This is a genomic window from Priestia koreensis (genome assembly GCF_001274935.1).
GTDB lineage: Bacteria > Bacillota > Bacilli > Bacillales > Bacillaceae_H > Bacillus_AG > Bacillus_AG koreensis.
The window spans coordinates 113682-168571 of the sequence record NZ_LILC01000007.1 but is presented as its reverse complement, the minus strand read 5'-3'; the positions used below and the strand labels follow the sequence as shown (position 1 = coordinate 168571).

Here is a 54890-nt window from a genome sequence, read left to right as displayed (position 1 = left end):
CAAAGTGCACAGGCGGCGTCTACGTCTAGCTATGTTCAAGCATACTCAATTATTGGGATCAAAGACAAAGAAAAGAAGAAAAAGCTTGCTGAGCTAGCAGGTCATCAGCCATATGTAGCTGAAAATGGCCATTTCTTTGTTTTCTGCGCTGATTTCCATCGCCACGACGTGATCGCAGTGATGCACAATCACGATTTATCGACTTCACTTCAAAGCACGGAAAAATTCATGGTTGCGTTAATTGATGCAGCGCTTGCGGCACAAAACGCGTCGGTTGCCGCAGAATCAATGGGCCTAGGGATTTGCTACATCGGCGGTCTTCGCAATCAGCTTGACGAAGTCGTTGAGGTGCTAAAAACGCCTGATCATGTGGTCCCTTTATTCGGGTTGACAGTCGGATACCCTGCTCAAGATCCAGATGTGAAGCCACGTCTCCCACTTGAGCACGTGTATCATGAAGAAGAATATCAGCAGAATCAAGACGTGTACAAGCAGCAATTAAAAAAATATGACGATGAAATTTCGGCCTATTATCACGAGCGTACGAACGGTGAGCGCAACGATACGTGGACAGGTCAGATGGCTCATATGCTTTCAAAACCAACTCGTATGTATATGAAAGAATTTGTTCAAAAGAAACATTTTGATACGAAGTAATGGAAGAAGAGGGAGAGCCCTCTTCTTTTTTTGTTTGACCTGCCTAAAAATTCATACTATTATTACGTTACATCATAAAAGAGAGGGAGTTATGCAGTGCAGCAGTGGATTAAGGAAGTAGCGAGAGGAAAACGAGGGGCGCACGATTTAACATACGAACAAGCAAAAGAAGCTGCAGCAGCCATTGTGTCAGGGGCATCATCTGATATTCAAACAACGGCCTTTTTTATTGGACAGCGGATCAAAACAGAATCAGCAGAAGAGCTACAGGCATTTGTAGAAGCTTATAGTGAAGCAACAGAAAAAGTACCGTTAACGGAAGCGCTAAGGGAAAAAGCGATTGATTTTGCAGGTCCTTATGCAGGGAGAAATTCTTTTTTGGCAACGCTGTCCGTTTCTTTGTTGCTAGCGGCTCGTGGCATTCCGGCCTTTTTACATAGCAGTGATGCACTGCCTCCGAAATACGGAACGACGATAAAAGCACTGTTACATACGCTAGGCGTGTCTGTTACGCGCACACCTGAAGAGGAGGGCGCGGTACTAGAAGAGCTGAAGATTGGATTTGTTGATACGGAGAGATACAGTGAGGCACTTCATCGTGCTCGTATGATGCGAACAGAGATTGGCGTACGAACGGTTTTAAATACGGTCGAAAAACTGCTGAATGTATCAGGCTCACGTTCAATTATGCTCGGTGCCTTCCACCGGACCGCCATTAATAAAATGCTTCCAATCTTTTCATCGATGAACTATTCACATGCGTATATTGTACAAGGAATTGAAGGATCAGAGGATGTACCCGTTCACCGAAATAGCTTTGTTTTCCATGTGACAAATGGTGTAGCAGATTCCTTTATCGTACAGCCCCGTGATTATGAATTATCCGTTGAGGAAGAAAGCTTTCCGAAGCAGTTGACCCTAGAGGAGCAGGTTAACATCACACGATCAATTCTAAAAGGGGATCAGACGTCTGCTCTTTTACCACACTACAATCAGGTCGTACTGAATGCGGGTCTTCGCTACTATCTATTTGGTTATGAAAAAAGCATTGAAGAGGGTATTCAATATGCGAAAAATCAGTTGAAATCAGGGATAGGCTATACGCAATTGGAAAAGTGGAAAGAGTGGAGATAAATGAAAGAACCGCTGGCGAAGTCAGCGGTTCTCCCTCATTTTTCTTTTAATTTTTTTAATGGGACAATTTGAACGTTTTCGTGATTGTCGCATTCATAGACGGTTACCTCTTCTTTTGGTTCGTTAATATCTTGTAGCATGACATTTTTTCCGTTGAATACGACTGGAATATAGTCATTGCCTTGCATAATTTCTTGAGCACGTCCAGCTTTCATCGTTATCACTCCCTACGCTTGTTAGTATGAGTTGTGGAGACGTATTTTAATCGATAAAAGCTGTGTATGAACAAATCCGTTTTGTTATATTAATAAGGGAGACAAAGGAGGAATTTAAATGAAAGCGATTATTTTTGATTTTGACGGAACGATTTTAGACACGGAATCTCCATGGTTTGATATATACAAGGAAATTGCCGAGTTGTATGGAACGACCTTACCGTTAGAGGTGTGGGGAAAATGTGTTGGAACAAGCGATAAAGCCTATTATGAATTTTTGGAAGAACAAGTGGGCGAAAAGCTTGATATGGATAAAATTGGCGTGCTGAGAAAACAGAAGCATGAAGCTTTTATGGAAACTCAGGATTTGCGTCCTGGCGTTAGGGCGTATATTGAAGCAGCAAAAGAAGCGGGCTATAAGCTTGCGATTGCTTCAAGTTCGAACTACGCATGGGTGTCAAAATTTCTTGCTAAATTCGACTTGGCCAATTATTTTGAGGTCGTAGCAACAAGCGATCACGTGACGAACATTAAGCCTGATCCGGAGCTCTATAAGTTAGCGCTTGAAAAATTAGGGGTTACAGCAGAAGAAGCAATGGCGTTTGAAGACTCACCGAACGGGACGCGTGCTGCTAAGGCAGCAGGAATTCAAACGGTCATTGTGCCGAATCCAGCAACGGCTTCACTAACGTTTGATGAATATGATTACAAGCTGCAGTCGATGGATGAATTGACGCTATCAGAGCTGTTAGATGAATTATCTTCGAAGAAAAGCGTATAAGAACGTGCAAAACTCCCTACATAAGCGAGGGAGTTTTACAATGTTTTGCATAAAATCCATCTCTTCTCCCACACTAAGTAATAAAAAGGGACGGATTTGATGGAGCGAATTGAACGGTTATTTTGGAGCATTGCGCTACCTGGATTTGGGCAGCTGCTAAATAAACAGTACGTAAAAGGGGTTTTATTTGTTTTATTAGAGGTCATTATTAACGTAGAATCCCATTTTAACAAAGCAATTCAACTCAGTTTTTTAGGTGAAACAAAAGAAGCACATATGATCATTGATTATCAATGGATTTTATTCTACCCGTGTCTTTATTTTTTTGCGATGTGGGATGCGTTTAAATTTGCGAAGGCGACTCCACCCCCACCGTATTCATTTTTACCTTTTGCATTTTGTGCCTATATCGTAACAACTGGTGTCTTTTATGCCCCGAAAGTACATATAGACGGTATTTTTTTTGGCCCTATTTGGTTTCCGATGATTTGTGTTCTGCCAGGGTTAATCGTTGGATTACTTTTTCAATCATTAGCGCTATTGAAAAAAAGAAAGACGTAAAAAAACTTGAGATGATTTTCCTCAAGTTTTTGTCTTTTTTACGAGCATTCACGTTTATAAAAAATAAGTGTTGCAAGGTCATTCAACGGCTTCGTTTGACCGGTTTTCACATAGCCCAGTTTCTCATATAAATAACAGTTTCCTACTTCCTCTTGAATAGTCGCAAGCTCCCAGCTCGTCGCTTGTGGGAATTGGGCCTCTACAAGCTTCATCGCCGCTTGTGCAACGCCTTTTCCCTGGTAAGTAGGTAAGATAAAAATAGGGCTAATCCAAGGCGCTGAAGGTGTGTCGTTCCATACAACGCGAATCGCTCCGACTAATAAATCGTCTGCCATAATTTTGAAATATATGCCAGATGGATGCTCAATGCGTTTTAATACGCGATCAACGCTTTCATTTGCGGGGCTAGTCTGATAGTCATGGTATTTGTGAAGCAAAGGAGTGAAAGCTTCAACTTGTATGTTAAAGATGGAGTAAGCGTCTTTGCTGACCGCTTTTTCTAAACGGATGTTCATTGTGAATCTCCCTTGTGTTTTTATACTTATATTACCATGTTTGTTATAAACTGAACATTTGTTGTGTGCTTGGAATAGAGCAGATGGACAGGAACTTTTTGCTTTTATTTCGCGAGCATTTTTTTTTGTGGTTGCTTTATAAGGTGCACGAAATCGATGACAATCGAAAACAATAGAATGATCACGCTTGCAAGATTGATGGGAAGACTGATAAACATCATCCCCATGCCACTAAACCCACTTACGGCAAAAATCCCCGCTACAATTCCGGTAAAAGATAGGAAAAAGACAATGAAGGCTGGCATATAATGAAAATACGCTTGTCCTTTGAACCGCTTTCTCAAGCAATATGTAATGGTAAACAAAACGAGGAGAGTGAGTGCTCCAAGTGTCAAAAATTCTGTCATCTTACGTCCTCCTTTATGAAACAGAATGCTTTCATCGTAACACAAGAAACGGTAAAATATTCTAAAGTAGACGAACCTTCCAAAGATCTGACAAAACTAGTGTTCTTTCATGGCACATTGAGGTTGGGATGTCGAGAAAAGGTAGGATAGAATAAAGGTTCACAAAGGGGAGGTAATAATGTAGTGGCAAACGGTGTTTATCGATTTTTTCTCATTTGGTACATATGTGGCTTACTGCTAGTAGGCTTTGATATACTGCCGCCTTGGCTAGAATGGGCGAACGCGGTGTTTCTCTATGTAAGTGGTCTGCTTGCGTTTATCTATTTAGCTAAAGTATACGGAAAATGGCTAGCCCTCGGGGTATCTGTTTTCGTCATGGCATCGTCCATTTTCGCAGAAGGTCTTGGCGTCCATTACGGATTAATTTTCGGTCAGTATCATTATGAAAAGGATTTTGGCATTCAAGTATACGGCGTTCCGCTAACCATCGGAACCGCATGGCTTATGGTCGTCGTGACAAGCCGCGTGATTGTTAGACGAATGGTGCCAAGGGCAGGTTGGTTTTTCTATACGATCATGACGTCTATTTTAGCGGTGATGATGGATTTAATGATTGATCCGGTTGCCTACGTTATCAAAGAGTATTGGGTGTGGAGTGGCACAGGGGCTTATTATGGCATTCCGCTTCAAAACTTTTTCGGCTGGTTTTTCGTCTCAGCTGTGATTCAAACGGTACTATACTTAGTACTAGAGAAGCGACCATCTGTCCACTCGGAAACGTGGGAAAAGAGAATGGTCGTACTATATATCTTAATTGTCAGCATGTTTGGCTTTATTTCGTTAATGGAAGGGTTATATATGGCCCTGCTAGTCACAGGGATTCCGCTTCTCGTGATGATGAGCCTGTATGCGAAAGGAGTGAAACAGATTGATTTATCCAACAAAGAGTCCATTCTTTGAGCGTCTTTTGACCCGTTTTGTCCATCATCAGCTGAAAAAGCATTTTTACCGCGTGCATTATCAAGAGGCTTATTCACCACCTAAAAATGAAGCGACGATCTTTATCGTGAATCATTCGAATTGGTGGGATGGACTTGTTTTATTTTACATAAACGCAGTTAAAATTAAGCACGATAGCTACGCTATGATGTCGGAGGAGGGGATGAAATCCTTCTCCTTTTTTAAAAAAATTGGAGCTTTTTCAGTGAATCCCACATCTCCAAAGCACGTATTAAAATCGCTTCAATTTGCTAAGAAGCTGTTGGGGGATAAAAAAAGCGTTTGGATTTTCCCGCAAGGTCAGGAGGAACATCAGGAGAAGCGCCCCTTGACGTTTGCTTCTGGAACATCTTACCTGGTCGATCAAGTACAGTCCGTACGTGTCATCCCGGTCAGCTTTTACTATACGTATCATCACGACCAGCGACCCGAGCTCTACGTGTATACGGGAAATCCGATTTCGTTTCACCCGAACGAGACGCGCGCTGAATTAACAAGCACAATGGCAAGTAAATTAACAGACCAGCTTGATGAAGTGAAATCGTTTGTTATAGAAGAAAAGAATACCGGCTACGAAACGATTGTCTCAGGTTATAAAACCATTAGCGAGTGGTTGACGTGGTGGAAAGGAAGGGGAAAAAAATGATCGTTTATTTACTAATTGCCTGTTTCTTTTTGATTGGAACGGCAGTCAACGTATGGTTTACGCCGTCAGTGAGACGCGCGTATACTCCTTCTGATTCACCCCTTGTCTCCGTTTTGATTCCAATGCGTAACGAAGAGCGAAACGTAGACGAACTGATGCAATCCGTCCAAAGCTTAACATATCCGAATCTCGAAATCCTTGTCTTAAACGATCAATCGACAGACCGGACAGGTGAGAAGCTTGAAATGCACATGAAAGACGACAAGCGAATTCATGTGATGAACGGAAAACAGCTTCCAGACGGATGGGTTGGTAAAGTTCATGCCTGCCATCAGCTCTCAAGTGCTGCAACAGGTGAATACTTGCTGTTTATTGATGCCGATGTTCGTCTAAAGTCAGATACGGTTGAAAAAGTTCTTGGGCTTAGTCAAGAGAAAGAAGCAGGGCTTGTCACAGGATTTCCTAAATTTCCGGTGCGGACGTTTCTTGAAAAGCTTCTCGTCCCCATGCAACATTTTGTCGTGTATACGCACTTGCCTATTCTAATCGCAAATAAAACAACGTGGCCAGCCGCTACGGCTGCTCACGGAGCCTTTATGTTTTTTGAAAAAGGTGCCTATGAGAAAATAGGTGGTCATACGAGCGTTCAACATTCGCTTGTAGAGGATGTACATATTGCCCGAACGATGAAACAAAAAGGAATTCCCGTTTTGCTAGCGAACGTAACTTCACACGTGACGTGCTACATGTATGAGACGAACAAGGAGGTGTGGAGTGGCTTTGCGAAAAATATTTATACAGGACTGGGTCGCTCTCCTATTGCTGTGTGTATCGTTGCACTTTTTTATGCGATGCTCTATATAGGTTCGTTTGGATTGTTTTTTGTAGGGCTGTTTTCGCATCAGTGGCTGTATGTTCTACCGTTTATCGTGACGCTTTTGCAACGACTTCTCATTGACCGATCAACGAGGCAACGTCCGTTTCTTTTTTTGACGATGCCTGCTGCAGCCTGTGCGCTGATCGCGATGATGATCTATTCAATGACGGTGAGCCTCAAGAAAAAAGGGTACGAATGGAAAGGAAGACGATATCAATGAAACGAGTCGTAATTATTGGAGCAGGACTAGGGGGCCTTGCAGCGGCCGTTCTGCTTCAGAAAAAAGGGTTTTCAGTTACAGTTATTGAGAAAAATGAGCACCCGGGCGGTAAGATGATGCCTGTTAAGCTCGGAGACTATGAATTTGACTTTGGGCCGAATACGATGACGATGCCAGCCGTTTTTAATCGTGTCATTGAGGAAGCAGGAGAAAGACCAGAGGATTACTTAGAGTGGATTAAGCTTGATCATCACACAAACAACCATTTTAGTGATGGAACGACGTTTGCGATGACGACCGATCGAGAGAAGATGCTGACACAATTTTCCCAGCTTGACGTAACGGCTAAGCAGATGTACGAAAAGTATTTGGCAGAAATTGAGCGTCTTTATACAATATCCGAGCAGGAGTTCTTCTACCGAACGTTTACCTCTTGGAGAGACTATCTTGATCCGAAGTTATTCCGCGCTTTAACGAGCGTACGGCCCCTACAGTCGATGGAGGCGTTTCATCGCCACTATTTCCAAAATGAACAAATCCGCTGGGCGTTTAATCGCTACGCAACGTACATCGGCTCGTCCCCGTACGTATCGCCTGCGACGTTTTCGCTTATCGGTCATTTGGAGATGACGGACGGGGTTTACTATGTAAAAGGTGGAAATACGACCATTGCAGAATCATTTGCACGTATTTTTCAAAAGCTTGGCGGGGATTTGCGTTTAGGAACAAAAGTGTTGTCAGTGGACGTGGAGCAAAAGCGAGCGAAAGGGGTCAAGCTAGACAATGGCGATGCGCTCTCAGCCGACTTCGTGGTGATGAACGGTGATCTTCTCTCCGTCTATCCGGAACTAGTAGCGGAAGAGGATCGCCCGCACTTTTCCGACCAGAAGATCGCCCATTTTGAGCCGTCCATTTCAGCGTATGTGATTTTAGCAGGAACAAAAACAAGGAATCCGAATCTCATTCATCATCAGGTATATTTCACAGATGATTATCAAAACGAATTTAGGGAACTATTTGATAAGCGAACGTATCCGACAGATCCGACTATCTATGTGTGTAACTCGTCGTACACAGATCGCAATCGAGCGCCTGGTGATAATTTATTTATTTTAGTGAATGCGCCTGCCTTAACGAAAGAAAACGAAGAGATGGGAGGAAACTATAAGGCTGTTGTTTACGAGAAACTAAAACGATTTGGCATCGATGTACAAGCAGATCTAGTCGAGGAAAAGGTTATCACTCCGGGCGAAATTAAAAGCCGCTTTTCAGCTTATAAAGGAGCTCTTTATGGGGTGAGCTCGAATCGGAAAATAGATAGCTTTTTGCGACCGAGCAATCAATCAAAGGATATTAAAAACGTGTATTTTACAGGAGGAACCACGCATCCAGGCGGAGGATCTCCGATGGTCACGATCAGTGGGATGAACGTCGCAAAACTGATTGAAGAATGTGTAAAATAACGGGAAGATCTCTCCATATTTTTCTCGAACTATATTCATTTGACAATTCTTCTTTTTTTTCGTTACTATTAGTAGGTGCTAGTTCCAAGTATAGATTAAGAAAAAAGTGAGTACTTCATCAGTTGGAATAGATAGCAATAATCAAAAGAACGATCATCGTCAGTAATGCAGACATTATTGATAGACTAATTGTGAAAAGGTGATTACATACTGCATGATTTGGTACATACTATTATTCTTACTCATTTTTCTTATCCGACCGTTTGTGGAAAACGTTACGGTATCACGAACGCTGTCTGAAAGAAAGAAAGTGCAGTTTTATCGTGAACAGTTTTTAGCGTATCTCGTGGTACTTGTAGTATTTATTTTTATCGTAACAATGTTTCATATACCGCTTGTAGAATTAGGCTGGAAAGGTGTTTACTTAGACACGGTAAGAGAAACAAAGGCATTTCCTTCTTTAGTGAAATTTTTGCTGATGGTTGGCTTTGTGTTCTTCATCCTTTTATCATTCGGTATTCAGTGGATGAAGGATCACGGAGAGTCGATCTTTGAAAAAGAAGAGCTTCCAAAGTCGGTAGAAGTGACATTCCCAGATACGTTAAAAGAAAAGCAATGGTGGTTTGCTTTTGTTGGGATTTCAAGTATTGTCGAAAGTGTTGTTTACGTACCGTACTGCATTTATTTCTTTGTTCATGTTTTACATATTCATAACAGCTGGCTATTATCGCTAGGAACGGCTGTTGTCTACTTTTCGTCACAACTTGCATTTAAGCGAGACCGCTTAAGCATTCAAACGTTTTTAGTGGGGGCTTATCTAGCTGGCGTATACATCGTCACAGAATCTGTCCTAATTCTTGTCTTGTTTTTTGCGCTCAGCTTTTTGGTGTACGATGTGTATCAACAAGACCGTGAATTAAAAGCTGCCTCTTAATGAGGTAGCTTTTTTTATGCAAGGCTCTGTTAAAGGTAATTGTTGATATTTGATTACTCCCCGAATTCTTAGTATAATTACCGAAAGAACATACATTCGGTGAGGTGAGAAGGTTGAGTAAAGCGTTCAATAATCTACTAAAACATATCGATGGTTTGTCACACACAGAAAAAGAACGTATTTTTCAATGGGTTAAACGCTATGTTGAACCTTCTTCATCTGTTGGTGGTCGTCTTATCAATGAAATGAGGGAAACTCGTTTTAACGAAGGATTTGAATGCCCTCATTGTGCATCTGAACACGTTGTTAGGTTTGGAAAATATAATAGTCGCCAACGCTACCGTTGTAAGTGTTGCAGTAAGACATTCACCGACACAACCAATACTGTTCTTTACCGAACAAGAAAAGGCAATGAATGGATTACATTTGTGGATTGTATGTTCAAGGGTTATTCGCTACGAAAATCTGCCGAAATCGTAGGGGTTACTTGGGTTACACTTTTTTATTGGAGACACAAACTATTAAGTGCCTTGAAGCAATTGGATTTTGAGCAATTTGAAGGTATCGTTGAAGTTGACGAAACCTATTTCCTATACTCTGAAAAAGGTAAGCGAGGCATTTCTGACCGCAAACCTCGTAAGCGTGGAGGAAAATCTAAACATAGAGGAATTAGCCACGAACAGGTCTGCGTACTTGTTGCCAGAGACCGAACCAAGGCAACCGTCTCCAAAGTCGCTTGTATGGGTCGGGTTGTGAAAACTAAGGTCGATAATATGATTGGCTCTAAACTATCGCCTGAAAATGTACTTGTAACAGACGCTTGGAGAGCTTATAAAACCTACGCAAGGGAAAAAGGAATAGAACATTATCGAATTAAATCAAATGATGGAAAGCACGTTATTAAAGGCTTGTACCACATTCAGAATGTAAATGGACTTCATTCTCGTATGAAACAGTGGTTAGACCGCTTTAAAGGTGTGGCTACAAAATATCTCGATAATTACCTGTCTTGGTTTTTGTTCATTGATAGTCGTAGTAATGAAAGCACTAAACACAATATCAAAGAATTCTTGTTATCATCATTTGTATTTGAAATGACAGATACTTATGATACTTTACGTTTGTCTAAATTCAATATATAAAGGATGGGGAAATAGGAATGAATGCTAATAAGAACATTTCACAGTGCTTAAAGATAAGACCTTTAACCATAAATGATTATGAAACTGTATTGAAATGGAGCAAGGATGACTCTTTTTGCTCAGCTAATGGATGGGACTTAAATAGAAGCCCTGAAGAAGTATATAGTTGGTGGCTCAAATGTGTTAATAATGTAGCTGAAGATTTTATCAGAATGGGAATAGAGCTTAACGAGAAATTAATCGGTTATGCAGATTTAGCCTGTATTAAAGATAATACTGCTGAGTTAGGTATTGCAATTGGAGAAAGTGGGTTGTGGGGAAAAGGGCTTGGATATAATTCTGCCATATGTATGATGGAGTATGCCTCAAAGAAATTAGGAATTACAACTTTTAACGCAGAAACACACGAAGCCAATGTTCGTTCACGAAAAATGCTTCAAAAGATAGGATTTAAGGAAATTAGTAGATTGGGTAGCGAAGAATATTTAGGGATGAACAGCCAACTAATACAATACAAACTAAATTTATAACGGGGAACCCCCAGTTTATAGATTCCCCCATATATTTCTTTCTAAAATCAACATTAAAATTTAACAGAGCCTTATGCAAAAAAAAGCGGAATTACAGCTTCTTACCTTGAGGGTTGGTAAGAAGCACGCAATTCCGCTAGGAGTACACCCACAAGAGCAACTCCTAAAGCATGAAAAAGGGTTTTGGGTTTCGACTATTAGACGCTATAGGGATACAAAAAGTTACGCTTTTTTTGAAAAAAAATAATTATGATTCTTTTGGACTATAATTATTTTTAATATGGTAGACAAAGAATTAGTACAGGTCTTTTTCAAAAATCATTTCAAAGTCTTTTTTTAAATACTTTTTCTCATCATATTCATTTACTATGAAATATAAAGAAGCAAATGGGTCTTTTTAACGAATCATGAGATTGGAGAGGGAAAAATGGATACAGAAGCGTTTCATAGGCTTTGTCACTCATCGGATGACTACACGTGGATTGAACAGAAAAATTCTCAAATCATTAATGGGAATGTGACGTTTACCGAAATTGATGCAATGAATAATCTTGAAAACCTAGATTGTGTAAAAATTTATGGGCTGAAGCAGGAGGCGTTTGATTATTTTGTGCGAACACAGGGACATAAATCCAGAGCCATTATGTTTTGGAAAAACAAGCTTGTGGAGGATTGGTCCAGTCTATCAACGCTAAAAAATGTAGAGTTTATTGGTTTTTTTCACAACCAACGTATTACTGAACTATGGGATATGCAAGAAAATCAGTCGTCGAAGGGGTTATATATTAGCGATTTTACACGCCTGCATTCTCTAGAAGGAATACAGTTTGCACCTTCTTTAGAAAGAGTCTTTTTTGGAGATGCTGTCTGGCCTACAAGTGCCCTAGATAATTTAAGCAGTTTAGAAAGACATCCAACGTTAAAGGAATTTACATTTTCAGGGAAAGGAATCAAAGAAGAGGATCTCTCTATTTATACGACCATCCCCCACCTTGAAGTGCTAGATTTTTCTCCTAAGCTGTATACTACGGAGCAACTAGCATGGTTAACAGCCATGCTTCCGAACGTCAAAGGATACGCTTTACGACCATATATTCAGCTACAAAATTCTTATGGAGAAAAAGATGTGCTTATATGTGGAAAACGAAAGCCGAGTTTATCGTCTGAGAAAGATCAACTCAAAATTCAAAAATATGGTACTAAATTTCAAGAGCTTGTTCAGAAGGTAGGCAATGAAGAGTTTATTTAAAGAAAGCATGATTAAGAAAAAAGCCACATTCCAAAAGGGGGAATGCGGCTTTTCCGATTAAAGGGGTAAATCACGTTTTGAAAAAAGAAGCACAGCTAAAACGTAAAAGACAGCGCCAATTCCACATAGGAGAAGGCAAGTCAAAAGGATCGGTTCTGTTCCCTTAGCAATAGCGACGGGATCAAACAGGGAAAATAGTGAAAGTGAACGCATCCATGCTACGTTGTCTGAGAGCTTCCCAGCCAAGTCAAACGCATAGGATAAAATCGTGACCACCGCTGCGATACCAATGGCTTTTTTCGCATCGTTTGTGACACATGAAATAAAAAAGCTAAAAGCGCCTAGTACAAAAAAGAGAAAAAAGGCAGCGATGTTCATTTTAATGAATGACCATGCGTCAAAAGAAACATCATCAACTAGGAGATAGCCACCAGCGATTCCTGCTACTGTCATCGTCCCCATAATTGCTCCTAATCCCGTCACAAGAACCAGTGCCTGAGTACGAATGATTGTACCACGTGAATGAGGTGTCGCTAGCAAATATGCCATAGATCCTTGGTCAACTAGTTTAACGACAAGCTGCATCGCGGTTGTTAAGGAAAATACAGCTAAAATGACGATCATCAGCACACCGTAGTAGTCCGCTGCAATAAAGTCGCTGAGGGTTGAAAGTCCTCCTTCTAAGCCAAACGCTTTTGAAAAGCCTGCGGGCATTTGCTTCAAAAGTTCATCCATGCTTTTCGTGCTCGCAATTGATGGATACAAAGCAATAACTAGTAACAGATAAAAGCTCGAACCAAGTGAAAAGCTTGCAAACGGACGACTATTCCGCTTCAGCATTTGTTTATAAAGTGCTGTATTCATGTTTTTGACCTCCAGCTTCGTAATAGTTGATAAATAAATCCTCTAACTTTTCATGATACGTTTCCATGTGCAGCACTTGTACACGTGAAAGCTCTTGAAAAATAGTAGAATAGTTATCTTCTATTCGGATGGTCACCACACCATTTTTACACGCTTCAATAACAAGAGGAGACTGCTTAAGTTTTTCGACATCTACTTCGTCTTTTACCGTAACCTTTAAAAATTGTTTTTTCTCTAGGGCGTCTACAGGGGAAGAAACGATAATCCGGCCATCTTTAATAATAGCGAGCTGATCACATACTCGATCAATCTCAGAAAAGATATGGGAAGACATTAAAATTGCTGTGCCTCTTTGTTTATGTTCAAGAACAAGATCCATAAATATGTTTTGCATGAGCGGATCCAGTCCAGAAGTTGGTTCGTCAAGTAAAAGAACGTTCGGACGATGCATAAACGCAGCAATAATTCCTACTTTCTGTTTCATTCCTTTTGACATTTTACGAATAGGTGTTTTGACATCAAACTGAAAGCGGTGAATTAATTCATTACGATAATCATCATTATAAGTTCCACGCATGTTTCCCATGAGGTTCAAAAAGTCAAGTCCATTCATACCATCAAAAAAAGCAATTTCTCCAGGAAGATATCCAACCATTTTTTGTACGTCTGCTGCCTGCTTAAAGCAGTCAAGTCCTTGAATCGTAGCAGTTCCTTCATCTGATTTCATAAATCCCATTAAATGACGAATCGTCGTTGATTTCCCCGCGCCGTTTGGTCCGATGAAGCCCATCACTTCGCCCTTTTCTACGGATAAATCAACATTGTAAATCCCTTTTCCATTTTGAAACTTCTTCGTTAAATTTGAGATGCTAATCATCTTTTTTTCTCCTTCACGGGAAGTTTTGAAATACTTTTTATATTTGAGTTCAAAATTATTGTATGTTATTTATTGGAATAAGGCAATAGGTTTTGAAATGAAACGAGTAAAAAAGTTCATTTTTTGCTATACTGAAGGTGGTGATGCATAATGGATGGTTTTAAAAAACGAACAGAGCAAAAAAAACAAGCAATTTTAACAAGCGCTTTTACGTTGTTTTTCCAAAATGGGGTAAAGGGCGTGAATATATCGCAAATCGCAAAAGAAGCGGGTGTGTCTCAAGTAACGATCTACAATTACTTTGAAAGCAAAGAAAATCTGCTGTTGGAAGTTATAAAAGGATATGCCATGAAAAAGCATGAAACATACGAAAAATTAGTGATGAGTGACAAGCCGTTTAAACAAAAAGTAGAGCAATTGATGAGTGACAAGCTGCTTGAAGCAAATGAGATGAATCCACTTTTTTTACAAGAAATCCTAGAGTTAGATCCTAGACTAACACATTTCTTCGAAACATTTTATCAGCACTATTCCCTTCCACTTATGATGAAGCTTTTAGAAGACGGAAAAAGAAGCGGTAATTTGAACGCAGATTTTTCCTTAAATAGCTTACTCGTGTATTTAGATATGTTTCAGTCGTACTTCCAAACGCCTGAAAAGGCCGCTTTACTAGAAGACGAGCAGATGCGAATTGATGTGATGAACCTCTTCTTCTATGGACTGATGAAATCATGACGTTCTGGTCATCGAAGGAAGTCTTAAGAAAAAAGGTTCATAATTTGCTTTTCCTTACAAAACATACTTGACAGCTTGGAAAAGTGTGAATAATATAGAAGGATAGTCCACTATTTTCTGATAAGTTTGTCAATGGTGATTAGAAAAAGCGGCTCATACTCGTAGGTTGAAAGAGTGTGGGCCTTTTGTGCAACAGAAGGGAGCTTTTTACATGAAATACAGCTATGTTTCTCATCTTTATTGTCCGAAATGTCAATCAACATATGATCACACGGAGCAAAATCAATTATGTACATGTGGCTCACCGCTTTTGGTGGCTTATGATATGGACGGGTTAAAAGCATTTTGGCAGCGTGAGAGCTTGCTAGATCGCGAGAATACGCTATGGCGCTATCATGAATTATTGCCGGTCGCATCAGCGGATAATGTTGTAACACTAGGAGAGGGAATGACCCCGCTATTGCCTATTTCAAATACGGGTAAACGACTTGGGATTTCAAATTTATACGTAAAAGATGAAGGATTAATTCCGACAGGTTCCTTTAAAGCACGAGGAGCAACCGTTGGCGTATCAAAGGCAAAAGAAGTAGGCGTAAAAGAACTAGCGATGCCAACAAACGGAAATGCAGGAGCGGCTTGGTCCTTGTATTCCTCACGTGCGGGCATCACGTCACATATTGTAATGCCTGTTGATGCACCAAAAATCACGCGTAACGAATGTGCCATTTCAGGTGCTAATTTATCGCTTGTAGACGGTCTCATCAGCGATGCTGGGAAAATCGTTGGCAAGATGGTAAAGGAAAAAGGGATTTTTGATGCTTCTACATTGAAGGAACCTTACCGCATCGAAGGGAAAAAGACGATGGGCATTGAAATCGCGGAGCAGCTTGGTTGGAATGTTCCGGATGTTATTTTGTACCCAACAGGCGGAGGGGTCGGAATTATTGGGATTTACAAGGCGCTAAAAGAACTTCAAGAATTAGGCTGGATTTCACCAGACAAATTCCCACGCCTAGTAGCCGTTCAGTCAGATGGCTGTGCACCAATCGTCAAAGCGTGGAAAGAAGGGAGAAAAGATTCAGAATTCTGGCAGAACTCTGAAACAATTGCCTTTGGTATTAACGTACCAAAAGCGCTCGGTGATTTCCTTGTATTAGAAGCGTTATACGAGTCAGACGGATGCGGAATTGAAATTACGGATGCTGAACTCCTGCATGAGCAAGAGCTTCTTGCAAATGAAGAAGGGCTGTTCGTTTGTCCAGAGGGGGCGGCGACGGTTGCCGCTGCGAAAAAGCTTCGTGAATCCGGCTGGATTAAAGAAAATGAAACGGTTGTCTGTTTAAATACGGGAGCGGGAATCAAGTATCCAGATACGGTTCAAATTAACGTGCCTATTTTACAGCCGATTGAATAGTATAAAAATAGCAGTCTATTAGAAGCTTTTTCTAATAGGCTCCTCTTTCAACATAAAACCTAGTAAGTTCATCAGTATTATAAGCTATTCTAAAAAACTATTTTACAAAAGGGGTTTTACATCATGCATCTATACTGGTTCTTGCCAACAGCAGGCGAAACACGTTATTTAGGAACAGAAAAAGGAAAACGAGAAGTTACATATGATTATTTGAAGCAGGTCGCACAGGCGGTCGATACGGTTGGGTTTGAGGGAGCACTCCTTCCGACGGGTCATAACTGTGAAGATGCTTGGGTTGTGGCATCGTCTTTGTTACCGTTTACGAAACAAATGAATTTTCTCGTCGCGCTTCGACCAGGCTTTATGTCTCCGTCAATTGCGGCGAGAATGGCAGCAACATTTGATCGTTTATCAGGTGGGCGCTTAAATCTGAACGTTGTATCAGGCGGAAATCCAGTGGAGCTTGCAGCGGACGGTCTTCATCTCGAGCACGATGAGCGCTATGAGCTTGCCGACGAGTATTTGGATATTTGGAAACGAGAGCTTCAAGGAGAGCGCGTCGATTTTGACGGGAAGCATCATCAAATTAAAGGTGGTCACGTTCGTTTAAACGCGGTTCAGAAGCCACATCCACCGCTATTTTTAGGGGGATTCTCACCTGCCGCACAAGATTTAGCAGCAAAGCACGTTGACGTGTATCTCGTATGGGGAGAGAAGCCTGAGGACGTGAAAAAGCGTATTGATGCAGTAAGAGAAAAAGCTGCTGCCCTCGGTCGAACGGTCCAATTTGGTATTCGTCTTCACGTTGTTGTACGAGAAACAGAGGACGAAGCGTGGAAAGCAGCAGGAGAGCTCATTCAGTATGTGGATGACGACGTAATTGCAGCGCAACGTAAAAAGATGGCTGAATTCGATTCTCATGCACAGCAGCACATGACAAAAATTAGTGCGGGTCAGGACAATATCCGTGATCTAGAAATTAGTCCTAACCTCTGGGCTGGAATTGGTCTTGCGCGTGAGGGAGCATCGACGGCTTTAGTAGGAGATCCAGATACGGTGTATGCGCGCCTAAAAGAATACGAAGATCTTGGAATTGATTACTTCATTTTATCAGGGTATCCACATCTTGAGGAAGCTTATCGTGTAGGAGAATTACTGTTTCCAAAAATAAAAAAAGAGCTTCAAGGTCAGCATTTATAAAAAACGTGGGGTGGAAAAATGAAAAAAACGTGGGCTTCACTGATCATTTTATTAATTAGCGTATTTGTTATTACAGGGTGCTCGTCGTCAACATCTGGCGGCAAACAGACAACGATTCAATTTGTGCACTGGCGCGGGGAAGATACGGCCGCATTTAAAGGCATTATTTCGAAGTTTGAAAAAGAAAATCCATCTATTAAAGTGGATATGAAAGTGTATCCGTCTGATTCATATCAAGCACAGGTACAGGCAACGCTTTTATCTGGAAAAGGAGCGGACGTTTTCGCTAGCTTCCCAGGTAGCCAATTTGCTACGCTCCAAAAAGCAGGCGTTTATGAGGATTTAACAGGAAAATCATTTGTGAAATCGTTTAAGGATGATCTACTTGCAGCAGGTCAGGCAGATAACAAACAGCTAGCTCTTCCATATCAGCTCGTATACAACATTCCAGTTTACAACAAGGGGATTTTTGAAAAAGAAGGAATTGATGTCCCGAAAGATTGGGATTCGTTCTTAGCTGGATGTGAAAAACTGAAAAAAGCGGGGTACATCCCAATTGCCTTTTCAGGAGACATCAGCCCAAGTCAATTTATTAACCCAATGATGATGAACAATCAGCCAGATGAGAAAGTATTTGAAAAGCTTGAAAAAGGCGAGGAAAGCTTAACAAACGAGTGGTATGTGAAAACGCTTAGCCAAATTAAAGAACTTCAGGATAAAGGCTATTTCCAAAAAGATCCGTTAGGGACGAAGAAAGACGGAGCAGCCGTTTTATTCGCACAGGAAAAGGCTGCAATGCTTGCACACGGTTCGTACATGATGGCAACAGTCGCACAGCAAAACCCAACGATCAAGCAAGGTCTACTAGCACCGATTACCGTCTCAGAAGATCAAAAAGTATATGATGGTATTCACACTGCGACATTTATGCTTGGTGTAAATGCGAAATCAGCGCATAAAAAAGCAGCTGAAAAGTTCTTATCGTATCTAACAGAGTCTAAGGTAGCAAGTGAATATGCTAACAAAACAGGTCAGCTCCTTACGCTGAATGATGTAAGCTATGACTCGAAGGAACTAGAAGAAAGTGCAAAATGGTTAGATAAGAAAACGCGTTTCCAACCGCGCTTTACAATTACAAAAGAGCCAATTAGTAAAGCGATTGAAGTTTCCGTTCAAGACGTAATTTCTGGTATGTCACCAGAAAAAGCGGCTGAAAAAGCACAGGAGGAAGTTAAGCGTGCCCTCCAATAATATTGAAATAAACAAGCAGGCGAGCCCACAAGCTCGCTTGTCTACGTCAAATAAGATCGAGAAAAACAGGGCGTTTATTCCGTTTATCCTCCCTGGTTTTCTCATTTATGCGATCTTTTTTGTACTCCCAACGATTGCGGCACTGGCTCTTAGTTTTACGAATTGGGACGGGATCTCAAGCACGTATCAGTTTGTCGGCATAGACAATTACCAGCGTCTGTTCACGGACGATCCTATTTTTAAAACATCCATTTTCAACAATTTAAAATTTATGATTACGGTATTAATCGTTCAAACATGCGTCAGCTTGTTTTTTGCGATGATGCTTATGAAAAACAGCAAGATGAACATCGTGTATCGAACGATTTTCTTTTTGCCAACAATTCTTGCGTCCGTGTCGATTGCGTTCATTTGGATCTTTATGTATGACCCTAATATGGGCGCACTAAACCAAACGCTTCAATCGATTGGCCTTGAATCACTTGCGCAGTCATGGCTTGGGGACCGGAAAGTTGCGATCTTTAGTATCGCATTCGTCCAAGTGTGGGCCCATATTGGCCAAATGACGATTATCTTTGTCGCAGGTCTTCATTCATTGCCAAAAGAGGTGTTAGAAGCAGCAGAGGTAGACGGCGCTTCTAGATGGCAAAGATTTCGTCACGTAACGCTTCCGCTTCTTGCCCCGTCACTTATTATTGTGACGGTGTATACGATGATTCAAAGCTTTAAGGCGTTTGATTTAATTATTGCGATGACGGACGGTGGTCCTTCGCACGGAACGGAAATTTTATCAACGCTCGTTTATCACGAAGCGTTTGGAAACTTCCACTTCGGATACGCCTCGGCGATTGCAGTTGTCTTCATGATTATTATCGCGCTATTAACCGTTCTTCAGTTTAAACTGATTAATCAAAGCAGCGGTTCGGAATAGAGAGGGGGTTTCAGGAGATGAAAGTAACCAAACAGCTTATTTTACTATTATATGCGCTTTTAATTCTTATTCCTGTGAGCCTGGTCTTTTTAGCATCGTTTAAAACGACGCCAGAGCTGTATCAGCACGTGTTTTCGCTTCCGAAGGCATGGAGTTTAGATAATTACCGCGAGTTATTTGTGAATGAGGCGATGACGCGCTACTTTTTTAACAGTTTATTTGTAACGGTTGTAACGATTGTTGTTCTGCTGTTTTTCAGTAGCCTGATTTCGTTTTCGGTCATTCGTTTATCGAAAAAGGTGAGCTGGCTCGTCTTTACGTTCTTTATTTTAGGAATGATGGTTCCGGCGCAGGTAAACATGATTCCGGTATACATCTTATTAGATAAATTAGGGCTTCTCGATACGTTTCAAGGGCTTATTCTAGTTACAATCGCCTTTTTACTGCCAACGGCCGTGTTTATTTTAACAGGCTTTATGCGCACCGTGCCTAAAACAATTATTGAAGCAGCACGTATTGATGGAGCGAGCGAATGGATGATTTATCGAAAGATGGTGCTGCCATTATCACTTCCTGGACTAGCATCTGTCGGCATCTTTTGCTCTGTAATGGTGTGGAACGACCTATTATATCCACTCCTTTTATTAAAATCAGACGATGTCAAGACGTTACCTGTCGCACTTCTTGATTTCCGAGGCGAATATGTCACCAACTACCCAATTATCTTTACAGGAGTCGTCGTTGCGTCGATTCCAATGATTCTCGTATTCTTGTTCCTACAAAAATATTTGGTTAAAGGAATGACAACGGGTTCTGTGAAGGGGTAAAAAAAATCCGATCATGTTTCAAACATGGTCGGATTTTTTTATTAACGAGTTTTCTTGTATATAACCCCAAGTACAGTAATCAAGCAGATCAACAATAGGTAGGGAACAGCGGTCGCAACCAGTCGCGGTTGCAAAGGAGCCGACCATTCAGGATGAGAGATAAAGACTTGATACGAATGATACATATGAATGATCATACTCGCTGTCAAAATGGTAATGAGAGCGATGACAACGCGTGAAATGGGTTTTGTCATAGCTAAAACCTCCCGTGCATTTATTGATAGTATATCTTTTTGTGAGTCAGATGTAAAATATTACCTTTCGTAATAACGCAGTTGTTTATACAAGGAAAAAAATTCTTTCCATTTTCCGTCCTGTAGCAAATTTATATCATTTTCTGTTGGCTCATTTTCTTTGATCGGAATAAAGGGAACGTCTGTAAATGAATAGGCCCACGTTCGAAGCAGTTCCTCAAACTTTTTCGTAATGCGCGTATGATTTAGCTCGCATAAAGAATGATACTGGCGCGCAATGCTATTCATTTGCACAATAGACAGCCGTGGTTTTCGAAATTCAAGCAGGGCAAGGAGGATTGTAATATCCCCATGCTTTTCATAAAAATAAAGCAAATTGCGAATGGATTCTTCGATTTTGTCCTCACCAATTGGATGCTCTTGGTGATAAGCGATGGTGAGGGCGTCACCAAAAAATTGCGCGTTTTGTTTGTAAAAACGATAGCCAAGCTCTCTGTCCTCCCAGCCGTAGCCTAAAAATTTCTCATCGAAATCGCCTACCGTTTTGAGGAAGTCTTTTCGCATGGAGATATTCCCAGAAAAAAAGGCAAGCCACGTCATATGCAACCCTTGCAAGGAGGGACCGAACGGCTTAATCATTTCTTCTTCAAAATAAGGCTGCTCAACCATAAGCCGCTTCCATTTTTTATGTTGAATGTCGTCATAAGTTAAAAGTTGGAGCGGTTCTTTTCGACGAGAAAACCATGGATGATCTCCGAGGTGATGTTTGATCGGCTTCAACTGTCTAGAAGAAAGTCCAGGGAGCGCGTATGTATAAAGGGTACGCGTATAAAGTGCTCCCGTCACAAGTCGATTTAAATGGTTTCGGTGATGTTTGGCGTGCTGTTGAATAAAATCAGACATGACAACCATCTCGCTATCTAAAAAGATTAAAACGTCGCCTTTTGCTTTTTGAATGCCGACATTACGAGACTGTGAACGTCCTTTGTTTTCCGTATGGCGAATGTACGTAAAGGAATAATCGGGCTTGTAGCGCGCACAGTATGCAAATGTTCCATCGGTAGAACCGTCGTCTACTAAAATCACTTCAAATGGCTGATACGTTTGATGCTCAAATGCTTCAAGCGTTAAACGAAGCAACGGATCTTTATTATAAGAAGGAATGATCACGCTAACAAAAAGGGAATGATTCATCGAATTTTAGCTCCTTTTTTAGAAAATAGAAAATATTTTGTCTTATACTCCTATAAATATGCTAAAATACAAGAATAATTTTCTAAAACATGGAAGGTGATTGTATGACTCCAACATTACATACTGAACGACTGACGTTACGTCCATTACGTGAAGAAGATGCCCCATTCGTGGAAAAACTTGCCTCAGACCGCCTCATTGCGGACACAACGCTACTTATTCCACATCCGTATCCTGAGGGTGAGGCAAGAAATTGGATTATAAGAAGCAAGAAAAAAGCGGAGCAACAGGAAGCGTATACGTTTGCGATTACGGATAAACAAACAGGAGAGATTATCGGAACGTATACCCTTAAGCTTGAGCTTCTTCATCAAAAAGCAGAGCTTGGCTATTGGATTGGGGTACCGTTTTGGGGAAAGGGCTATATGACGGAAGTAACCAAGCGGATGATTCAATACGGATTTGACGAACTAGGTCTAAATAAAATTCACGCATCCGCCCTCGCACGTAATCCTGCGTCTACGAACATTATGAAAAAATGTGGCATGAGCTACGAGGGTACGTTTAAGCACCATATATTTAAATGGGGACAACCGGAAGACTCCGAGTTTTATGCGATATTGAAAGAAGAATATGCAGAAATGAAAAAGACACAATCGTCGATTACATCGTAAGATTATCTGTCAAAACGAATCGCGAGAGGAAGATGCCTCTCGCTTCTTTTATTTTTAATCAATTACGAACGTTTGTTCTTTTTTGTGATATAATCAGAACAGAGGGGGATGCAGATGAAAAAGCACGTGTTGACAAGGTTATCGAAGCTTGCAGAGTGGGGAGAAGAATGGAAGGATTTATCAGGTGGCGAGTGGAACGAAGCGCTGGCCGTTGGTAAGTGGTGTCCAAGAGATGTTGTGGCTCATTTAAAAGGGTGGGATGACTATTTTTTAGAGGTAGTCTTGCCAAAAATACAGGCAGGCGATACTATTGAGTTTCCGGACTTTCACTTCTACAATGAACAATCGGTTCAATACGGTAAGGAAATGGCCGATCAGCTATTTCTTTTAAACGAATTGATTGATACGCGCATTGAGCTGCTGAATGAGGTGATTTTGTGGGAAGAGGAAAAGATGATGAGTCCGATTGTCGTAAATGGTCTTTCACATTGTCCTCACACTAACGAACCCTACTCGTTGATGCTTTTACTTACGGAAATTGTCCACCACGATGTGCATCACTATGAGCAAATTCAGCAATCTGTGACCCGGGTCTAATAAGTATTTTCAGCAGTGGACGTACATACTAGCAAAGAAATGAATACATAAGGATGGATTACGATGAACAAAATACACTTATTTTCTCACAATGATTTAGACGGCATAAGCCCCGCTATTCTAGCAAAGCTTGCATTCAAAGATCGAGACTTTGAAGCGAGCTGTGTGGGCGTCAAGCATATTGACCAAGTGGTATCCGAATTTTTAGAAGCACATGAAGAAACAGATATCGATCTATATATTACAGATATTAGTGTCAACGATGAGGTGGCAGCGCTTCTTCAAGAGCGTATTGAGAAAGGACAAAAGGTGACGCTACTTGATCATCATGCGTCCGCTTTACCGCTTGCAGAAAAGTATGAGTGGGCTCATATTGTACCTACCTATGAAGATGGCACAAAAACCGCGGCCACGACGTTATTTTACGATTATTTAGTGGAGAATGATTATTTGGCAAAAACGGCGGCGCTTGATGACTACGTCGAGCTTGTACGTCAGTTTGATACGTGGGACTGGTTTGAAAAGGATAATCAGCGTGCCAAGCAGCTAAATAACCTTTATTACTTAATTAGCCGCGACGAGTTTCAAGATACTATTTTAGAAACGCTAGAAGCATCGTTACAAGATGAGTCGGTTACAGCGTTTGCATTCTCAGAGCGCCATCAAATTTTATTAGAGGTTGAAGAAAAGAAAATTGAAAAATATTTGCATGATAAAGAAAAGCAACTGATTAAAGCATCTGTAAATCTTCACGGAACAGAGTATTACGTTGGTGTTGTATTTGCCGAGAACTATCAATCAGAGCTTGGAAATTATCTATGCCTACAGCACGATGATATTAATTTCTCTGTTTTAGTTGATATGGGAAGACAGAAAATGGGCTTACGTACCGTAAAGGACGAATACAACTTGAGTAAAATTGCAGGAGAGCTTGGTGGGGGTGGACATCCTCGTGCATCAGGTTGCTCACTAACACCAGAAGCGTTTGAGCTGTTTGTGCAGAATTTGCTTTTTAAAGAGGCTGAATAAGGGAATAGAGCAGATAGAAGTCTAAAAGCAAATGCGTGGAAAGGATGAACAAACATGTCATTTCAAGATCAAGTCGTCATTGTAACAGGAGCAGCGAATGGAATTGGAAAAGGGGTCGCGCTTGCCTATGCTGAAAAAGGAGCAAAAGTGGTACTCGCTGATATGGATGAAGAAAAGGGCGCACAATTAGTCCAAGAGATTACAAACAAACAGGGAACGGCACTATTCGTTCAAACCGATGTCCGAAAAGAAGAAGACATTGTCTCTCTAATGAAAGAAACGGCGGCGAAATATGGCAAAATTAATGTACTCATTAATAATGCAGGCGTGTCGAGATGGAAATCTCCATACGAGCTAACGTTAGAGGAGTGGGATGACATCATCAACACAAACCTGCGCAGCGTATTTCTGGCGTCGCGCGAAGCGGCAAAATATATGCGAAACAACGAAAGTGGCGGCTCCATTGTGAATATGGCATCAACCCGTGCTTTTATGTCTGAAAAAGACACGGAAGCTTATGCGGCAACAAAGGGTGGTATTTCCGCTCTCACGCATGCGCTTGCGATTTCATTAGGTGATGACAGTATTCGCGTCAATGCGATTTCACCTGGGTGGATTGAAACGTCTCACTATGATGAGCTTCGACATATCGACCATACGCAGCATCCGTCAGGGCGAGTAGGAAAGCCGTCCGATATTGCAAGAGCTTGTTTGTACTTCACGCATCCTGAAAATGATTTTGTAACAGGCGAAAATCTGATCATTGACGGTGGCATGACACGAAAAATGATTTATGAGCATTAAAAAAAGACGATCCGTTTTGTGCGGATCGTCTTTTTTTATTTTGCGCGATCAAACAGGAAGGTTTTGATAATAGCGGCATACTCCCTTACGACTACCTTCACTTTCACAACGTCTGGTGTTTTCGCTGCTAGTGGATGCATGTCATAGCCTAAGCGCTTTGCGATAATGGATGAGCGGTACAAATGAAAGTTATTGCTGACGATGACCCCTTTTTTACCCTTGATGTCTGCTTGTTTTTTGGCAAACTGAAAGTTTTCAAACGTAGAGGTTGATTGATCTTCAAGAATTAATCTTGATTCCTCAATGCCTTCGTTTACTAAAAAGCGTCTTCCGGCTTCAGCTTCTGTAATAAGCTCGTCTTTCCCTTGACCACCTGTTAAAATAATCGGAATGTTCGGATGCTTTTTTGCGTATTTCGCCGCGACCTGAAGGCGATATTTTAAGGCAAGAGACGGAACCTTGCCCTTCACTTTTGCTCCTAATACCATGATGTAATCAGGGTTTGAAATGGGCTTTTTATGTGCCGTCGTGTACATAAGGGCACTGGCAATTAGTATGTATAAGACCCCTAACGTTAAAACACCTATAATCAATTTCTTCATCACCCCTGTGACCTCCTAGATGCCTATATTGGTAGATTTTAAAAATCCAGATTCCATCATAGCATGTTTCCACAAAACGGTATATAATCAAAAAGGCAGAAAGGAGAGAAAGTATGAAGAAAACACACGAGCAGAAAGATCCTCGCTTTAAAATTGCGCATAAAGAGGCCTTAATTGGTATTGCGCTTGCGATCTTTCAATTCGTTTGGTGGTATGGGTTTGCCTATGGATTAGGCAGCAAGCCAGTCAAAGAATATGCATACATATGGGGATTTCCCGCTTGGTTTTTCTACAGTTGTATTCTAGGTCTTATACTGATTATTTTTCTTGTAATCGTCATAGCGAAATGGTTTTTTACAGACGTGCCGTTTGAGGATGATGAAGAGGAGGAGCGCTCATGAATTGGGGAGTTACAATTCCTCTTCTCGCTTTCTTAGTAATTATTTTTCTAATGGGAATGATGATGTCAAGAAAGGTGAATGAGTCGAGTAATTTTATTAGTGATTATTTTTTAGGAAGCCGTGAGCTAGGAGGCTTTATTTTAGCGATGACAATGGTTGCGACCTATGGAAGCGCAAGTAGTTTCATTGGTGGACCAGGTATTGCCTACAAGACAGGTTTAGGGTGGGTACTATTATCGGTTATTCAAGTCGTGACGGGGTATTTTATTTTGACAACGCTTGGGAAAAAATTCGCCATTGTTTCAAGAAAGATGAATGCGGTAACGCTCGTTGACTTTTTAAAAGAGCGCTACAATAGTAAATGGGTTGTACTCCTATCAGCCATCAGCATTATAATCTTTTTATTTGCTTCATTAGCAGCTCAATGGGTCGGGGGAGCACGTTTGATTGAATCGTTTGTCGGCATCCCTTATAAAACAGCATTAGTTATCTTTACGCTGTCGATCTTAGTGTATGTGGCAATCGGTGGCTTTCGTGCGGTAGTCATGACGGACGCTTTACAGGGAATTGTCATGATGGCAGGGACCATTATTTTATTAGTCGCAACGATAAAAGCAGGCGGAGGAATTCCACATATTATGCAAGATTTGGTGAAAGAAAATCCAAATCTCGTTAGCCCTTACGGTGCCGATCGCTCATTAACACCGCTGTACGTGTCATCTTTTTGGATTTTAGTCGGTGTTGGTGTAGTGGGACTTCCGCAAATTGCTGTACGGGCAATGTCGTATCGTAACTCACAGGCAATGCACCGAGCGATGGTGATTGGGACAATTGTGACCGCTGTGATTATGCTCGGGATGCACCTGGTCGGGGTTCTTGCACGTGCCGTGCTTCCTGGCATTGAAATTGGGGACAAGGTCATGCCGACGCTCACGTTAACCGTTTTGCCTCCGTGGCTAGCAGGTATTGTGTTAGCTGCACCGATGGCGGCGATTATGTCTACGGTAGATTCGATTTTGCTGTTAGTCAGCTCGGCAATTGTGAAAGACGTGTATTTAAATTACGTCAATCCAGCAGCCGATGAGAAAAAAGTGAAAAGATGGAGCTTTATTTCGACAACAGGAATCGGTGTGTTGGTGTTTATCGCGTCTATTCAACCGCCAGATTTGTTAATTTGGTTTAATTTATTTTCCTTTGGTGGATTAGAAGCAGTCTTTATTTGGCCGATCTTAATGGGCCTTTATTGGAAAAAGGGCAATAAATACGGAGCGATGATCTCGATGTTTGTCGGACTCTTGAGCTATATTTTACTCACGACGTTTTGGCCGAACCCGCTCGGTATGCATACCGTTGTTTTTCCGATTGTTTTATCGTTTATCAGTTTTATTTTTGCCAGTTTGCTTACGCAAAAACGAACAGAAGAAGCGAGAAACGTCATGCTGAAAAAATATTTTTAAGAGGAGAACTTTTCTCCTCTTTTTTATGGAAAAAAATGAAACTTTTTTCACCCGTCGCTCGTACTATTAATAGGGGGCGATATAATGACAACCAAATCAACAGGGGTACAGGCCGTTTTGGCATACTTACAGCAAAATGAAACGATTCTAGCTAGTACAGAGTGTTATCGCGTTCAGTATCATTTAACAGCTGAAGCACCTTATCAAGGGGTATTAGTGGCAACCGAAACGAAGCTTATTTTTTATTCAGATTTTCTTGGCAACCCGCAAATTGAAGAATTTCCGTATGAAAAAATAAGCAAGACGCGCGTGCATAAAAACTGGCTTGTAAAAGGTAAAAAGCTGATTGTGAATCACGCGGGAGAGCAAGTCCAGATCAAAGGATTTTTAGACAGTGGTATTGATCAAATCATTTCAATTTTGCGTAATAAAACCCCATTCTCTGAAACGAAGCAGCGTAAAGCATCCTTAAAAAAATAACGCCGCGTAACAGAGCGGTTTTAAATCCGTTTTCTGTGAGGCGAATAAGAAGAACATTACGTGAGTCCAACATTTAAACCAGTTGGGCTCTTTATTTTTTTCCCTGCATGTAACAAACACAGAAAAAGAAACGTCTACTACACAAAGAGGCTTTTTTAGGGGGAAATCAATGAAACATTTTATGATGATTGGGCTACTGTTCGCTTTTTTAGTGAATATGACAGGCTGTCAGCAGTCTCCAGTGACAAACAAAGCACCAAAAGCGGACGTAAGAGAAGCCGTATGGGACCAGCTTACAGATGAAAAACGAAATCATATAAAAGGTACGTGGAGAGATGCATCTGTACAAAAAGTGGTGTTTCAAAAAAGTATGGGAAGTATCACAGATAAATCGTTTATTGGAAAAGAGGTATATATGATAGATTATCCTTCAAATGATTCCCTCTTATTAGGCGACGTGGGGGTTTTTGCCGATGTGAAGTCCTTTAAAATCATTGGATATGGATATCGAGAGTAAAAAAGCAGCGTTCCTCCAACGAGGAACGCTGCTTTTTTAGAAACTATGTTTTTTCATCATGCTGTCCGATGCTAATGGACGGGCGCTGTGTCATGTTTGTAATGGAGACCTCGCCGGTTGGATTTTCTTCTTCTATGCTTTGTTTGCTTTCCTTAGACAGCGTCTTTTTTAAATCTTCATCCGCAAGGCCGAACGTTTTTCCGATGTTTAATCGACCAGATAAGTCTTTAATCCCGAGCTGTCCGAAGTTATTGCTTAAATCAACTTTGTCGAACATAATTTTTTCGACAAAAAGCTTTTCTACGATAATAGGAGGTTGATTGATGAGGGATTCTAGCTTTTGCTCCATTCCGTCCAACTTTTTTTCCATGTAAGAGGGAGAATGAGCTTCTAGCTGTTCAAATTTTTTTTGAAGGCGCTCAATAGTCTGAAGCGATTGTTCGAGCTTAGACATCATTTCTTTTGAGTCATCTGGTTTCTTTTCTTGTAGATGAAGAAGCTGCTTTTCCATTTGTTCTAAGCGATCGAGTTCCTGTACTTTCTTTTCCATTTGTTCTAAACGCTGAAGCTCTTTCATCTGTTTTCCAATGGTATTGAGCTTTGCTGTCATTTCATCATTGCTTTTGGTGAATTGATGCGCAGAATGATGTTCACGTGGTTCAGCAACGATTTTTTTGACGGTTTCAATTTTAGGCTGTGATCGGAACCATTTCCACATAATGAACATCCTCACTTTTTTAGTTTAGCTGTTTGAGAGCGTAGGGGACTGAAAGGTGACGATCAGCACGCCGTTTTGAAACGTAGCGCGGCAATCGGCTTCGTCAATAACCTTTGGAAGAGGAATCACCCGCTCAAACGTATTGTCTCGGCGTTCCTTCAGCAAGACGTTTGCTTCTTTCGCAAGACGCGTCAGCTTTTTCCCCCGGATGATGAGCTCATTTCCTGCCGCTTGAAGCTCAACGTCTCCACGTTTTACGCCAGGTAGATCGAATAAAAGCGTGAGCTGAGATTCGTATTCAAACATATCTACTTGAGGATAATTTGGATGCTCATTGACGATTTGCGGGGACGCCGCGTTTTCTTTATGTACATCTTCCATAAAAGGCTGATCAAAAATTCGGTTCCAAAATTGGTCACGATCAGATTCTGTTGTGGATTGAAACCAATCTTTAAAGCGGTTGTCGGCCATGCTTTCTCACACCTTTTTTTATTGTTAGCACATTATATGCGAGAAAAATAGATTTTACGAGTAAAAGAAAAGACGCCCATGTTAATCAAAGTCATGGACGTCCACTTGTGAAAGGGGGATATTTGTATATTTTGGCATTTTAATTTCCAGCACGCCGCTCCGGTAGATCGCTTTTGTTCCTTTTCGTTTTACCGAACATGGAAGCGAAATTTCTTCGCGAAATTCGTTTTCTCCTTCGTATCCTTCAAGAATACATGTGTGCGGCGTGTGATAGACGCGAAGAGACTGAAGCATAGACTTATCAGGGATTTTCACCTGTATAATGCACTCGTCAAGCGTCTCAAATACGTGTGTCTCCATTCGAGAAGAAGTTCCCCCCATAGAGGTTGTCGGTCCCGTTTTATTTCCTTGCTGAGCCTGCTTAAAAAAGTCATTTCCTTTCATAAAATCCGGAAAGGAATTTCCCATCGTAGAAGAAAGGATTTGCTGAACGTATTGATCAATATCTTTCGTGTTCATTCCATTTGTGAAGCCTTCCATCTGTTTCTTAAAGAGCGATTGTCCCCATGGAAACATCATATAACCTCCTGTCATTTATCTCATCATATGTTGGGACAACGGAGAGAAGTGCGTGGGCGTGGTTATAAAATTCGTTTAAATTTGATTAGCGATTGGCATCGACGGGTTCGCAATTTGATCTTGGTCACTAACATCGCCGTCAAAAACACCGTTCGCAAAGACTGACGTAGAGGGAGAAAAGTTTCCGATGGAAAAATTCACGCCGAATAGCTTGGAGTTGGCAGTGTGACTGTTATGAACGGTAGAACCAAAATCAATGTTTCCGTTGTTCGCAATTTCATTTGTCCATACGTTAAAAACGTTTACTTGTAAAGGCATAGAAGAAACTCCTTTGAATGTTTTGATGCTATTGCTGATAACCATTCACATGGTCAATACTTGCAATATCACCTTGGTCGTTCGTGTCAGGATCAATGTAAATATTCTTCATCCGAGCAGTGGCTGGGGATACATCGCCGTAGGAGGCGTTTGTTCCGGTAGACTTGGAGTTGGCTACAGGGCTGTTGTGCAGGGATTCACCGATATTAACAGAACCATTGTTTGAGATGCTGTTGATTTTTAAGCTGTAGATGTTGATAACGTTTGGCATCGTGTCCTCACCCGCCCCTTTATGTTGATAATGTACTATATGACCAGATGCGCCTAGACGTGAATAAGTTTTTAGAACGAAAAAGGAAAAAGCCCGCTCTTCCTATTTGGAAGAGGGGCTTTTAGTGGAGGTAAAGGTCATATGATTTTCTTTCATTATATACGCGATACACTGCTGAACAGTAGAGAAAGTGGTCCAGCGATAATCATAGTGAACGAGAGATTGCACAAGCTCTGGTGAAATTCCAACGATTAAGCACCTTGTCCCAATTAAGCGCAGGGCTTCGGCCATGATGTGGATATGATAACCACTGTGATCATCTAACTCTTTTAACGATGATAAATCAATTAAGAAATAGCGCGCGCCTTCTTTAACACAGGCTTCTAATACGCGTTCGGCGAGCTTTTTGCCCCGCACATCGTCTAGGGAGCCGACAATAGGAAGCGCCAAGATGTCGTACCAGATTTTTAATAAAGGAGTTGAGAGTTCATCAATAATTGCTTGATTTCTCTCAGCTTGCTTTGCCTGATTCGTGACGTCTAGCAGCATAAGTAAATAGGCCTGCTTGTCTCCGTTTTCATTATAGACCGGATGGATAACCGTTTCAGCCACATAGCGTTGTTTAATGTTGATACGGGCGCGATGAGTAGAATGAAGCTCTTGCATGACGTGCTGCTGATGCCCAGGAGAGGAATGAAACAAATCCATGCTTTGACCAAGCACATCGTGAATGTCGTTAATTCCGTATAGCTTCATTAAGGGACCAAGTATTTCCACAGCTTTAGAATTCATCCATTGAATACGATAGTGAATGTCAGCAATAATAATTGTTTCTTGAATACCTTCTAAAATGATATAGCTGCTTAGATGTGTGGGGAAAGTACCGATTGATTCCATAGTATTCGCTCCTCATAAACGAAGTCATTGTTTGTAAGTTTATTTTACTAACAAGGAGAAAGTTGGTAAAGAACATTTTACATGATTCGGTGAGAAAATAGAGATTATTCATTCTAACAAAATCATGTGCTAAATATTCATTATTGAAAGCAAATACTATTCATTAAACGAAATATTTGCTATCATTCTAATTAATCCGATTCAATTACTATGGTTAAAGAAGTGGAAGGAGTTAAACGATATGAGCATGTCTTTTGTTAAAAATGAACGCCAGCAGCGTATCTACGATCAACTAAATCAATTCATTCCTCAATTTCGAAAGCGTGCACCGCTTCATGATGAAGAGGGATCTTTTCCATTTGACAATATTGAAGACTTAAAAAGTATGGGCTATCCAACCTTCACACTCCCAGCAGAATATGGAGGCAAAGAGCTATCGTTGTATGAATTCGTGCTGTTTCAAGAGCAAATTGCAAGAGGAGACGGAGCTACTGCGCTGAGCATCGGCTGGCACGTCGGTATTACAATGGATTTAGCGGAGAAAAGACCGTGGTCTGACGAGATGCTTGATTTTTTATTTAAGGAAATTAGCAAAGGCGCGCTGATTAATACGGCCGCCACAGAGCCGAAAACAGGCAGCCCCACGCGAGGAGGAAAGCCTGAAACAACGGCGAGAAAAACGGCAGATGGCTGGGTAATTAACGGTCATAAAACCTTTACATCAATGTCTGTTGCGCTTGATTATATTTTTGTGACGGCAACAATTGATGAAACGGAAGAGGTCGGGCAGTTTATAATTCCAAAAGATGCAAAAGGCGTTTCTATTGAAGAAACGTGGGATTTGATTGGAATGAGAGGTACGGCAAGCCATGATCTTATCTTAGAAGATGTGGAGATTCCAAGTCATTATTTGACGCAGGTATTGAGCGCTCCTCAAAAGAAGAAGCCAAGCGGATGGCTGCTTCATATTCCTGCATGCTATATGGGAATTGCTTTAGCTGCTCGTGATTATGCGGTGCAATTTGCGAACGATTATTCACCAAACAGCCTGCCAGGGCCGATTCGTGAGCTTCCGACCATTCAGCAGGCAATTGGAGAAATCGAGCTTGAATTGCTGAATGCTCGTCATTTTATGTATAGCGTAGCACAGAAATGGGATGAATCATCTGACCGTACACAGCTCGGGGCAGAGCTAGGAGCAGCGAAGCACGTCGTGACGAACACCGCTGTTCGAGTGGTGGACCGTGCAATGCGTATTGTCGGAGCGAAAAGTCTTCAGCAATCTAATCCGATGCAGCGCTATTATCGTGACGTCAGAGCCGGTCTTCATAATCCACCGATGGATGACATGACGATTGCGAACCTCGCTGCTAACGCGTTTAAAGAGCTTGAAGACGATCAGTAAGTGTTTGAAGCTAATGTTCTGACAAGAGCATTAGCTTCTTTTAGTGGAAGGAGCAATCATCGACGCGTTGTCTGTGATATAATAGGAAACTTACAGAAACGGATGTTACAAAAGCTTCCGTCGATATACATAGGGGTGGAAGTAGTGGAGAGAAGATGGAAATGGACCATATGGATACTAATGCATATGCTCATATTGATTATTGTTTGGAGAGTCATTGATACACTGTGTGTACCAAATGACTTTATTGATGGATTTTTGGATGGTGTAAATAGCGAACGACAATAAAAAAGCCGGTGTGTACGGTGAGTACCATGACGGAGATTTACTTGGCGGCCACCGTATCCATGTAACCTTTGATGAGCAAGGTCGTGTACTTGAAGCGAGCATTTAATAAGGATCCTCACCCCTATGATTCAGGTGAGGATCCTTATTCTTTGTTTATAACTTTCTTCTCATATAAGTTGCGCAGAATGTACGTTTTGTGGGATTCTAGCTTTCGTCCTTCAATTCGCGTCACGTTCACTTCTTTTAATTTTTGGATGAACCATCCCTTGGAATACATATAAGCCATGTTCGCATCTCCTCTCATTAAGTAATTCAGTATATGTCCAAGCCTGTGGTCCTAGCACTGGAAATTTATGAGGGCACATCGTAGGTCGCGTGAATATAGATGGGTAAGGTGCTTTTTTGAGAGGGGAGGGATCAACGTGTTTATTAAGCTACTGCTATCCATTTGTATTTTAGTTGCGGCTGCAGGTGCCATTGTCGGCGCACTCGGCTTTCGTGACATTACAAATGAGAAGAAGAGCTCCATCTACAGAGGGATTTTCTCATTTTTCATGACGGTTTTATTAGGGTTACTCGTGTCTGGACTTATATTTAAGGTGTTAACGTGGTGAAAATGCTACAATGGAGATTAAATTACACGTAAAAAGGCTACTAATGGTAGTGAATGTAGCCTTTTATTATGATTGAAAAAGGGAGGGAAACGCTTGAACGCACTACAATCGACTTTTTATGAAGTTGTACAAGCTTCCAAAAAAGGCAGTGGACATTTTTCAGCAGAAGCAGGAGAAAAGCTTATTCGTTCGGTTCTCCCGGAGCTATTACGTTCGTATTTGAAAGAATCTTTTTACGAGATTACGGGGGAACTAAAACAAGAACTTCCTATTATTACAATTCAACCGACTTCACAGCAATTGCTGATGGCTCAGTACATTTACAGCGAGGACGGAGAGCGCTTATATCTAGTCGTTCGCACGAAAGAAGACAGCAGTGATCAGAAAGAAGCGCTACGATACCTATTGCCAGATGAAGATCCTTATAAGGAAGAGGAAGCCTTTATCGGAAACACAGCGATTGCACAAAGAATCGAGCAGAGCATTATTACGTTTCGTCCTTATTACATGGCGTCACTACCAGATGATCAGGTGCTACAAAAGGAGCTAACGGGCGTATTAAACCTTATTCAGCAGCTTCACTATGCGTCATCAAAAGAAGGAAGCGTCTCCGTTCGGGAAACGATTGAACACATTCATACATATATTGAAAACAAAGGATTTTTCTATTTAAAAGAAGAAATTGCGAGCGTCTATTTCTCACTCCAATCAAAGCCGTTTCTCCTACTTTCAGGCATAAGTGGAACAGGGAAAACGAAGCTTGCCGAGCTGTTTGCAGAAAGTCTTGGTGCGACCGAGGAAAACGGTCAGTTTCTTCTTCTGCCCGTCAAACCAGATTGGACAGATAGCGGGGATTTATTAGGCTATACAAACCTACAGGATGAGTTTAAAAAGGGACCCTTTTTTTTATTTTTAGAACGTGCGCACAAACAGTTAGATCGGCCGTTTTTCCTCGTATTAGACGAGATGAATTTATCACGGGTCGAATATTATTTAAGTGAGTTTTTGAGCGTGTTAGAGACGAGGAAACGAGGGGGAGATGAGCTGAAAACAGCATCACTTTTACCTTTAGGTGAAGGAATGACGATTCCTGAAAATGTGTATGTAATCGGTACGATTAATATGGACGAAACGACGCACCGTATTAGTCCGAAGGTTATTGACCGCGCAAATACGCTTGAATTCAACCGCATTTATTTGGAGGCTTTTTTTGAGGGTGAAAAGGTAGTGAATCCCCTACATGCTCATAACTTGCTTAAAAGCACGTATGTGTCGTTAAAAGAAGCGATGGAACATAAAACGCTTATTCAAGAAACGGTTCAAGAGCTTATAAAAGTAAACGAAATCTTGTATCAGGCGGGTTTTCAAATTACATATCGAACACGGGACGATCTATGCTTTTACATGATTTACGCGCTGCAAAGCGGATTATTTACCTTTGATCAAGCGTATGATTTTCAGCTTCTGCAAAAGATCATTCCTCGTCTCGAAGGACAAGACGGCAGCATCGGGGAAGTATTAAAAGATTTGTATCATTATTGTACGAATACGGTGCTAGATGAGCAAATTGAAACAGCTGTTATTCAAGCGGACGGAATGCGTTTCCCCCGGACGGCGAAGAAGCTCATGGAGATGATTAGGAGGTATGAGCGAGATGGATTTGCTTCGTTCTGGTTCTCCTCTTAACGAGCCGCTTCTTATCGTAGAAACAGATGATTTTACCCTCACGGTCACAGGCCGGGCTTATCATGAACAGTATGAGAAAATGAAAGTCTATTATGGAATCAACAATGATGAAATGCTTTTATCGTGGCGAGGAAAGCGCATCAGACGTCTCAACGTCCAGCATGAGGCTCTATCACCTCTTCAGAACGAGTGGTGGACAAGGCCATTGTTTTTTGAACAGGCAACCTATCAACTTACCGTTGTCCCAAAAAATGATCGAATGCTTGCGTACCGTCAAAAGCAAGATCGCTTTGTGCAACGTATTCAGCAGGTGCAGATAGAGGACAGAAGCATTTTAGTCGGGGAAATGACGTTTCGTCGTGAGCTTGGTTCTTTTTCGTTTTCAATCTGGGATGAAAAAGCGGATGAAATGCTTCTTAACATGGATATTGAGATCTTTCCAACGAAAGTTCCGTATCATTCTATGTATATGCTACTGCTCCAGGAAACGAACGATCTGATCGAGGGGCTACCTTATCATCCAGAAAGTGGTTCTTATATCGGCGTTAGGCCAGCACCTAAGGGAAAGTCTTCCTCATTGGTTCATTTTTCTTATTTACTTATTCAAATGCTCGAAGGATTTTTAGAGCAGGTAGATTGGATCGAGCAGCACGCGCATGCCACGTTATCTACGCAGTACCGACCAACCAAACGTGTGACGGCGCTAGACATGACGTCTTATGCACGCTCCTATATTCGAAAGCATCCAAAAGTTTTAGAAAATGGTCAAGAGCACCCAGTTCCGCAAAAGGGGCTAAAACGCTCACAAGAACTCGTCCCAAACTCACCGGAAAATCAAGCGATTAAAGGAATGCTACAACGCCTCGAAAGCAAAATAGCGGAGCTAGATGATTTATTAGACGAACCATCTGTACCAGATTTTTTTACGAAAACGATGAATCGCCATCTCGCTACTCTGCGGCCGCTTGTACAGGAGCGCTTACAGCGTTCGTTTTGGAAAGGCGTCCAATCATCCCCGATTATTCCTGCCTCGAATCAAATGAGGATGGGAAGGGGATACAAAGAAGCTTATCGCTTATTTTTACATATGAACGGCCAACTTGTAATGGAGCGTAGTGCGTATCAGTTAGCTGTGAGACCACTTTATCAGCTCTACGAATATTGGACATTTTTAAAGCTATGTGAAATTCTCAACAAGCATTTTCAGCGCACCCAAAAAGCGCCTCACGCTTATATGGTGCTTCCTACTGGTAGTCGTCAGTACTTTCGAAATCAGGAGTTGGAGATTACGATTGTTTTTCAGCCGACGCTTGAAACACCCACAAGCGTACAGCGTCCAGATATTTTAGTGGAATGGACGCGAAATGAAGGTACTCGTTCCTTTATATTTGATGCCAAATATCGAGCAAATGTAAACGAAACCGTTAGCACGCCGCTAGTAGACGATATTTACACGATGCATCGATATCGAGACGCGTATCGAGAGAAAGATGGAAGGAGAAAAGCACTAGGCGCATGCGTACTATTTCCTGGATTAAGCCACGAGGAATACCAGCATACGCAATTTTATCAGAGCCTAGAGACGGTGAAGATCGGAGGCCTTCCTTTTTTACCTACGCATACCCTTATGGTGGAAACGTTTTTACTCCACCTCCTACAGCAGTAAAAAAGTTCTCCGACTTTATAAATGGTTTAGTGGGAGGTACGCACAATGAAGGAAAACATTTTCTTCGCTTTTTTCTAGATACGAACGTCATCAATCTTAAAAAAACGTTGTCAGAACAGTTGCTAAACGCTCCCGTATGTTTTTTCTTTTACAAATGAACGAAATCATGTAAACTACTACGGGACGTGTTTTCCGTTCTTTCTTATACCTTTGAATTTTTCGTAAGATAGGGCAAGTTGTCTATTGTGTTTCAAAACGAATTTTTCTAGAATGAAGAAAGAGAAAAAGGGGTTATGTTTATATTATTGGAGGGTATCAGCTGTGAAACGGATTTTGATCGTGACCCTTGTTGCATTATTGTCAATCTTTTTTATTGACCGATCGTACAGCAAGCAGAACCAAGCTCAAGCTCAAGAAAAATTTATTCATGAAGTAAAGCAGGAACAGCAAAAGTCAGATGTGGCAACGGTCAATTTGAACAACGTGTTTCATTTTCATTGGGACAAGGTATATGTGTTTGAGCCTCACACAAAGGTAGCAGCTATCAACAAAAAGCTTGGCTTTGATTGGATGGAAGCAAAAGCAACAGGGATTGAAAGCGGCGATAACAGCGTCATAGTGTTTGTGAAAAACAATCAGGTGGAACAATTCGTTACGCTACCAACGTCTTATGGACAGCCGGTCTATAAAAATAAACATGAATGCGAAATCAAAAAAATATAAGTAAAAAGTCAGTCGTTCCTTCAAGAAGAGGGGCGACTGACTTTTTTTGGACTCGTTTTTCGTTTGGGCTTTGCGGTCGGTGGAGAGTCAATACTCATTTTTAGAGCTGTCATCAAGTTTTTCACATTTGATTGCTTCGTCGGTTCCTTCGGTGATACGACCTGTCCTTCTGCAAGTTTGTCTTCAACGAGATCTTTTAAGGAATCACGGTATTGATTATGAAAATGATTAGGAGTAAACGGTTGGGTCATTTCGTTAATAATCTTTCCTGCGAGTTCCTTATGCTGGCTGTCTACGAGCTGATCGCCCAAGTTAGGAACATTCTCAACGTCACGAATTTCCTCCGGAAAATAGAGCGTGTGCATAATCAGCACATCTTCAAGCGCTCGTACGAGTACAACCTGCTGACGTGAATGAAGAAAAACGACTGCGATTCCAGCTTTATTTGTATCGAGCAGCGCCTGCTGTAAGATAGCATAAGGCCGTTCACCCGTTTCCTGCGGGGAAATATAATAACTTTTCCCAAAGTAGAGAGGGTCCACCTCATTTAGTTCAATAAAGTGATCCATTGAGATATCTTTGTTTTCAAACGGACGCCGTACTTCTTGAAGTTCCTCGGTACTAATCACAACAAAGCGCCCGTCCTCGAGTTCGTACCCTTTCACAATATCACCAGCGTCTACGTCTTTTTCACATGAGGGACACCGTTTTTCATATTTAATAGGGGTCAAACATTCTTTATGAAGCGATCGAAGCTTTATTTCTTGATCTTCCGTTGCGATGTGAAGGCGGATCGGGATATCAATTGAACCGAACGACAATGTCCCTTTCCATGCAGTATGAAGCATTAATCACTCATCCTTTCGCGTTGGTTTATAGATAGTTTGAAGCAAACGCTACGAGTCTATCCGTTTCTATGACGATTACATAAGAGTTAAAACAACTATGTTCTAAATAAACATTACAAAATTTAAAAATAACGTGAATAAAAATGGAAATAAATCTCATTCTAATAAGTGGAATACATACGGAAGGTGATGAGAACATGGAACTATTAAAGAGGTTAACAGAAGAAGTGGGTGCACCGGGATTTGAGCATCGTATTCGTGACATATTACGAAAAGAATTTGAAGCAAGCGGTGCTGACGTCCTAACAGATCGACTAGGGAGCATTTTCGGTAAAAAACAGGGAAAGGGTGGAAATGTAAAAGTAATGCTTGCTGGTCATATGGATGAAGTGTCCTTTATGATCAGTGAGATTACGTCGGAAGGGTATTTGAGATTCGTTCCGCTAGGAGGATGGTGGGATCAAGTTCTTTTGGCACAACGAGTAACCATTATTACGGATAAAAAATCGTACACGGGCGTCATCGGTTCGAAACCACCCCATATTTTGCGTCCAGAGGAACGAAATACGGTCTATCCAATGCGTGAAATGTTTATTGATGTAGGAGCCAAGGATGCAACACAGGTGAAGAGCTGGGGAATTAAAGTGGGCGACCCTATCATGCCAATTTGTCCGTTTGAGATTTTACCTGACCATGATACGATTTTAGCAAAAGCGCTCGATAACCGAATTGGCTGCTGGCTGGCGGTTGAGCTATTAAAAGCACTTCAAAATGAACAACATCCGAATACCGTTTTTTCAGGTGCAACCGTACAAGAAGAAGTGGGCCTACGCGGAGCAAAAACGGCGCCTTATGTGATTGACCCAGACGTAGCCATTGCACTTGATGTCGGTGTAGCGGAGGATGGACCCGGTGGAAATCCAAACAAAGCAAAGTTAGGAGAAGGCGTACTAATTACCTTTTTAGACTCGTCCATGGTTCCAAATACGGCGTTTCGAAATTTTGTCATTCAAACAGCCGAAGAGCACAACATTCCATATCAAGTTGACGTGATGCTAGGAGGAGGAACGGACGGTGGTGAATTCCATCTTCACAAACAGGGTGTTCCGACGATTGTGATCGGAGTTGCGTCCCGCTACATCCACAGTCATACATCCATGATCAGTAAAAAAGACTTGGAAAACACCTTAAAGCTGCTCGTAGCCATCGTTAAGAAGTTAGACAATGATACGTACGAAAGCTTTCTAAACTAAAAGAAAAATCAACCGAGTTCTTTGTGCATAAAGAACTCGGTTTTTTCTAATCAAAAAGAATTAAATAAACTATGTGCTAAATAATCAGTATAAATGTAAAAAAAAGAAGCATCTAAGGAGTATTCTTCATGCTTCCCATTTATCCTTGATTTTTTACCATTCTGTAATAGCAAGAGTAGAAATAGGGGGTGATACTTTCCCTTCTTTTTCAATAGTGATTTCTAACACACCATTTTCAAGGGTCGCCTTCATTGGTTGATTGGGAAGGGAGAACGGAAAATCGACGGTACGATCGATCAATTTGACGTCTTTTTGAGCAGAAAACGAGTTGTTTGTGCTGTCTTCGAGTTTCACAAGCTGCTCTTTTTTGGCTTGAATGCGTAACTGATGTTCAAAAACCTCAATGATTACGTGATCCTTGTCAAAGTCAGGTAAATCTACTTCTACGATATAGGATGTGCTCGTTTCAAATAAATCGATGCGAACGCTATCACAATCTAAATAGCTTGTAAAAGGGTGCGAAAAGAAAAAGTCCACAAGATCCTCCAAATCATGCAAAAAATGATTTTTGGGACGTTTTCGGTCATTCATCATTCCTCTGCCTCCACCATCATAAAATGTCTCTTATCGTAGTAAGAGAACTTCTTTTATCATATGCAGCAATATAGCAATCGTGAGAAGCGCCAATTAATTGAGCAAATTGTCACACCTCGTGGTAAAGAAGGCATAAAAGAAAGAGCCTGCCGGAATGACAAGCTCTTTGCTCTCTTACATGTCGTGGCCGCTGTTGTGCTTTTGACGACTGTGCTGACGGTTTTTAACTTTATGTGATCCGCTAAGTGGAGCTGGTTGACCAGGATTGTCTCCCTTAGGTGCATTTTTGTGCATGTCTTTACTGCTGTTTTTGTTCATGTGAATCCCTCCTCTTGGTATTAGAATGAGAAAAGAAGCGATGTTTTATTCAGATAATTTTCCGTATGAAAGGCGCCTCAAAACGAAACAATAAATGGTGAACTGCCACAATTTTTGCGGTAGCAACCGCTCTAAGAGGAGGATACATGATGCCATATCATAAAAATAAACAGCAGGCATTTCAGGCTGCACAGCAAGGTCATAAACAAGCACTTGATGCAAATGCACAAGCTAATCTTGTTCAAGGTCAATCGTCTTATGGTCAAGAATTGAAGCACGTAAAAGAAGAAGTGAATGAAGCTTATGCGCAAATCGAGAATGCTCTTGAGGTGGCTTCCGATTCACAGCACAAGCAGCTGACACAATTTCAACAAGATTTAAAAGGGCTTGTAGATTCTGTAAACAACGAACAATAAGTGAGCAAACACCTTCTTATCACAAGAGGGTGTTTTTTTGCGCGAAAAAGCAGGTCCTCGAATAAGGACCTGCTTTTAGGGATTTCCCAACGGGGTCGGCGGTTTGAAAATCTCCCTGTTACTAGTATCTCCAAGATCAATAAAACATACAGACTTATTGATTTTTTTTGCGTTTCTTGTTGTTTTGTTTTTGTTGCTCTGTTAACGGTTCATTTGCGAATTCTTCATTGTAACCAGCGCCTTTTCCTTGAGCTTTTGCTGCGTTTGCGTCTGGAATTTGGTGATTTGCTTTTCGTTTTGCCATGGTGAAAACCTCCTCATCAATGTTGCACGTCTGTGCGTTCTTATTGTGCACGGAAAAATAGGTTTATGAACAACCAATTCAAGGAAAAGAAAAGTGGTGACGCTTCCATCTAATTTCACAAATTTTCTTACAAAAACCCTTATGTATCAAGCAATAAGCAAAACTTATGCTAATTAATAACATTCTTTTTATTTACTTATGTATAACATTATATTAAGATAAATGCGTAGGGAAAACCTAAGATGGGACTTAGTAGGCAACATACATAATTGTTTCAAGGGGGTAAAACAAGATGACAAAACATGATGCATTTAATGCTCGTTCATCATTCACTGTTAATGACAAAACGTATTTTTATTACCGCTTACAAGCTTTAGAAGAAGCTGGAATCGGTCAGGTTTCTAAATTACCATACTCTGTAAAGGTATTATTAGAATCTGTTCTTCGCCAAGTAGACGGACGTGTAATTAAAAAGGAACACGTTGAAAACTTAGCAAAATGGGGTACAAACGACGTTCAAGAAATCGACGTTCCATTCAAGCCTTCACGCGTTATCCTTCAAGATTTCACAGGGGTGCCTGCAGTTGTAGACTTAGCGTCTCTTCGTAAAGCAATGGCAGATCTTGGTGGGGATCCTGATAAAATCAACCCAGAAATTACAGTAGACCTAGTAATTGACCACTCCGTACAAGTAGACAGAGCGGGTACACCAGACGCGCTGAACTTCAACATGGACTTAGAATTTGAACGTAACGCAGAGCGTTATAAATTCTTAAGCTGGGCACAAAAATCATTTGATAACTACCGTGCTGTTCCACCAGCAACTGGTATCGTTCACCAAGTGAATTTAGAATATTTAGCAAACGTTGTTCAAACAAAAGAAAATGAAAACGGTGAAATTGAAACATTCCCAGATTCATTAGTTGGAACTGACTCTCATACAACAATGATTAACGGTATCGGCGTTCTTGGATGGGGTGTTGGTGGTATTGAGGCAGAAGCAGGAATGCTTGGTCAACCATCTTACTTCCCAGTGCCTGAAGTAATTGGGGTAAAACTAACAGGTACACTTCCAAACGGTACAACAGCAACTGACTTAGCGTTAAAAGTAACGCAAGTGCTTCGTCAAAAAGGCGTAGTTGGAAAATTCGTTGAGTTCTTCGGACCAGGGGTAGCGGTATTACCACTTGCTGACCGTGCAACGATTGCGAACATGGCTCCTGAATACGGTGCTACTTGTGGATTCTTCCCAGTTGATGCAGAAGCACTTGATTACATGCGCTTAACAGGCCGTGACGAAGAGCAAATTCGAGTGGTAGAAGAATACTGCAAAGCGAACGGCTTATTCTTCACAGCTGATGCAGCAGATCCAACATATACATCTGTAGTGGAAATTGACCTTGCGACAATTGAGCCAAACCTTTCTGGTCCAAAACGTCCACAAGATTTAATTCCATTATCTCAAATGAAAAAAGAATTCAACGATGCGTTAGTTGCACCAGCTGGTAACCAAGGATTTGGTTTAACAGCAACGGATGCAAATAAAGAAATCACGTTCCCATTAGCAAATGGAACAGACGTAACAATGAAAACAGGTGCAATCGCGATTGCGGCGATTACAAGCTGTACAAATACATCAAACCCATACGTACTAGTTGCAGCTGGATTAGTTGCGAAAAAAGCAACTGAAAAAGGCCTTCAAGTACCAGGTTATGTAAAAACATCTCTAGCACCAGGTTCAAAAGTTGTAACGGGTTACCTAGAAGATTCAAAACTTCTTCCATACCTTGAGCAACTTGGATTTAACATTGTTGGATACGGTTGTACAACATGTATCGGGAACTCTGGTCCATTAGCAGATGAGATTGAAAAAGCAGTAGCAGACAGCGACTTACTTGTAACATCTGTTCTTTCAGGTAACCGTAACTTTGAAGGACGTATTCACCCACTTGTAAAAGGGAACTACCTAGCATCTCCACCGTTAGTTGTGGCATATGCGCTTGCAGGTACGGTTGATGTAGATCTTCAAAGCGACTCACTTGGTAAAGACAAAGACGGCAACGATGTATTCTTCAAAGACATCTGGCCATCAATGGATGAAATCAACGAAGTTGTAAAAGCGACAGTAACTCCAGACTTGTTCCGTAAAGAATACGAGCACGTATTTGACGACAACGAGCGTTGGAATGAAATCGAAACAAGCGAAGAAGCATTATACACTTGGGATAACGACTCTACGTATATCCAAAATCCTCCATTCTTTGAAGGATTATCAGCTGAGCCTGGTACAGTAGAACCGTTACAAGATCTTCGCATCGTAGCAAAATTCGGTGACTCTGTAACAACTGACCACATTTCACCGGCTGGTTCAATCGCGAAAAACTCTCCTGCAGGTCGTTACCTACTTGAGAACGGCGTTGAGCACAGAGACTTTAACTCTTACGGATCTCGTCGTGGTAACCACGAAGTTATGATGCGCGGAACATTTGCGAACATTCGTATCCGTAACCAAGTAGCACCTGGTACAGAAGGTGGTTACACAACTTACTGGCCAACAGGCGACGTTATGAGCATTTATGATGCTTGTATGAAATACAAAGCGGACAACACTGGTTTAGTGGTATTCGCTGGTAAAGACTACGGAATGGGAAGCTCTCGTGACTGGGCTGCCAAAGGAACAAATCTTCTTGGCATTAAAACAGTGATCGCAGAAAGCTTTGAACGTATTCACCGTAGTAACCTTGTACTAATGGGTGTTCTTCCACTTCAATTTAAAGAAGGCGAAAGCGCTGAAACATTAGGATTAAAAGGAACTGAATCGATTGCGGTTCAAATCGACGAAACTGTAAAACCTCGCGATTTCGTAAAAGTTGTGGCGACTGATGAAGCTGGCAACAAAAAAGAATTCGAAGTACTTGTTCGTTTCGATAGCGAAGTAGAAATTGATTACTACCGTCACGGTGGAATTCTACAAATGGTTCTTCGCGACAAGCTAGAATCTAAATCTTTAGCATAATGGATACACAAAAGGCTCGTGATTTTTAATCACGGGCCTTTTTATGTGGATAAAATAACCATGTACAAACTTCCACCTATCGGTTAACATACATAAAGAGGACAAACATTATCCACTTTATATTTAAAGGAGATTATTGCACCATGCAAATGAAAACCGGTGTCGAACAATCTGTTTATGCACTGCTAATCTTAAACTTTCTGCCCCCCAAAGCCGTATTGCCAGGGGAGGTTATAAGTGAACTACTCGGAGCCTCACCGTCCTATTTTCAAAAATTGCTACGAAAACTCGTGAGTGCTGATTTGATCGTCTCCGTTCCAGGCGCAAAAGGTGGTTTCAAGCTAAAAAAACAGCCCGACGATATTCAGATTTATGATGTGTACGTGGCGATTGAAGGCAAGCAGTCACTTTATTCTTCTAGTGGTATTCTGCAAGATATGCTCAACCTTGAAGAGAAAAAAGTTCGATTGCTTTCAAATTTAATGGAAGAAGCGGAAACGTCGTGGAAAACGACGCTAAAGCGAGAATCGATTGGGTCACTTGCTGCTGAAATAGATAAAAAGTGTCCACCCGAAAGCCTGACGAGGATTCAAGGCATCGTACAGGATCGAATGGTGTTATAAATTAAAGGAGGAACGACAACATGGAAAACTTACAGCGTTATTTTGGATTATTTGATGAATCGCGTACTAGCACACAGGCAATGGAGGATCTATTCTCTCTATTTTCGGATGACATGTCATTTGTACTAAACGGTGACCGTAAAGAAGGCATTGAAAGCTGGAAAATGTTCATGAAAATGTTTTATGAATACAATAGCGATATTAAGCACATGTTTGAAGGCTGGGAGCGTGTAGAAGGCACGGATCAGTATCAAACAAAATGGGCCGTTTGCGGGAAGAAGAAAACAGGGGAAGTCTTTACACAAGAAGGCATTGACATTGCGCGTTTAGACGAAAACGGGAAGATCTGCTATTTGGAAAATGTGCCTGCAGATTCAGCTGCATTTCAACAGTACAAACAAATCTAATCAAAAAGACCATTCCACTGTGAATGGTCTTTTTGATCCTTGATGGATTCCGCTATCCGTTGAAAAAATTCCAATCGCGCCCATGACTACTAAAAGCACCCACAGAAACATCCACACGAATGATAGGCAAAGAGAGCGAATCGCGATCGATTTTTTTTCTCCCTCACCGCTTCCCCTCATACCAACTAGTGGAAACAAAAAGGCTGTTACATACCACCAGCTCTTATCACGATTGCTCATAATACGCATCCCTCCCATTACATGCTTATGAAAGAAATGCGACAAATAGACAAACGCAAAACCATTTGTGAACCTTTGGTGTACAATGTATGTTTTTTCCTGTTCATCGTATATAATAAAAGGACAAACAATAAACCGCTTTCACTACATATACGAAAGGGGACGATCACGTTGGTTAAAAAACTTTTAGGTGTCCTTCTGCTACTAGCGCTTATTAGTTATACGGCATGGCAAAATTTTGCCCCCGCTAAGACAGAAGCCGCCCCACCGCAAGATGACCTTCGTTCCTATGAAGATGGTTCAGAACAAAATCAAGATGTTCCTGCATCAGGGCTAGAAGAGGGGAAAATGGCCCCTAATTTTACTCTCTCTACGTTAGATGGAAAAACGGTCTCGTTATCTAGCCTACGAGGGAAAAAAGTTATTGTAAACTTCTGGGCAACGTACTGTCCACCTTGTAAAGAAGAGATGCCTCAGATGCAGACCTTCCACGAAAATTATGGAAAGGATGTTGAGGTACTTGCTGTTAACCTAACGTCACAGGAGATCAACCGAAACTCTGTGCAAAAATTCGCGGATAAGTATCGCTACACGTTTCCCATTCTACTGGATGAGAAGGAAGAGATCGGAATTAAAAAGTACAAAGTCCTTCTCATCCCAACTTCTTATTTTATTGATGAACAAGGAAAAATTCAGCAGCGAATTGAAGGACCGATGACCCTAAAACAAATGGAAGCCTTCGCAGCACAATAAGAGGCAAAAAAGAACGTTTCGTTTCTGGAACGTTCTTTTTTTATTTTCTTCTTTAGAAGTGTTTAGAAAATTTCTAAAATGGAAATATTTAAATTAGAAATTAAATTCTATTTTAAATTAGAAAAGAGGCACTCAAATGAGAAAATTACGAAAACGTTCTTTTTCAGAATTAGTACAAGAAAATAAACGCCAATTGCTTCGCGACCACGAGGCGTTAGATCAGTTAGAAGAGCGCTTAGAGCAACGCCTAGCACTTCGTATGCTGGAGCAAGCTGAATAGTTCTCCAAACACTTCCTTACATAAAATCGAAATTAAAATCGAATATTAATTTAGAATCTTCTTCGATGCAGGATTCGATTCTTCGATTTTAGAGGAGGCAACAACATGGGAAACCCAAAGCGTAATCCGAAAGATTTCGTTCCAAACCACATTGGCACACAATCACGTGCAGCAGGTGGAAACAAAGGGAAACAAATGCAGGATAAATCCGGCCAGCATCCTCAAGTGATTCAAACTAAAGGGGAATAACGAATAGCTCGTGTAAAAAGCAGGGGAAACGAACCCTGCTTTTATTATGGTTTTTAGTATACATAATATGATTATGGTTATTTAAAAATTATTACCATCATAAGATGATGAACGTGAGAGATACTAGTTGAGGTAAGGGATTTTACAATTTGAGGGGGAATGAAAGATGGCATGGAGTAAACCAAATCCAGATAACCGTACTGACAACGTAGAAAAGCTTCAAACGATGGTTCAAAACACGATTGAAAACATCGAAAAAGCACAGGCAACAGCAGAGTTTTCTTCTTCTGAAGAACGTGCAAACATTGAAGCAAAAAATCACCGTCGCGAAGAAAGCATTGGAGCAATGCGTAATGAAATTCAAGACGAATCAAGTCAGCGCGAAAACGGCTATAAATAATTCCTTTTACCCCACTCATTTGAGTGGGGTTCTACTCATCTAAAAAGTCCCTATAGTCGATGAAAAAAGCCTCTTTATGATATAGTGAAAGGGAGATTACATAGGAAATAGAGGGATTTTATGCATATTTCAAAAAAGGAAATTGAAGTTCGTTACGCAGAAACCGACCAAATGGGTGTCGTCTATCATGCCAACTACTTAGTATGGATGGAAGTAGGGCGCACAGGCCTTATTCAAGACATGGGGCTTAACTACGCAGGAATGGAAGCAGAAGGCGTTTTATCACCTGTCACAGATGTTCAAGTGTCCTATAAGAAGCCACTGACATACGGGGACGTGGCAACGGTTCACACATGGGTTGAGCTTTATGACGGCCTTCGCGTTCAGTATGGCTATGAAATTTACAACCAGCACGGAGAGCTTGCGATCGAAGCAACTTCTTGGCACGTCTGTGTCAAGAAAGAAAACTTCCGTCCCATTTCCATTCGTCGTAAGTTCCCCGAATGGCACGAGGCGTATGAGAACATTAAGAAGAAATAAGAAAGATAGCAACTCGTAAATGCACATAACGAAAACATAAGCTGCCTGTTCACTGGGTGGCTTATTTGTTTATTGTCTATCATCGTACACCACGAATCACAACAAGTATCAAAAGTGATGCGTCCTGGTCGCATTACCTATCCATTTGCGTATATGACAAACGTCTATACACGTAGTGACCGAAGAGGGGCTGGCATTGGAAGTAAGCTTCTCAAACAAGTGAACGAATGGGCGAAGGAACAGCAGTATGAATTTATTATCGTGTGGCCAAGTGATACGAGTATTTCGTACTATGAGAAAAATGACTATGCACCCTGCACGGAACCGATGCAGTACGTGCCTTCTCCGTAATTTTTAGATCATTGGAAAATGGGCAGATGAATATGTTTTAAAAAAGCACAAGGAGAGAAGCGATATGAAAGAAGTGATAAAAGGTATTCAATACTGGGTTAGACAATTGCCAGAAGAGTATAGATTGATGTCTAACACAGACATCTCAGATCGACCCGCACCGAATAAATGGTCCAAAAAAGAGATCCTCGGTCATCTTTGTGACTCTGCCATTAACAACATTCAGCGGTTTGTTAAGATTCAGTATGAAAAGCCGGTGTATGTGCTCGAGCCCTATGATCAAGAGTATTGGGTAAGGAGTCAACAGCATCAGACTCGCCCGGTGGATGAACTTCTTGTGCTGTTTCAAGCGCTCAACAACCAAATCATCACCATTATTAAACAGATTCCAGCTGATAAGCTGCTACACCTCTGTGACATCGGAAACAACGAGCATAAGACGCTGCAGTGGCTGATTGAAGACTATCTTTCGCATATGGAGCATCATATTCGCAATCAAATCTTATCGCCCCGTACGTAGTGGTTCTTCTTTACATAAAACCCACCATCACACGAAGATGAATGGTGGGTTTTTTCTTGATAAAATCCCCTAATTTTTCCTGCTTTATCGGTTCTTCACGTATACTTAATGTAACTTTTTTCTAGTTTTTGAAACTTTTTGGGCCTCTTCTTCCACTAATGTTGTGAAAGGAGTTGTAAGATGAGAGACCAACGACACAATAAGCTAATCAAAAAAGCAATAAAGGGAAATAAGCGTGCATTTGAAGAAATCATGACGCACCACTACAAGCAAATTTACCGCACGGCTTTTCTCTACGTACATAACCAAGAAGATGCCCTAGACGTTGTGCAAGAAGCAACGTACGAAGCGCTTCGCTCGATTCATACGTTGAAGCAACCGCAGTATTTCCTTACATGGCTAACGAGAATCATCATTCGTTGTGCGGGGCAAGTATTAACGAAAAGAAAGCAAGTGGTTCCTTTAACGGAAGACGTATTGCTCACATTGCAAAGTCCAGATGAACACCATGAGGATACGTTAACGCTTCTAGAAGAACTAATGAAACTCAAAGAGAACTACCGCACGGCCATTATTTTCTTTTATTATCATGATCATTCCATTAAAACGATTAGTGAACTGATGAACATCCCAGAAGGTACGGTAAAGACGTATTTAAGCAGAGGGAAAGAGGCACTTAAAAAACAGCTAACGGAGGAGAGAAGCCATGGATAACAACGAAGTGAAAAAAGCCATTGATCAACTACACGTACCAGATGAAGCCGTATTAAAAGCGATTCAACAGGGTATAAACCGAAACGAGCAGACAAAGAACGCTTCCTCAACGAGAAAATGGCTGATTAGCGGTGTCGCAGCAGCAACCATTATAGGCGGAACGTTTACCTCTGGTTTTATTAGTCCTCATATGAATAAAGTGCTCGCACAGGCACCACTCGTTGGAGATTTGTATAAAAAATTTGGTGATGACATGGGAGCAAATCTTGCGGATCAACACTTGGTCACGTCTTTAAACGAAACGAGTACGAAAAACGGCGTAGAGGTCACGCTAACGAGCGCCTATTTTGACGGAGATGTTGTTTCCGTGACGGGGCACGTGAACGATGCTGTTGATAATGGTATGAATGAAAAAGGAGAAGTAAGCTTTGACATGAATTTTGAGAATGAAAAGGGAGATTCAGATATTTGGAAAAATGGCGGAATGACCAAAAAAATAAACAAAGTAAACGGAGGCTATGACTTTCAGTTGATCATCACTTATCCGTACGATGAATTTAATACAAACCTTACGCTACCTATTACCATTCGTGACATAAACGGAATTAAAGGAGACTGGAACTTTGATGTTCCGCTGACACAAAGGGAAAATGAAACAATCGTTGTGAATCATACGGAAAACTATCCTAAGGATCAAACGAGCTTTACCGTTGAGAAGATAAATAAGGCGAACGCTTCGTCCACGCTTACCTACAAAGTTTTCTCACCGTACAAACGAGATCAAATTGATTTTAAAAAAGCAGTGGATGACAAAGGAAATGTTCTGTATACGTTCTCAAATACAAACGTGTTAACGGAACGAAAGGTAGAAGGAGGATATATAAAAACAATTCGAAATCCATTTGAAAAGTTACCAAAGGATATTAAATCCATTACGCTGTATCCAGCAGTGATGGACATACGCGAAGAACCAGTGACCCATTCATTAAATGCGTCAACATTTACGTTGAAAAGCAAGCGCTCAGATTTGGGCGTCCATGTACAAGACGTAAAGCAGAATGGAAATAAAGTCGTCATTACGTATGTGCTTGAGAATTTTCCGAAACGAAGTCGTTCACAACAGGAAATACTTAAGAAAAATCTAGAATATGAGCTATGGCTGGTAGATAAAGCTTTTGTAAATGAAATTGATCCTAAAAATCCAGGACCTCCTAAGCACCACAGTATTTCCAAAAGCAACGTCACTACCTTAAACGAAAAAACCAATCAGTTTCAATCGACGTTTTATTTAGACGGTGATGAAAAAATCGAAAACTTCTCACTCAACAAAACGAGTCTTTACTTTGACTTTTCCGTATATATCGAAGGAAAGGAATTCAAACCGTTCACGATTAAGCTACCAAACTAATTCTCTCACCACCTTTTCAGTAGAAGAGGTGGTTTTTGATCTAGTATGAAGACGAATAAAGGGGAGAGCTAAGGGAATTGTATACTGCTGTCTCCTGTCAATAAGCTCTATCTGATCGGTTCGATAAAGAAGGGTAACGGATAAAAGGATAACAAATGAAAAAAATCACCTGTAATCAATTATCGTTTACAGGTGATTTTAGAAGCAATGATCACTACAGCACGTGGGGAAGAAAGGGTTCAACTCATTTGTACACGTATGAATTCTATGCCCCGTACAAAAGCATAAACAACATCACCACTATGTTAATAATTAACAATAGCTTGCCAAAAAGATTTTTGATGGTCAAAAACGAAAAGGCTACGGAGATTAAAAAAGAAAAAATCGCAATTTTAGGTGCCGTGTATGCGACGTCTAATATCCCGATCATCGGAAAATACAAAAACAAGAGGCTAATACCGATAAAAACCATTAAAAAAAGAATCGCTACCGTCACAAAAACATAATTTTTAAGTTGATTCAGCTGCTGTTTCTCATGGCTAACATCCATCATATGTTCCTCCTACTAATAAACATGAACTTTAAAGTATTGGTTGAGCAAATAAAACCGCCAAATGAATCGTCCTGAATCGGTGCTTTAATGAGAAAGTGGTTATCTGGTAAGTGCACATTCCCTCTATAAACTTGTTGATGTTTTCTAATGTATAGTGATTGATGGATAATGAATATTCATGATTCTTCACACCAAACCCTCTTTTTAAAATTTAATGTTTAATTCATTATCGCTTCTATCTTCATTGTAGTTAAAAATGGTTCGTAAGTACATCGTAATACAGAAAATTACAAATTTACTTTTTGCCAAATTAATGTCTCTTTTGCGAGAGTCATAAAATTTTAGTAGTAATTTCAACCGATCCAGCTTTTTTCATTGCTTGAGAAGGTCATTAAGATCGAACGATTGAAGCAAACAAATAGGATTGGAGGGGAGGTAATGGATCATATCGCACAGTACGTGGTGGAACTAGAGGATGGAACCTTTGCGTTATGGGATTTAGAGTACTAAATAACTATTAATCTCTATATTACATAAAATTTTAGTGATCATAAAACAGCTTATAGGCACCAAAAAAACTAAGAGTTTAACCCTTAGCTTTTTTGGTGGTATTTCTCAAATATTTTAAAAATCCTTTACGGTGCTTAATTTTTGATAGTAAGAAATCTCAATATAAATTTTCTTGTTAGACTAATTTTACAATCGTTCTTCCTCTTACATGCCCTTTTAAAATGTTAGGAAGAACAGCAGGAAGCTGATTTAAATTAATTTCTTGTGAGACAAAATCTTCAAAATTAGATGGCTTGAAATCTGTTGCTATGCGTTCCCATATTTTTAAACGTGTTTCCATTGGGCAGTATACAGAGTCAATTCCAAGTAAATTGACGTCTCTTAAAATGAATGGAAAAACAGTAGTGGACAGTTTTGTCCCAGCTGTTAGCCCACTAACAGCAACTGAACCTCCATATTGAATCTGGCTTAAAACAGAGGAAAGAGGATCTCCACCAACAGGGTCAACGGCTGCAGCCCATTTTTGTGTCCCTAAAGCTTTAACTTTTCCTCCATACGTCATATCCCTTGAAATAATCGTATGAGCTCCGAGTTTTCGTAAATACTCATACTCTGATTCTTTCCCTGTGCTAGCTTCTACCTTATAACCAAGAGAGTTTAAAAACGAGACCGCAAAACTGCCAACTCCACCTGTTGCACCTGTCACAAGAACTTTCCCTTTTTCTGGCGATCCTCCATTCTCCTCTAGACGTTGTATAGATAATGCTGCTGTAAAGCCTGCAGTTCCTACTACAATGGCTTCTTTAAGGCTCAAATTTTCAGGTAAAGGTACAATCCAATCACCTGGAATACTGGCATATTCGCTGTATCCACCAAAGTGGGAAACACCTATATCGTAACTTGTTGCAATGACTTCATCTCCTTCATGAAAGCGAGGGTCCTTAGAAGAAACGACTATACCCACTAAATCTACCCCTGGTATAAATGGATAATTTCTTACGATTTTACCATCAGGAGTACCTGCTAGCCCATCTTTATAGTTAATCCCCGAATAATGTACCTTGATTATGACATCACTCTTAGGCAAAAAATCTAGAGAAATATTTTTTACATTTATTGAAAATTCATCATCACATTTGTCTACCACTAGCGCTTTAAATTGATCTTTCATTTCGTGATTCCTCCTTTTTGAAACTATTTCTAGTATACATTATTATTCTGACCGGTCAATTTTTTTTGACCGGTCAGAATAATTTTTGTTCAAATTTTTAAAAATGATGTATACTAATTTGTAGGTTTAGTTTGCTGGAGGTTTATTATGAAGAAAAAAGCAGAAGAGAGAAAGAATCAAATATTAAGAGCAGCTTTCCAAGCTATGTCAGTACAAGGTTATAATTCGGTTACCTTACAGAGTATTGCTGATCATGCAGAAGTTAGTAAAGGAGTCGTCCATTATTATTTTAAAAATAAGGAAGATACCTTATCTCAACTCCTTGAGTGGCTTACAAATAAAATCTATAATTATGAGCTTGCATCAGTGAATTCAGAGTCTACTCCCTTGGGTAAATTAAAAGCTTACGTAAACTCAGTGTTTGTCGCTCCTGAGAAAAATGCAAAATTTTATAGAGTTTATTTAGATTTCTTGTCTCAGGCAGGTCAAAATGAAACATACAGAAAAATTAATCATCATTTTTATCAAAACTGTTGGGGCATTACATCTGACATTATTACTTCTGGTCAGAAAACAGGAGTGTTTGAACAGAATATTAATATAGAAAACACTTCAAAAACCATGCGAGCTATTATAGATGGATTGCTCATTCAATGGCTAATGAACGAAGATATAAATTCCCATCAATACTACAAAGAGACTTGCTATCAAAGCTTTTTAGACTTGCTAAAAGTTAATTAGATGCTCTTTTTAGACTTTTTAATCTGTCTACCTTCTATACTTTACAAGATAAACAGGGAGAACAAAGTCTAAAATCAAAGTTAGGCATATCATATGCAAAGCTATGATCAAGGGTAATTACAAGTGGACGGATATAGTGGTTACAATCAAGTGCCGGATGTCACCCTGGTGGGATGTTGGGCACTTGCCAGACGTAAGTTCGGTAAAACCATAAGGGCATTACCTGATTCACAACAGGAAAAAAGGTGAAGGCGAGGGAAGGATTGTATTTCTGTAACCAACTCTATTCTATCGAAAGAAAGCTAAAACATGGCGACTCTACAAAACGATATGAGTAGCGACTGGAAAAAAGTAGGCCCATTCTGGACCTTTTTCAATCATGGCTTTATAAACAAAAAGATCTCGTTCTACCAAAAAGCGCGCTAGGAAAAGCCATCATTGATTGTTTGAATGAGATGTGGATAATTGTTAATTAATTCAATCTACCTCATTCAACTACATTTACGGGTTTCATTGGCGTGAATGACAGAAAAAAGAGCACGGCCAGTCGCAATGCTCTTTTTGTGTACCTTTTTTCGTCTTCGTGTACAACGTAAGGTTACACCTT

71 protein-coding genes and 1 pseudogene (2 of these 72 cut by a window edge) are annotated in these 54890 nt (G+C 40.8%); 49 read left to right on the top strand and 23 right to left on the bottom strand.

The window, feature by feature from the left end:
- Positions 1-657, top strand: the 3' portion of a protein-coding gene (gene nfsA / locus AMD01_RS06125) for an oxygen-insensitive NADPH nitroreductase (protein ID WP_053400526.1). The gene continues 93 nt to the left of window position 1, outside the view; only the last 657 of its 750 coding nucleotides appear in the window; its start codon lies beyond the left edge, outside the window; it ends in the stop codon at positions 655-657.
- A gap of 96 nt (positions 658-753) precedes the next feature.
- Positions 754-1791: an anthranilate phosphoribosyltransferase gene (locus tag AMD01_RS06120; RefSeq protein WP_053400525.1), complete on the top strand. Its 1038-nt coding sequence runs from the start codon at positions 754-756 to the stop codon at positions 1789-1791.
- 35 nt (positions 1792-1826) lie between these two features.
- On the opposite strand, the gene AMD01_RS06115 is transcribed toward AMD01_RS06120, so the two are convergent.
- Positions 1827-2006: an H-type small acid-soluble spore protein gene (locus tag AMD01_RS06115; protein ID WP_053400524.1), complete on the bottom strand. Its 180-nt coding sequence runs from the start codon at positions 2004-2006 to the stop codon at positions 1827-1829.
- Between the two features lie 118 nt (positions 2007-2124).
- Between AMD01_RS06115 and AMD01_RS06110 the strand changes: the two genes are divergently transcribed.
- Positions 2125-2787, top strand: coding sequence for an HAD family hydrolase (locus AMD01_RS06110; protein ID WP_053400523.1), 663 nt, complete (start codon positions 2125-2127; stop codon positions 2785-2787).
- Between the two features lie 99 nt (positions 2788-2886).
- Positions 2887-3348 (top strand): hypothetical protein, encoded by a 462-nt coding sequence (locus AMD01_RS06105; protein ID WP_053400522.1) that lies wholly within the window; start codon positions 2887-2889, stop codon positions 3346-3348.
- Positions 3349-3386: 38 nt separating this feature from the next.
- Here the strand turns inward: AMD01_RS06105 and AMD01_RS06100 are convergent, their stop codons facing one another.
- The gene (locus tag AMD01_RS06100) at positions 3387-3863 is read right to left on the bottom strand and encodes a GNAT family N-acetyltransferase (protein WP_053400521.1); all 477 of its coding nucleotides are present in this window, start codon (positions 3861-3863) and stop codon (positions 3387-3389) included.
- Positions 3864-3967: 104 nt separating this feature from the next.
- Entirely contained in the window at positions 3968-4270 is a 303-nt protein-coding gene (locus AMD01_RS06095; protein ID WP_053400520.1) for a hypothetical protein, read from the bottom strand.
- A gap of 183 nt (positions 4271-4453) precedes the next feature.
- Between AMD01_RS06095 and AMD01_RS06090 the strand changes: the two genes are divergently transcribed.
- From AMD01_RS06090 to AMD01_RS06055, 8 genes are all read left to right on the top strand, one after another.
- Positions 4454-5230: a carotenoid biosynthesis protein gene (locus tag AMD01_RS06090; protein ID WP_053400519.1), complete on the top strand. Its 777-nt coding sequence runs from the start codon at positions 4454-4456 to the stop codon at positions 5228-5230.
- Complete coding sequence (locus tag AMD01_RS06085) at positions 5199-5915, top strand: lysophospholipid acyltransferase family protein (RefSeq protein ID WP_053400518.1); 717 nt, start codon at positions 5199-5201, stop codon at positions 5913-5915. Before AMD01_RS06090 ends, AMD01_RS06085 begins: the two co-directional genes overlap by 32 nt.
- Entirely contained in the window at positions 5912-7012 is a 1101-nt protein-coding gene (locus tag AMD01_RS06080) for a glycosyltransferase family 2 protein (RefSeq protein ID WP_053400517.1), read from the top strand. The genes AMD01_RS06085 and AMD01_RS06080 overlap by 4 nt, the downstream gene beginning before the upstream one ends.
- Positions 7009-8475 (top strand): phytoene desaturase family protein, encoded by a 1467-nt coding sequence (locus tag AMD01_RS06075; RefSeq protein WP_053400516.1) that lies wholly within the window; start codon positions 7009-7011, stop codon positions 8473-8475. The genes AMD01_RS06080 and AMD01_RS06075 overlap by 4 nt, the downstream gene beginning before the upstream one ends.
- Before the next feature lie 214 nt (positions 8476-8689).
- Positions 8690-9409: a hypothetical protein gene (locus tag AMD01_RS06070; RefSeq protein WP_053400515.1), complete on the top strand. Its 720-nt coding sequence runs from the start codon at positions 8690-8692 to the stop codon at positions 9407-9409.
- Between the two features lie 113 nt (positions 9410-9522).
- Positions 9523-10551 (top strand): IS1595-like element ISBko1 family transposase, encoded by a 1029-nt coding sequence (locus tag AMD01_RS06065; RefSeq protein WP_053400514.1) that lies wholly within the window; start codon positions 9523-9525, stop codon positions 10549-10551.
- Positions 10552-10568: 17 nt separating this feature from the next.
- The gene (locus AMD01_RS06060; protein WP_053400513.1) at positions 10569-11081 is read left to right on the top strand and encodes a GNAT family N-acetyltransferase; all 513 of its coding nucleotides are present in this window, start codon (positions 10569-10571) and stop codon (positions 11079-11081) included.
- Positions 11082-11508: 427 nt separating this feature from the next.
- Complete coding sequence (locus AMD01_RS06055; RefSeq protein WP_053400512.1) at positions 11509-12330, top strand: hypothetical protein; 822 nt, start codon at positions 11509-11511, stop codon at positions 12328-12330.
- A 57-nt stretch (positions 12331-12387) separates the two neighbouring features.
- Here AMD01_RS06055 and AMD01_RS06050 read toward each other — a convergent pair whose 3' ends face one another.
- Together AMD01_RS06050 and AMD01_RS06045 are read right to left on the bottom strand one after the other, a co-directional pair.
- Positions 12388-13194: an ABC transporter permease gene (locus tag AMD01_RS06050; protein ID WP_053400511.1), complete on the bottom strand. Its 807-nt coding sequence runs from the start codon at positions 13192-13194 to the stop codon at positions 12388-12390.
- Positions 13175-14071 carry an ABC transporter ATP-binding protein gene (locus tag AMD01_RS06045; protein WP_053400510.1) on the bottom strand — a complete coding sequence of 299 codons (897 nt, stop codon included), beginning with the start codon at positions 14069-14071 and terminating at the stop codon, positions 13175-13177. The genes AMD01_RS06050 and AMD01_RS06045 overlap by 20 nt, the downstream gene beginning before the upstream one ends.
- A 150-nt stretch (positions 14072-14221) precedes the next feature.
- Here AMD01_RS06045 and AMD01_RS06040 point away from each other — a divergent pair, with 150 nt between their 5' ends.
- The 6 genes from AMD01_RS06040 (at position 14222) to AMD01_RS06015 (ending at position 20429) form a co-directional block, all read left to right on the top strand.
- Positions 14222-14806, top strand: coding sequence for a TetR/AcrR family transcriptional regulator (locus AMD01_RS06040; protein ID WP_053400509.1), 585 nt, complete (start codon positions 14222-14224; stop codon positions 14804-14806).
- Between the two features lie 211 nt (positions 14807-15017).
- Entirely contained in the window at positions 15018-16220 is a 1203-nt protein-coding gene (locus AMD01_RS06035; RefSeq protein ID WP_053400508.1) for a threonine synthase, read from the top strand.
- A 123-nt stretch (positions 16221-16343) separates the two neighbouring features.
- Positions 16344-17420: an FMNH2-dependent alkanesulfonate monooxygenase gene (gene ssuD / locus AMD01_RS06030; protein WP_053400507.1), complete on the top strand. Its 1077-nt coding sequence runs from the start codon at positions 16344-16346 to the stop codon at positions 17418-17420.
- An 18-nt stretch (positions 17421-17438) separates the two neighbouring features.
- Entirely contained in the window at positions 17439-18671 is a 1233-nt protein-coding gene (locus tag AMD01_RS06025; RefSeq protein WP_053400506.1) for an ABC transporter substrate-binding protein, read from the top strand.
- Positions 18658-19602, top strand: coding sequence for a carbohydrate ABC transporter permease (locus tag AMD01_RS06020; protein ID WP_423809787.1), 945 nt, complete (start codon positions 18658-18660; stop codon positions 19600-19602). Before AMD01_RS06025 ends, AMD01_RS06020 begins: the two co-directional genes overlap by 14 nt.
- 17 nt (positions 19603-19619) lie before the next feature.
- Positions 19620-20429, top strand: coding sequence for a carbohydrate ABC transporter permease (locus AMD01_RS06015; protein WP_053400505.1), 810 nt, complete (start codon positions 19620-19622; stop codon positions 20427-20429).
- Between the two features lie 41 nt (positions 20430-20470).
- Here the strand turns inward: AMD01_RS06015 and AMD01_RS06010 are convergent, their stop codons facing one another.
- Both AMD01_RS06010 and AMD01_RS06005 read right to left on the bottom strand, forming a co-directional pair.
- Positions 20471-20683 carry a hypothetical protein gene (locus AMD01_RS06010; protein WP_053400504.1) on the bottom strand — a complete coding sequence of 71 codons (213 nt, stop codon included), beginning with the start codon at positions 20681-20683 and terminating at the stop codon, positions 20471-20473.
- Positions 20684-20743: 60 nt separating this feature from the next.
- The gene (locus AMD01_RS06005) at positions 20744-21877 is read right to left on the bottom strand and encodes a glycosyltransferase family 2 protein (protein ID WP_053400503.1); all 1134 of its coding nucleotides are present in this window, start codon (positions 21875-21877) and stop codon (positions 20744-20746) included.
- 104 nt (positions 21878-21981) lie between these two features.
- On the opposite strand from AMD01_RS06005, the gene AMD01_RS06000 reads away from it, so the two are divergent.
- From AMD01_RS06000 to AMD01_RS05985, 4 genes are all read left to right on the top strand, one after another.
- Positions 21982-22551 carry a GNAT family N-acetyltransferase gene (locus tag AMD01_RS06000; RefSeq protein WP_053400502.1) on the top strand — a complete coding sequence of 190 codons (570 nt, stop codon included), beginning with the start codon at positions 21982-21984 and terminating at the stop codon, positions 22549-22551.
- Positions 22552-22665: 114 nt separating this feature from the next.
- On the top strand, positions 22666-23148 hold the full coding sequence (locus AMD01_RS05995) for a DinB family protein (RefSeq protein WP_053400501.1): 483 nt from the start codon (positions 22666-22668) through the stop codon (positions 23146-23148).
- Positions 23149-23211: 63 nt separating this feature from the next.
- On the top strand, positions 23212-24177 hold the full coding sequence (locus AMD01_RS05990) for a DHH family phosphoesterase (protein WP_053400500.1): 966 nt from the start codon (positions 23212-23214) through the stop codon (positions 24175-24177).
- A gap of 54 nt (positions 24178-24231) precedes the next feature.
- Positions 24232-24981, top strand: a complete 750-nt coding sequence (locus tag AMD01_RS05985) for a glucose 1-dehydrogenase (protein WP_053400499.1) — start codon at positions 24232-24234, stop codon at positions 24979-24981.
- A 35-nt stretch (positions 24982-25016) separates the two neighbouring features.
- On the opposite strand, the gene AMD01_RS05980 is transcribed toward AMD01_RS05985, so the two are convergent.
- Positions 25017-25583, bottom strand: a complete 567-nt coding sequence (locus AMD01_RS05980) for a YdcF family protein (RefSeq protein WP_157052643.1) — start codon at positions 25581-25583, stop codon at positions 25017-25019.
- 113 nt (positions 25584-25696) lie between these two features.
- Here AMD01_RS05980 and AMD01_RS05975 point away from each other — a divergent pair, with 113 nt between their 5' ends.
- From AMD01_RS05975 to AMD01_RS05960, 4 genes are all read left to right on the top strand, one after another.
- Complete coding sequence (locus tag AMD01_RS05975) at positions 25697-25984, top strand: YhdT family protein (protein WP_053400497.1); 288 nt, start codon at positions 25697-25699, stop codon at positions 25982-25984.
- The gene (gene panF, locus AMD01_RS05970; RefSeq protein WP_053400496.1) at positions 25981-27441 is read left to right on the top strand and encodes a sodium/pantothenate symporter; all 1461 of its coding nucleotides are present in this window, start codon (positions 25981-25983) and stop codon (positions 27439-27441) included. The genes AMD01_RS05975 and panF overlap by 4 nt, the downstream gene beginning before the upstream one ends.
- Positions 27442-27525: 84 nt before the next feature.
- On the top strand, positions 27526-27921 hold the full coding sequence (locus AMD01_RS05965) for a PH domain-containing protein (RefSeq protein WP_053400495.1): 396 nt from the start codon (positions 27526-27528) through the stop codon (positions 27919-27921).
- 169 nt (positions 27922-28090) lie between these two features.
- The gene (locus AMD01_RS05960; protein WP_053400494.1) at positions 28091-28438 is read left to right on the top strand and encodes a hypothetical protein; all 348 of its coding nucleotides are present in this window, start codon (positions 28091-28093) and stop codon (positions 28436-28438) included.
- A gap of 43 nt (positions 28439-28481) precedes the next feature.
- On the opposite strand, the gene AMD01_RS05955 is transcribed toward AMD01_RS05960, so the two are convergent.
- From AMD01_RS05955 to AMD01_RS05930, 6 genes are all read right to left on the bottom strand, one after another.
- Positions 28482-29156: a hypothetical protein gene (locus AMD01_RS05955; RefSeq protein ID WP_053400493.1), complete on the bottom strand. Its 675-nt coding sequence runs from the start codon at positions 29154-29156 to the stop codon at positions 28482-28484.
- Between the two features lie 24 nt (positions 29157-29180).
- Positions 29181-29627, bottom strand: a complete 447-nt coding sequence (locus AMD01_RS05950) for an Hsp20/alpha crystallin family protein (protein ID WP_053400492.1) — start codon at positions 29625-29627, stop codon at positions 29181-29183.
- Between the two features lie 81 nt (positions 29628-29708).
- On the bottom strand, positions 29709-30206 hold the full coding sequence (locus AMD01_RS05945) for an Hsp20/alpha crystallin family protein (protein WP_245638899.1): 498 nt from the start codon (positions 30204-30206) through the stop codon (positions 29709-29711).
- 75 nt (positions 30207-30281) lie between these two features.
- Positions 30282-30524, bottom strand: coding sequence for a spore germination protein (locus AMD01_RS05940; protein ID WP_053400490.1), 243 nt, complete (start codon positions 30522-30524; stop codon positions 30282-30284).
- Positions 30525-30552: 28 nt separating this feature from the next.
- On the bottom strand, positions 30553-30795 hold the full coding sequence (locus AMD01_RS05935) for a spore germination protein (protein ID WP_053400489.1): 243 nt from the start codon (positions 30793-30795) through the stop codon (positions 30553-30555).
- A gap of 102 nt (positions 30796-30897) precedes the next feature.
- Complete coding sequence (locus tag AMD01_RS05930; protein WP_053400488.1) at positions 30898-31692, bottom strand: STAS domain-containing protein; 795 nt, start codon at positions 31690-31692, stop codon at positions 30898-30900.
- 241 nt (positions 31693-31933) lie between these two features.
- On the opposite strand from AMD01_RS05930, the gene AMD01_RS05925 reads away from it, so the two are divergent.
- From AMD01_RS05925 to AMD01_RS24670, 3 genes are all read left to right on the top strand, one after another.
- Complete coding sequence (locus AMD01_RS05925; protein WP_053400487.1) at positions 31934-33097, top strand: acyl-CoA dehydrogenase family protein; 1164 nt, start codon at positions 31934-31936, stop codon at positions 33095-33097.
- Between the two features lie 144 nt (positions 33098-33241).
- Positions 33242-33385, top strand: coding sequence for a hypothetical protein (locus tag AMD01_RS23935; protein ID WP_157052633.1), 144 nt, complete (start codon positions 33242-33244; stop codon positions 33383-33385).
- A gap of 10 nt (positions 33386-33395) precedes the next feature.
- On the top strand, positions 33396-33491 hold the full coding sequence (locus tag AMD01_RS24670; protein ID WP_245638898.1) for a DUF2262 domain-containing protein: 96 nt from the start codon (positions 33396-33398) through the stop codon (positions 33489-33491).
- Between the two features lie 36 nt (positions 33492-33527).
- On the opposite strand, the gene AMD01_RS23435 is transcribed toward AMD01_RS24670, so the two are convergent.
- Entirely contained in the window at positions 33528-33671 is a 144-nt protein-coding gene (locus AMD01_RS23435) for a YflJ family protein (protein ID WP_083446443.1), read from the bottom strand.
- A 136-nt stretch (positions 33672-33807) separates the two neighbouring features.
- On the opposite strand from AMD01_RS23435, the gene AMD01_RS05915 reads away from it, so the two are divergent.
- From AMD01_RS05915 to AMD01_RS05900, 4 genes are all read left to right on the top strand, one after another.
- Complete coding sequence (locus tag AMD01_RS05915; protein ID WP_053400485.1) at positions 33808-33999, top strand: hypothetical protein; 192 nt, start codon at positions 33808-33810, stop codon at positions 33997-33999.
- Between the two features lie 93 nt (positions 34000-34092).
- Positions 34093-35685 (top strand): McrB family protein, encoded by a 1593-nt coding sequence (locus AMD01_RS05910; protein WP_053400484.1) that lies wholly within the window; start codon positions 34093-34095, stop codon positions 35683-35685.
- Positions 35654-37351: a DUF2357 domain-containing protein gene (locus tag AMD01_RS05905; protein WP_053400483.1), complete on the top strand. Its 1698-nt coding sequence runs from the start codon at positions 35654-35656 to the stop codon at positions 37349-37351. The genes AMD01_RS05910 and AMD01_RS05905 overlap by 32 nt, the downstream gene beginning before the upstream one ends.
- A 321-nt stretch (positions 37352-37672) precedes the next feature.
- Positions 37673-38074, top strand: coding sequence for a hypothetical protein (locus AMD01_RS05900; protein WP_053400482.1), 402 nt, complete (start codon positions 37673-37675; stop codon positions 38072-38074).
- Between the two features lie 20 nt (positions 38075-38094).
- On the opposite strand, the gene ku is transcribed toward AMD01_RS05900, so the two are convergent.
- Complete coding sequence (gene ku / locus AMD01_RS05895; protein WP_053400481.1) at positions 38095-38922, bottom strand: non-homologous end joining protein Ku; 828 nt, start codon at positions 38920-38922, stop codon at positions 38095-38097.
- 197 nt (positions 38923-39119) lie between these two features.
- On the opposite strand from ku, the gene AMD01_RS05890 reads away from it, so the two are divergent.
- Entirely contained in the window at positions 39120-40175 is a 1056-nt protein-coding gene (locus AMD01_RS05890; protein WP_053400480.1) for a M42 family metallopeptidase, read from the top strand.
- A 153-nt stretch (positions 40176-40328) separates the two neighbouring features.
- On the opposite strand, the gene AMD01_RS05885 is transcribed toward AMD01_RS05890, so the two are convergent.
- Both AMD01_RS05885 and AMD01_RS05880 read right to left on the bottom strand, forming a co-directional pair.
- The gene (locus AMD01_RS05885; RefSeq protein ID WP_053400479.1) at positions 40329-40769 is read right to left on the bottom strand and encodes an Hsp20/alpha crystallin family protein; all 441 of its coding nucleotides are present in this window, start codon (positions 40767-40769) and stop codon (positions 40329-40331) included.
- Positions 40770-40943: 174 nt separating this feature from the next.
- On the bottom strand, positions 40944-41087 hold the full coding sequence (locus tag AMD01_RS05880; RefSeq protein ID WP_053400478.1) for a small acid-soluble spore protein P: 144 nt from the start codon (positions 41085-41087) through the stop codon (positions 40944-40946).
- 149 nt (positions 41088-41236) lie between these two features.
- On the opposite strand from AMD01_RS05880, the gene AMD01_RS05875 reads away from it, so the two are divergent.
- A complete protein-coding gene (locus tag AMD01_RS05875) occupies positions 41237-41503 on the top strand; it encodes a hypothetical protein (protein ID WP_053400477.1) in 267 nt (88 codons plus the stop codon).
- A gap of 154 nt (positions 41504-41657) precedes the next feature.
- Here AMD01_RS05875 and sspO read toward each other — a convergent pair whose 3' ends face one another.
- On the bottom strand, positions 41658-41807 hold the full coding sequence (gene sspO, locus AMD01_RS05870; protein ID WP_053400476.1) for a small acid-soluble spore protein O: 150 nt from the start codon (positions 41805-41807) through the stop codon (positions 41658-41660).
- A 292-nt stretch (positions 41808-42099) separates the two neighbouring features.
- On the opposite strand from sspO, the gene acnA reads away from it, so the two are divergent.
- The 3 genes from acnA (at position 42100) to AMD01_RS05855 (ending at position 45853) form a co-directional block, all read left to right on the top strand.
- Complete coding sequence (acnA, locus tag AMD01_RS05865) at positions 42100-44823, top strand: aconitate hydratase AcnA (RefSeq protein WP_053400475.1); 2724 nt, start codon at positions 42100-42102, stop codon at positions 44821-44823.
- Positions 44824-44966: 143 nt separating this feature from the next.
- Positions 44967-45446: an RrF2 family transcriptional regulator gene (locus AMD01_RS05860; protein ID WP_053400474.1), complete on the top strand. Its 480-nt coding sequence runs from the start codon at positions 44967-44969 to the stop codon at positions 45444-45446.
- A gap of 20 nt (positions 45447-45466) precedes the next feature.
- The gene (locus tag AMD01_RS05855) at positions 45467-45853 is read left to right on the top strand and encodes a nuclear transport factor 2 family protein (RefSeq protein WP_053400473.1); all 387 of its coding nucleotides are present in this window, start codon (positions 45467-45469) and stop codon (positions 45851-45853) included.
- On the opposite strand, the gene AMD01_RS05850 is transcribed toward AMD01_RS05855, so the two are convergent.
- Positions 45854-46093: a hypothetical protein gene (locus AMD01_RS05850; RefSeq protein ID WP_053400472.1), complete on the bottom strand. Its 240-nt coding sequence runs from the start codon at positions 46091-46093 to the stop codon at positions 45854-45856.
- Positions 46094-46264: 171 nt separating this feature from the next.
- On the opposite strand from AMD01_RS05850, the gene AMD01_RS05845 reads away from it, so the two are divergent.
- From AMD01_RS05845 to AMD01_RS05810, 9 genes are all read left to right on the top strand, one after another.
- Positions 46265-46846 (top strand): peroxiredoxin family protein, encoded by a 582-nt coding sequence (locus AMD01_RS05845; protein ID WP_053400471.1) that lies wholly within the window; start codon positions 46265-46267, stop codon positions 46844-46846.
- Between the two features lie 136 nt (positions 46847-46982).
- The gene (locus tag AMD01_RS23430) at positions 46983-47126 is read left to right on the top strand and encodes an FbpB family small basic protein (protein WP_083446441.1); all 144 of its coding nucleotides are present in this window, start codon (positions 46983-46985) and stop codon (positions 47124-47126) included.
- 105 nt (positions 47127-47231) lie between these two features.
- Positions 47232-47375, top strand: a complete 144-nt coding sequence (locus tag AMD01_RS05840; RefSeq protein ID WP_053400470.1) for an acid-soluble spore protein N — start codon at positions 47232-47234, stop codon at positions 47373-47375.
- 166 nt (positions 47376-47541) lie between these two features.
- Positions 47542-47775: a small acid-soluble spore protein Tlp gene (gene tlp / locus AMD01_RS05835; protein ID WP_053400469.1), complete on the top strand. Its 234-nt coding sequence runs from the start codon at positions 47542-47544 to the stop codon at positions 47773-47775.
- Positions 47776-47895: 120 nt separating this feature from the next.
- Positions 47896-48315 (top strand): acyl-CoA thioesterase, encoded by a 420-nt coding sequence (locus AMD01_RS05830; RefSeq protein ID WP_053400468.1) that lies wholly within the window; start codon positions 47896-47898, stop codon positions 48313-48315.
- Positions 48316-48387: 72 nt separating this feature from the next.
- A complete protein-coding gene (locus AMD01_RS05825) occupies positions 48388-48666 on the top strand; it encodes a GNAT family N-acetyltransferase (RefSeq protein WP_053400467.1) in 279 nt (92 codons plus the stop codon).
- A gap of 64 nt (positions 48667-48730) precedes the next feature.
- Positions 48731-49186 (top strand): DinB family protein, encoded by a 456-nt coding sequence (locus AMD01_RS05820; RefSeq protein ID WP_053400466.1) that lies wholly within the window; start codon positions 48731-48733, stop codon positions 49184-49186.
- A gap of 180 nt (positions 49187-49366) precedes the next feature.
- Positions 49367-49900, top strand: coding sequence for a sigma-70 family RNA polymerase sigma factor (locus tag AMD01_RS05815; protein ID WP_053400465.1), 534 nt, complete (start codon positions 49367-49369; stop codon positions 49898-49900).
- Entirely contained in the window at positions 49893-51308 is a 1416-nt protein-coding gene (locus AMD01_RS05810) for a DUF4179 domain-containing protein (protein WP_053400464.1), read from the top strand. Before AMD01_RS05815 ends, AMD01_RS05810 begins: the two co-directional genes overlap by 8 nt.
- Before the next feature lie 265 nt (positions 51309-51573).
- On the opposite strand, the gene AMD01_RS05805 is transcribed toward AMD01_RS05810, so the two are convergent.
- Both AMD01_RS05805 and AMD01_RS05800 read right to left on the bottom strand, forming a co-directional pair.
- Positions 51574-51861, bottom strand: coding sequence for a hypothetical protein (locus AMD01_RS05805; RefSeq protein ID WP_169775936.1), 288 nt, complete (start codon positions 51859-51861; stop codon positions 51574-51576).
- Positions 51862-52546: 685 nt separating this feature from the next.
- On the bottom strand, positions 52547-53542 hold the full coding sequence (locus tag AMD01_RS05800) for an NADPH:quinone oxidoreductase family protein (RefSeq protein ID WP_053400462.1): 996 nt from the start codon (positions 53540-53542) through the stop codon (positions 52547-52549).
- A gap of 147 nt (positions 53543-53689) precedes the next feature.
- Here AMD01_RS05800 and AMD01_RS05795 point away from each other — a divergent pair, with 147 nt between their 5' ends.
- Both AMD01_RS05795 and AMD01_RS25055 read left to right on the top strand, forming a co-directional pair.
- The gene (locus AMD01_RS05795; protein ID WP_053400461.1) at positions 53690-54283 is read left to right on the top strand and encodes a TetR/AcrR family transcriptional regulator; all 594 of its coding nucleotides are present in this window, start codon (positions 53690-53692) and stop codon (positions 54281-54283) included.
- A 117-nt stretch (positions 54284-54400) separates the two neighbouring features.
- Positions 54401-54738, top strand: a pseudogene (locus AMD01_RS25055) (IS66 family transposase); the annotation flags it as partial.
- A 143-nt stretch (positions 54739-54881) separates the two neighbouring features.
- On the opposite strand, the gene AMD01_RS05790 reads toward AMD01_RS25055, so the two are convergent.
- A protein-coding gene (locus AMD01_RS05790) for a methyl-accepting chemotaxis protein (RefSeq protein ID WP_245638897.1) crosses the window boundary here: on the bottom strand, positions 54882-54890 show its 3' end. It continues 1728 nt past the right edge of the window; the window shows 9 of its 1737 coding nt (coding positions 1729-1737); the start codon falls outside the window, past its right edge; its stop codon occupies positions 54882-54884.

Coding starts and splice junctions, on each gene's coding strand:
- AMD01_RS06115 (WP_053400524.1), bottom strand. CDS start 2,006: ATGAAAGCTGGACGTGCTCAAGAAATTATGCAAGGCAATGACTATATT.
- AMD01_RS06110 (WP_053400523.1), top strand. CDS start 2,125: ATGAAAGCGATTATTTTTGATTTTGACGGAACGATTTTAGACACGGAA.
- AMD01_RS06105 (WP_053400522.1), top strand. CDS start 2,887: ATGGAGCGAATTGAACGGTTATTTTGGAGCATTGCGCTACCTGGATTT.
- AMD01_RS06100 (WP_053400521.1), bottom strand. CDS start 3,863: ATGAACATCCGTTTAGAAAAAGCGGTCAGCAAAGACGCTTACTCCATC.
- AMD01_RS06095 (WP_053400520.1), bottom strand. CDS start 4,270: ATGACAGAATTTTTGACACTTGGAGCACTCACTCTCCTCGTTTTGTTT.
- AMD01_RS06080 (WP_053400517.1), top strand. CDS start 5,912: ATGATCGTTTATTTACTAATTGCCTGTTTCTTTTTGATTGGAACGGCA.
- AMD01_RS06075 (WP_053400516.1), top strand. CDS start 7,009: ATGAAACGAGTCGTAATTATTGGAGCAGGACTAGGGGGCCTTGCAGCG.
- AMD01_RS06070 (WP_053400515.1), top strand. CDS start 8,690: ATGATTTGGTACATACTATTATTCTTACTCATTTTTCTTATCCGACCG.
- AMD01_RS06060 (WP_053400513.1), top strand. CDS start 10,569: ATGAATGCTAATAAGAACATTTCACAGTGCTTAAAGATAAGACCTTTA.
- AMD01_RS06055 (WP_053400512.1), top strand. CDS start 11,509: ATGGATACAGAAGCGTTTCATAGGCTTTGTCACTCATCGGATGACTAC.
- AMD01_RS06050 (WP_053400511.1), bottom strand. CDS start 13,194: ATGAATACAGCACTTTATAAACAAATGCTGAAGCGGAATAGTCGTCCG.
- AMD01_RS06045 (WP_053400510.1), bottom strand. CDS start 14,071: ATGATTAGCATCTCAAATTTAACGAAGAAGTTTCAAAATGGAAAAGGG.
- AMD01_RS06040 (WP_053400509.1), top strand. CDS start 14,222: ATGGATGGTTTTAAAAAACGAACAGAGCAAAAAAAACAAGCAATTTTA.
- AMD01_RS06035 (WP_053400508.1), top strand. CDS start 15,018: ATGAAATACAGCTATGTTTCTCATCTTTATTGTCCGAAATGTCAATCA.
- ssuD (WP_053400507.1), top strand. CDS start 16,344: ATGCATCTATACTGGTTCTTGCCAACAGCAGGCGAAACACGTTATTTA.
- AMD01_RS06025 (WP_053400506.1), top strand. CDS start 17,439: ATGAAAAAAACGTGGGCTTCACTGATCATTTTATTAATTAGCGTATTT.
- AMD01_RS06015 (WP_053400505.1), top strand. CDS start 19,620: ATGAAAGTAACCAAACAGCTTATTTTACTATTATATGCGCTTTTAATT.
- AMD01_RS06010 (WP_053400504.1), bottom strand. CDS start 20,683: ATGACAAAACCCATTTCACGCGTTGTCATCGCTCTCATTACCATTTTG.
- AMD01_RS06005 (WP_053400503.1), bottom strand. CDS start 21,877: ATGAATCATTCCCTTTTTGTTAGCGTGATCATTCCTTCTTATAATAAA.
- AMD01_RS06000 (WP_053400502.1), top strand. CDS start 21,982: ATGACTCCAACATTACATACTGAACGACTGACGTTACGTCCATTACGT.
- AMD01_RS05995 (WP_053400501.1), top strand. CDS start 22,666: ATGAAAAAGCACGTGTTGACAAGGTTATCGAAGCTTGCAGAGTGGGGA.
- AMD01_RS05990 (WP_053400500.1), top strand. CDS start 23,212: ATGAACAAAATACACTTATTTTCTCACAATGATTTAGACGGCATAAGC.
- AMD01_RS05985 (WP_053400499.1), top strand. CDS start 24,232: ATGTCATTTCAAGATCAAGTCGTCATTGTAACAGGAGCAGCGAATGGA.
- AMD01_RS05980 (WP_157052643.1), bottom strand. CDS start 25,583: ATGAAGAAATTGATTATAGGTGTTTTAACGTTAGGGGTCTTATACATA.
- AMD01_RS05975 (WP_053400497.1), top strand. CDS start 25,697: ATGAAGAAAACACACGAGCAGAAAGATCCTCGCTTTAAAATTGCGCAT.
- panF (WP_053400496.1), top strand. CDS start 25,981: ATGAATTGGGGAGTTACAATTCCTCTTCTCGCTTTCTTAGTAATTATT.
- AMD01_RS05965 (WP_053400495.1), top strand. CDS start 27,526: ATGACAACCAAATCAACAGGGGTACAGGCCGTTTTGGCATACTTACAG.
- AMD01_RS05960 (WP_053400494.1), top strand. CDS start 28,091: ATGAAACATTTTATGATGATTGGGCTACTGTTCGCTTTTTTAGTGAAT.
- AMD01_RS05955 (WP_053400493.1), bottom strand. CDS start 29,156: ATGTGGAAATGGTTCCGATCACAGCCTAAAATTGAAACCGTCAAAAAA.
- AMD01_RS05950 (WP_053400492.1), bottom strand. CDS start 29,627: ATGGCCGACAACCGCTTTAAAGATTGGTTTCAATCCACAACAGAATCT.
- AMD01_RS05945 (WP_245638899.1), bottom strand. CDS start 30,206: ATGATGTTTCCATGGGGACAATCGCTCTTTAAGAAACAGATGGAAGGC.
- AMD01_RS05940 (WP_053400490.1), bottom strand. CDS start 30,524: ATGCCTTTACAAGTAAACGTTTTTAACGTATGGACAAATGAAATTGCG.
- AMD01_RS05935 (WP_053400489.1), bottom strand. CDS start 30,795: ATGCCAAACGTTATCAACATCTACAGCTTAAAAATCAACAGCATCTCA.
- AMD01_RS05930 (WP_053400488.1), bottom strand. CDS start 31,692: ATGGAATCAATCGGTACTTTCCCCACACATCTAAGCAGCTATATCATT.
- AMD01_RS05925 (WP_053400487.1), top strand. CDS start 31,934: ATGAGCATGTCTTTTGTTAAAAATGAACGCCAGCAGCGTATCTACGAT.
- AMD01_RS23435 (WP_083446443.1), bottom strand. CDS start 33,671: ATGGCTTATATGTATTCCAAGGGATGGTTCATCCAAAAATTAAAAGAA.
- AMD01_RS05905 (WP_053400483.1), top strand. CDS start 35,654: ATGGATTTGCTTCGTTCTGGTTCTCCTCTTAACGAGCCGCTTCTTATC.
- ku (WP_053400481.1), bottom strand. CDS start 38,922: ATGCTTCATACTGCATGGAAAGGGACATTGTCGTTCGGTTCAATTGAT.
- AMD01_RS05890 (WP_053400480.1), top strand. CDS start 39,120: ATGGAACTATTAAAGAGGTTAACAGAAGAAGTGGGTGCACCGGGATTT.
- AMD01_RS05885 (WP_053400479.1), bottom strand. CDS start 40,769: ATGATGAATGACCGAAAACGTCCCAAAAATCATTTTTTGCATGATTTG.
- AMD01_RS05880 (WP_053400478.1), bottom strand. CDS start 41,087: ATGAACAAAAACAGCAGTAAAGACATGCACAAAAATGCACCTAAGGGA.
- AMD01_RS05875 (WP_053400477.1), top strand. CDS start 41,237: ATGCCATATCATAAAAATAAACAGCAGGCATTTCAGGCTGCACAGCAA.
- sspO (WP_053400476.1), bottom strand. CDS start 41,807: ATGGCAAAACGAAAAGCAAATCACCAAATTCCAGACGCAAACGCAGCA.
- acnA (WP_053400475.1), top strand. CDS start 42,100: ATGACAAAACATGATGCATTTAATGCTCGTTCATCATTCACTGTTAAT.
- AMD01_RS05860 (WP_053400474.1), top strand. CDS start 44,967: ATGCAAATGAAAACCGGTGTCGAACAATCTGTTTATGCACTGCTAATC.
- AMD01_RS05855 (WP_053400473.1), top strand. CDS start 45,467: ATGGAAAACTTACAGCGTTATTTTGGATTATTTGATGAATCGCGTACT.
- AMD01_RS05850 (WP_053400472.1), bottom strand. CDS start 46,093: ATGAGCAATCGTGATAAGAGCTGGTGGTATGTAACAGCCTTTTTGTTT.
- AMD01_RS23430 (WP_083446441.1), top strand. CDS start 46,983: ATGAGAAAATTACGAAAACGTTCTTTTTCAGAATTAGTACAAGAAAAT.
- AMD01_RS05840 (WP_053400470.1), top strand. CDS start 47,232: ATGGGAAACCCAAAGCGTAATCCGAAAGATTTCGTTCCAAACCACATT.
- tlp (WP_053400469.1), top strand. CDS start 47,542: ATGGCATGGAGTAAACCAAATCCAGATAACCGTACTGACAACGTAGAA.
- AMD01_RS05830 (WP_053400468.1), top strand. CDS start 47,896: ATGCATATTTCAAAAAAGGAAATTGAAGTTCGTTACGCAGAAACCGAC.
- AMD01_RS05820 (WP_053400466.1), top strand. CDS start 48,731: ATGAAAGAAGTGATAAAAGGTATTCAATACTGGGTTAGACAATTGCCA.
- AMD01_RS05815 (WP_053400465.1), top strand. CDS start 49,367: ATGAGAGACCAACGACACAATAAGCTAATCAAAAAAGCAATAAAGGGA.
- AMD01_RS05810 (WP_053400464.1), top strand. CDS start 49,893: ATGGATAACAACGAAGTGAAAAAAGCCATTGATCAACTACACGTACCA.
- AMD01_RS05805 (WP_169775936.1), bottom strand. CDS start 51,861: ATGATGGATGTTAGCCATGAGAAACAGCAGCTGAATCAACTTAAAAAT.
- AMD01_RS05800 (WP_053400462.1), bottom strand. CDS start 53,542: ATGAAAGATCAATTTAAAGCGCTAGTGGTAGACAAATGTGATGATGAA.
- AMD01_RS05795 (WP_053400461.1), top strand. CDS start 53,690: ATGAAGAAAAAAGCAGAAGAGAGAAAGAATCAAATATTAAGAGCAGCT.